Annotated in this window: 44 protein-coding genes, 2 tRNA genes and 1 pseudogene (2 of these 47 running past the window's edge); 22 read left to right on the plus strand and 25 right to left on the minus strand. The window is 63.6% G+C overall.

Annotation, left to right across the window (positions count from 1 at the left end; genetic code table 11):
- The 4 genes from ACK4FZ_RS12180 to ACK4FZ_RS12195 all read right to left on the minus strand — a co-directional run.
- Positions 1–1,151, minus strand: partial view of an HD-GYP domain-containing protein gene (locus ACK4FZ_RS12180; protein WP_409821276.1) — the 5' portion only. 16 nt of this gene lie to the left of the window's left edge; 1,151 of the gene's 1,167 nt are visible here — the first part of the coding sequence; it begins with the start codon at positions 1,149–1,151; the stop codon falls past the left edge of the window.
- A 54-nt stretch (positions 1,152–1,205) separates the two neighbouring features.
- On the minus strand, positions 1,206–2,360 hold the full coding sequence (locus tag ACK4FZ_RS12185; RefSeq protein ID WP_409821278.1) for an HD-GYP domain-containing protein: 1,155 nt from the start codon (positions 2,358–2,360) through the stop codon (positions 1,206–1,208).
- Between the two features lie 146 nt (positions 2,361–2,506).
- On the minus strand, positions 2,507–6,457 hold the full coding sequence (gene hrpA, locus ACK4FZ_RS12190; RefSeq protein ID WP_409821280.1) for an ATP-dependent RNA helicase HrpA: 3,951 nt from the start codon (positions 6,455–6,457) through the stop codon (positions 2,507–2,509).
- 114 nt (positions 6,458–6,571) lie between these two features.
- Entirely contained in the window at positions 6,572–7,228 is a 657-nt protein-coding gene (locus tag ACK4FZ_RS12195; RefSeq protein ID WP_409821282.1) for a hypothetical protein, read from the minus strand.
- A 304-nt stretch (positions 7,229–7,532) separates the two neighbouring features.
- Between ACK4FZ_RS12195 and ACK4FZ_RS12200 the strand changes: the two genes are divergently transcribed.
- Positions 7,533–10,043 (plus strand): EAL domain-containing protein, encoded by a 2,511-nt coding sequence (locus ACK4FZ_RS12200; RefSeq protein WP_409821284.1) that lies wholly within the window; start codon positions 7,533–7,535, stop codon positions 10,041–10,043.
- Positions 10,044–10,138: 95 nt separating this feature from the next.
- Here ACK4FZ_RS12200 and serS read toward each other — a convergent pair whose 3' ends face one another.
- From serS to ACK4FZ_RS12220, 4 genes are all read right to left on the minus strand, one after another.
- Positions 10,139–11,425 (minus strand): serine--tRNA ligase, encoded by a 1,287-nt coding sequence (serS, locus tag ACK4FZ_RS12205; RefSeq protein WP_409821286.1) that lies wholly within the window; start codon positions 11,423–11,425, stop codon positions 10,139–10,141.
- A gap of 3 nt (positions 11,426–11,428) precedes the next feature.
- Entirely contained in the window at positions 11,429–12,745 is a 1,317-nt protein-coding gene (locus ACK4FZ_RS12210; RefSeq protein ID WP_409821289.1) for a replication-associated recombination protein A, read from the minus strand.
- Between the two features lie 3 nt (positions 12,746–12,748).
- Positions 12,749–13,354, minus strand: a complete 606-nt coding sequence (gene lolA / locus ACK4FZ_RS12215; RefSeq protein ID WP_409821291.1) for an outer membrane lipoprotein chaperone LolA — start codon at positions 13,352–13,354, stop codon at positions 12,749–12,751.
- 190 nt (positions 13,355–13,544) lie between these two features.
- On the minus strand, positions 13,545–15,137 hold the full coding sequence (locus ACK4FZ_RS12220) for an NAD+ synthase (RefSeq protein ID WP_409821292.1): 1,593 nt from the start codon (positions 15,135–15,137) through the stop codon (positions 13,545–13,547).
- 255 nt (positions 15,138–15,392) lie between these two features.
- Here ACK4FZ_RS12220 and ACK4FZ_RS12225 point away from each other — a divergent pair.
- From ACK4FZ_RS12225 to ACK4FZ_RS12235, 3 genes are all read left to right on the plus strand, one after another.
- A tRNA-Ser gene (locus tag ACK4FZ_RS12225) sits at positions 15,393–15,483 on the plus strand.
- 60 nt (positions 15,484–15,543) lie between these two features.
- Positions 15,544–15,634: transfer RNA gene (locus ACK4FZ_RS12230), tRNA-Ser, on the plus strand.
- A 207-nt stretch (positions 15,635–15,841) separates the two neighbouring features.
- On the plus strand, positions 15,842–16,876 hold the full coding sequence (locus ACK4FZ_RS12235) for an adenosine deaminase (RefSeq protein ID WP_409821295.1): 1,035 nt from the start codon (positions 15,842–15,844) through the stop codon (positions 16,874–16,876).
- 291 nt (positions 16,877–17,167) lie between these two features.
- Here the strand turns inward: ACK4FZ_RS12235 and ACK4FZ_RS12240 are convergent, their stop codons facing one another.
- Both ACK4FZ_RS12240 and ACK4FZ_RS12245 read right to left on the minus strand, forming a co-directional pair.
- The gene (locus ACK4FZ_RS12240; protein WP_409821297.1) at positions 17,168–17,566 is read right to left on the minus strand and encodes a hypothetical protein; all 399 of its coding nucleotides are present in this window, start codon (positions 17,564–17,566) and stop codon (positions 17,168–17,170) included.
- Positions 17,563–18,126 carry a thymidine kinase gene (locus ACK4FZ_RS12245; RefSeq protein WP_409821299.1) on the minus strand — a complete coding sequence of 188 codons (564 nt, stop codon included), beginning with the start codon at positions 18,124–18,126 and terminating at the stop codon, positions 17,563–17,565. Before ACK4FZ_RS12245 ends, ACK4FZ_RS12240 begins: the two co-directional genes overlap by 4 nt.
- A 137-nt stretch (positions 18,127–18,263) precedes the next feature.
- Between ACK4FZ_RS12245 and ACK4FZ_RS12250 the strand changes: the two genes are divergently transcribed.
- Positions 18,264–18,689, plus strand: a complete 426-nt coding sequence (locus tag ACK4FZ_RS12250) for an acyl-CoA thioesterase (protein ID WP_409821302.1) — start codon at positions 18,264–18,266, stop codon at positions 18,687–18,689.
- A 78-nt stretch (positions 18,690–18,767) separates the two neighbouring features.
- Here the strand turns inward: ACK4FZ_RS12250 and mnmC are convergent, their stop codons facing one another.
- Positions 18,768–20,759 (minus strand): bifunctional tRNA (5-methylaminomethyl-2-thiouridine)(34)-methyltransferase MnmD/FAD-dependent 5-carboxymethylaminomethyl-2-thiouridine(34) oxidoreductase MnmC, encoded by a 1,992-nt coding sequence (gene mnmC / locus ACK4FZ_RS12255; protein WP_409821304.1) that lies wholly within the window; start codon positions 20,757–20,759, stop codon positions 18,768–18,770.
- 112 nt (positions 20,760–20,871) lie between these two features.
- Positions 20,872–21,348 (minus strand): hypothetical protein, encoded by a 477-nt coding sequence (locus tag ACK4FZ_RS12260; RefSeq protein WP_409821307.1) that lies wholly within the window; start codon positions 21,346–21,348, stop codon positions 20,872–20,874.
- A gap of 145 nt (positions 21,349–21,493) precedes the next feature.
- On the opposite strand from ACK4FZ_RS12260, the gene clpB reads away from it, so the two are divergent.
- Both clpB and ACK4FZ_RS12270 read left to right on the plus strand, forming a co-directional pair.
- Complete coding sequence (gene clpB / locus ACK4FZ_RS12265; RefSeq protein ID WP_409821309.1) at positions 21,494–24,070, plus strand: ATP-dependent chaperone ClpB; 2,577 nt, start codon at positions 21,494–21,496, stop codon at positions 24,068–24,070.
- A gap of 243 nt (positions 24,071–24,313) precedes the next feature.
- Positions 24,314–26,311, plus strand: a complete 1,998-nt coding sequence (locus tag ACK4FZ_RS12270; protein ID WP_409821312.1) for a site-specific recombinase — start codon at positions 24,314–24,316, stop codon at positions 26,309–26,311.
- Between the two features lie 435 nt (positions 26,312–26,746).
- Here ACK4FZ_RS12270 and ACK4FZ_RS12275 read toward each other — a convergent pair whose 3' ends face one another.
- The gene (locus ACK4FZ_RS12275) at positions 26,747–27,319 is read right to left on the minus strand and encodes a hypothetical protein (RefSeq protein WP_409821313.1); all 573 of its coding nucleotides are present in this window, start codon (positions 27,317–27,319) and stop codon (positions 26,747–26,749) included.
- Between the two features lie 141 nt (positions 27,320–27,460).
- Positions 27,461–28,075: a hypothetical protein gene (locus tag ACK4FZ_RS12280; RefSeq protein WP_409821315.1), complete on the minus strand. Its 615-nt coding sequence runs from the start codon at positions 28,073–28,075 to the stop codon at positions 27,461–27,463.
- Positions 28,076–28,252: 177 nt separating this feature from the next.
- Here ACK4FZ_RS12280 and ahpC point away from each other — a divergent pair, with 177 nt between their 5' ends.
- From ahpC to udp, 3 genes are all read left to right on the plus strand, one after another.
- Positions 28,253–28,816: an alkyl hydroperoxide reductase subunit C gene (ahpC, locus tag ACK4FZ_RS12285; RefSeq protein WP_409821317.1), complete on the plus strand. Its 564-nt coding sequence runs from the start codon at positions 28,253–28,255 to the stop codon at positions 28,814–28,816.
- 183 nt (positions 28,817–28,999) lie between these two features.
- A complete protein-coding gene (gene ahpF, locus ACK4FZ_RS12290) occupies positions 29,000–30,574 on the plus strand; it encodes an alkyl hydroperoxide reductase subunit F (RefSeq protein WP_409821320.1) in 1,575 nt (524 codons plus the stop codon).
- A 272-nt stretch (positions 30,575–30,846) separates the two neighbouring features.
- Positions 30,847–31,620: a uridine phosphorylase gene (gene udp / locus ACK4FZ_RS12295; RefSeq protein ID WP_017509372.1), complete on the plus strand. Its 774-nt coding sequence runs from the start codon at positions 30,847–30,849 to the stop codon at positions 31,618–31,620.
- Positions 31,621–31,707: 87 nt separating this feature from the next.
- Here udp and ACK4FZ_RS12300 read toward each other — a convergent pair whose 3' ends face one another.
- Positions 31,708–32,805: a PQQ-dependent sugar dehydrogenase gene (locus ACK4FZ_RS12300; protein ID WP_409821323.1), complete on the minus strand. Its 1,098-nt coding sequence runs from the start codon at positions 32,803–32,805 to the stop codon at positions 31,708–31,710.
- A gap of 282 nt (positions 32,806–33,087) precedes the next feature.
- Here ACK4FZ_RS12300 and ACK4FZ_RS12305 point away from each other — a divergent pair, with 282 nt between their 5' ends.
- Entirely contained in the window at positions 33,088–34,068 is a 981-nt protein-coding gene (locus ACK4FZ_RS12305; RefSeq protein ID WP_409821325.1) for a TerC/Alx family metal homeostasis membrane protein, read from the plus strand.
- Between the two features lie 76 nt (positions 34,069–34,144).
- Here the strand turns inward: ACK4FZ_RS12305 and ACK4FZ_RS12310 are convergent, their stop codons facing one another.
- Positions 34,145–34,516 (minus strand): 5-carboxymethyl-2-hydroxymuconate Delta-isomerase, encoded by a 372-nt coding sequence (locus ACK4FZ_RS12310; RefSeq protein WP_409821328.1) that lies wholly within the window; start codon positions 34,514–34,516, stop codon positions 34,145–34,147.
- A 141-nt stretch (positions 34,517–34,657) separates the two neighbouring features.
- On the opposite strand from ACK4FZ_RS12310, the gene ACK4FZ_RS12315 reads away from it, so the two are divergent.
- A complete protein-coding gene (locus tag ACK4FZ_RS12315; RefSeq protein ID WP_409821331.1) occupies positions 34,658–36,577 on the plus strand; it encodes a B12-binding domain-containing radical SAM protein in 1,920 nt (639 codons plus the stop codon).
- Between the two features lie 192 nt (positions 36,578–36,769).
- Positions 36,770–37,450: a DUF1045 domain-containing protein gene (locus ACK4FZ_RS12320; RefSeq protein ID WP_409821333.1), complete on the plus strand. Its 681-nt coding sequence runs from the start codon at positions 36,770–36,772 to the stop codon at positions 37,448–37,450.
- A 75-nt stretch (positions 37,451–37,525) separates the two neighbouring features.
- On the opposite strand, the gene ACK4FZ_RS12325 is transcribed toward ACK4FZ_RS12320, so the two are convergent.
- Positions 37,526–37,873 (minus strand): DUF1289 domain-containing protein, encoded by a 348-nt coding sequence (locus ACK4FZ_RS12325; RefSeq protein ID WP_409821336.1) that lies wholly within the window; start codon positions 37,871–37,873, stop codon positions 37,526–37,528.
- The gene (locus ACK4FZ_RS12330; protein ID WP_409821339.1) at positions 37,866–38,444 is read right to left on the minus strand and encodes a HutD family protein; all 579 of its coding nucleotides are present in this window, start codon (positions 38,442–38,444) and stop codon (positions 37,866–37,868) included. Before ACK4FZ_RS12330 ends, ACK4FZ_RS12325 begins: the two co-directional genes overlap by 8 nt.
- A 69-nt stretch (positions 38,445–38,513) precedes the next feature.
- On the opposite strand from ACK4FZ_RS12330, the gene ACK4FZ_RS12335 reads away from it, so the two are divergent.
- A complete protein-coding gene (locus ACK4FZ_RS12335) occupies positions 38,514–39,062 on the plus strand; it encodes an N-acetyltransferase family protein (protein ID WP_409821340.1) in 549 nt (182 codons plus the stop codon).
- 135 nt (positions 39,063–39,197) lie between these two features.
- A complete protein-coding gene (locus ACK4FZ_RS12340; RefSeq protein ID WP_144373556.1) occupies positions 39,198–40,406 on the plus strand; it encodes an amino acid aminotransferase in 1,209 nt (402 codons plus the stop codon).
- 214 nt (positions 40,407–40,620) lie between these two features.
- Here the strand turns inward: ACK4FZ_RS12340 and ACK4FZ_RS12345 are convergent, their stop codons facing one another.
- Entirely contained in the window at positions 40,621–40,971 is a 351-nt protein-coding gene (locus ACK4FZ_RS12345) for a hypothetical protein (protein ID WP_409821342.1), read from the minus strand.
- 166 nt (positions 40,972–41,137) lie between these two features.
- Between ACK4FZ_RS12345 and ACK4FZ_RS12350 the strand changes: the two genes are divergently transcribed.
- Positions 41,138–41,464, plus strand: a complete 327-nt coding sequence (locus ACK4FZ_RS12350) for a YkgJ family cysteine cluster protein (protein WP_409821344.1) — start codon at positions 41,138–41,140, stop codon at positions 41,462–41,464.
- Between the two features lie 58 nt (positions 41,465–41,522).
- Here the strand turns inward: ACK4FZ_RS12350 and ACK4FZ_RS12355 are convergent, their stop codons facing one another.
- Positions 41,523–41,912 (minus strand): CZB domain-containing protein, encoded by a 390-nt coding sequence (locus tag ACK4FZ_RS12355; protein WP_409821391.1) that lies wholly within the window; start codon positions 41,910–41,912, stop codon positions 41,523–41,525.
- Positions 41,913–41,957: 45 nt separating this feature from the next.
- Positions 41,958–42,215, minus strand: a pseudogene (locus ACK4FZ_RS12360) (methyl-accepting chemotaxis protein); the annotation flags it as partial.
- 874 nt (positions 42,216–43,089) lie between these two features.
- Here ACK4FZ_RS12360 and ACK4FZ_RS12365 point away from each other — a divergent pair.
- The 3 genes from ACK4FZ_RS12365 to ACK4FZ_RS12375 all read left to right on the plus strand — a co-directional run bounded on the left by ACK4FZ_RS12365 (position 43,090) and on the right by ACK4FZ_RS12375 (position 49,168).
- Positions 43,090–44,991, plus strand: coding sequence for an ATP-binding protein (locus ACK4FZ_RS12365; protein ID WP_409821347.1), 1,902 nt, complete (start codon positions 43,090–43,092; stop codon positions 44,989–44,991).
- Complete coding sequence (locus tag ACK4FZ_RS12370) at positions 44,984–46,312, plus strand: sigma-54-dependent transcriptional regulator (RefSeq protein WP_409821349.1); 1,329 nt, start codon at positions 44,984–44,986, stop codon at positions 46,310–46,312. The genes ACK4FZ_RS12365 and ACK4FZ_RS12370 overlap by 8 nt, the downstream gene beginning before the upstream one ends.
- A 216-nt stretch (positions 46,313–46,528) precedes the next feature.
- A complete protein-coding gene (locus ACK4FZ_RS12375; protein WP_409821352.1) occupies positions 46,529–49,168 on the plus strand; it encodes an EAL domain-containing protein in 2,640 nt (879 codons plus the stop codon).
- On the opposite strand, the gene ACK4FZ_RS12380 is transcribed toward ACK4FZ_RS12375, so the two are convergent.
- A complete protein-coding gene (locus tag ACK4FZ_RS12380; protein ID WP_409821355.1) occupies positions 49,165–49,683 on the minus strand; it encodes a hypothetical protein in 519 nt (172 codons plus the stop codon). The two genes, ACK4FZ_RS12375 and ACK4FZ_RS12380, sit on opposite strands and share 4 nt — an antisense overlap.
- A 677-nt stretch (positions 49,684–50,360) precedes the next feature.
- On the opposite strand from ACK4FZ_RS12380, the gene ACK4FZ_RS12385 reads away from it, so the two are divergent.
- The 3 genes from ACK4FZ_RS12385 to ACK4FZ_RS12395 are packed head-to-tail and all read left to right on the plus strand — an operon-like array spanning position 50,361 to position 52,862.
- A complete protein-coding gene (locus ACK4FZ_RS12385) occupies positions 50,361–50,777 on the plus strand; it encodes a hypothetical protein (protein ID WP_409821357.1) in 417 nt (138 codons plus the stop codon).
- Between the two features lie 41 nt (positions 50,778–50,818).
- Positions 50,819–51,088, plus strand: coding sequence for a hypothetical protein (locus ACK4FZ_RS12390; protein ID WP_409821360.1), 270 nt, complete (start codon positions 50,819–50,821; stop codon positions 51,086–51,088).
- Positions 51,089–51,092: 4 nt separating this feature from the next.
- Positions 51,093–52,862, plus strand: a complete 1,770-nt coding sequence (locus ACK4FZ_RS12395) for a monovalent cation:proton antiporter-2 (CPA2) family protein (RefSeq protein ID WP_409821362.1) — start codon at positions 51,093–51,095, stop codon at positions 52,860–52,862.
- A 155-nt stretch (positions 52,863–53,017) separates the two neighbouring features.
- On the opposite strand, the gene ACK4FZ_RS12400 is transcribed toward ACK4FZ_RS12395, so the two are convergent.
- The 3 genes from ACK4FZ_RS12400 to ptsP form a co-directional block, all read right to left on the minus strand.
- Complete coding sequence (locus ACK4FZ_RS12400) at positions 53,018–54,739, minus strand: fructose-specific PTS transporter subunit EIIC (protein ID WP_409821365.1); 1,722 nt, start codon at positions 54,737–54,739, stop codon at positions 53,018–53,020.
- 94 nt (positions 54,740–54,833) lie between these two features.
- Complete coding sequence (gene pfkB / locus ACK4FZ_RS12405) at positions 54,834–55,805, minus strand: 1-phosphofructokinase (RefSeq protein ID WP_409821367.1); 972 nt, start codon at positions 55,803–55,805, stop codon at positions 54,834–54,836.
- On the minus strand, positions 55,802–57,406 hold the 3' portion of the coding sequence (ptsP, locus tag ACK4FZ_RS12410; RefSeq protein WP_409821370.1) for a phosphoenolpyruvate--protein phosphotransferase. 897 nt of this gene lie beyond the right edge of the window; 1,605 of the gene's 2,502 nt are visible here — the last part of the coding sequence; its start codon lies off the right edge, out of view; it ends in the stop codon at positions 55,802–55,804. Before ptsP ends, pfkB begins: the two co-directional genes overlap by 4 nt.

Below are 57,406 nucleotides of genomic sequence, written 5' to 3' on the forward strand. Positions count from 1 at the left end.
TTGATCAGGAATGCCGGCCTTACCCCGGCTTCTTTCAGCGAGATCGGTTCGGCAATGGCGTGTTCGGCGGTGCGGGTATTGCGTGGTAACGGCTCGCCGTACATTTCACCATTAGCCGAGCGCAAGGCGGCCACGCGCGGGTGTTTTGTGTTGGCGTCACCAGGGCGATGGGTCACTACCGCGATTTCGCGGTTGGCCAAGCGCACAAAACTGCCGGGCGGATAAATGCCCAGCTCCTTGATCAGCAGGGCAATGAAGCGCGGGTCGAATTCGCTGAACTCGCCCTTGAACATGCGTCCCAGCGCAATGGAGGGCAAGCGGCCAGCGCGGTGCGCCTGGGTAACCAGCAGCGAGGTCAGCACATCGGTCAGCCGGATCAGGTGGGCGCCGGGGTCGATTTCTTCTTTCTTCAAACCGTACGGGTAGCCGGAGCCGTTCCACTCCTCGTGGTGCTGTTGTACCAGCAAGTGCCAGCGGTCGTCGTCCACGCCCAGGTCGCGCAGAATGGCGGACGATAGCAGGGGGTGCGCGTACATGTCGGCTTTTTGGCTGGCGTCCAGCGGCGAGTCTTGTTTGGTGAGATCGGTGTGCAGCTTGGTGGCGGCGATGTTCATGGTCAGGGCAGCTGACAGCAGTACCTGCATTTCTTTTTGTGGCAGGTTGAGGCGGCGACCCAGAATGGCCAGCATGGCTGCAGTGTGCAGGCTGTGCATGCTGCCGTAATCCGTAAACGGTACCAGCAGACAGGCAGCAATCAGGCCATCCGGCTGTTTGTCGGCCAGCAGCAGCAGCTTGTTGACGACCAGATGTACGTCGTGACTGAAGTGGGGTGCCTGGAAGTAGCGGTTGAGCAGGCTGCCCACCTTGTGTGCCAGCTGATCCAGCTCGATCAGCGGATTGATGATCTGGTTTTCAGCTTGGCGCCGCTCTTGTTCCTGGCGCTCGCGGCGCTCGCGCAGTTCTTTTTCTACCAGTGCGGCTTTGGCGCTGTTTTCCAGTTGCCCGTGCTCTAGCAGTTTCTGTTTCTGTTCCGGGGTGAGCACGTAGTGACCTTGTTTTACCAGCAGCATGCCGCTGCGATGGTATACATCCACCGGCAGCTGTTTGCCCACCATGATCATGTCGGCTGAAAGTTTGGCTTTGTCACTCATGGCGTTACGATGTTACGGGCGGATATTCCATCATAGTATATTCCGCTTAACGGGTTATCGATAGGTAGTGCTTCCAGAACGATGCCGAGCCCACAAGCCCGCCAGGTACTGCGGCCGAATGCCGATCTGTTTCTGATCAATGGCTTGTGTGATGCGATATTCGCTAAGGCTGGCCTCACGCAGCTGCGGTTTGTTGTACGGTGCACCATCGTTGCGTCGTAACACTGCCACACAAGGCTCATCGGCGCGTTCGCGCCGGCTCAGTACCACACCCATCTCCTGATTGGCCAGTTGCACAAAGCTACCCGGTGGGTAGATGCCCAGTTCTTTTACCAGTAGCGAGGTAAAGCGGAAATCGAACAGCGCATTGGCTTCCATGAAGATCTGTGCCAGTGCCTGATTGGGTTTCATGGCAGAACGGTAGGTGCGCGGCACCAGTTTGGCGGCAGTGACATCGGCCAGGTGCAACAGGTGCGATAGCGACTCGATGTTTTCCTTGTCCAGACGGTAAGGATACCCCTTGCCATCCCATTTTTCGTGATGAGTTTGTACCAGCAAATGCCACAATTCATCTTCAATGCCGAGCTCGCGCAGCATGGCGGATGACAGTAGCGGATGGCCTTCAATCAAGCTGCGCTGCTCGTTGCTCAGCGGGCTGCTCTGGTGATGCAGCTCGTCCATCAGCGCCGCAATCGACAGGTTCATGGTCAGCGCGGCGGCAATCAGGCTGTTACGTGCTGGCGCTTCCAGTTCCAGCCGGCGCGTGAGCACTGCCAGGATGATGCCAACGTGGATGCTGTGTGCCGACGAGTATTTGGCCAGCGGCACCAGCAACAGCGACGCCAGCATGCCGTCGGGGGCTTTTTCGGTAAATGCAATCAGGCGGTTGGCCAGCGCGCGTACTCGCTGCTCGAAGCCTTTGGCCGATAAACCGGCGCCCAGCAGGTAATCAAGGTGGCGCGCAGCGTACTGGATTTCTTCAAACGGGCTGAACTCGCCTATACGGGTGAGGTCGCTTTCTACCGGTGGCAGTGCATTGGCCGGGTGGGTCATGCCTAGCGCCACCAGGCGTTCACGCTGTTTTTCGTTCAGTACATAGTGGCCCTTGCGTAACAGCAGCAGGCCATTGGCCGCGTACACATCGGCGGGCAAAGCTTCGCCTACCTTCACGACCTGGTTTAGTTGCTGCGGCTTTTCCTGCTTGTCCATATGCTTGGGTTCGAGGGCGTTGATCGGCGAGTCTGATTATCGATGCAAATGGCGGGCCAGTCACCTTGCGTGACGCCGGGGCAGCGGTTGCTGCTGCAAAAGTCACGCCACGCAACAGCCTGCCATCATCATCTTGTTTGGCGGTATCAGCCGCGTGGCAGCTCGTCCCATAATTTCTGTAGCCGTTTTACCGATACCGGGTACGGTGTTTTCAGTTCTTGCGCAAACAGGCTGACGCGTAGTTCTTCGATGTGCCAGCGGAAGGCCTGCAGCTGCGGCGAAGGTTGGCCGCGTTCTGCTTCTTCGGCCATGCGCGCTTCCCAGCGCGCCCACAGCTCGCGGATTTCGGCGCCGCGCTGGCCGTCACGCTGCGCGTTGGTTGGTTGTTTGTCCATGCGCAGACTCATCGCTTTCATGTAGCGCGGCAGGTGCGGCAACTGGCTCCACGGTGTGGCTTGCAGGAAGCCCTTGTGTACCAGGCGCTCCAGCTGCTGCTTCAGTTCGTAGCCCAGCTTGTGCTTTTGCAGCTTGGTACTCAGTGGGCCGTACTCGCCTGCCACCTGGTTCAGGTAGCCGGTCACCGCCTGGGTCACCGCCGGCAGGCGGGTACGGGCGCGGGCTTTCTGGTCGTTGAACGCTTTCTCGGTACGCGGCAGCTCGTCCTCGCCGATGAAGGCGCGGTCGCAGATAGCCGCGATGGCGTCTTGCAGCAGCTCGTCCACATTACACACATTGCGCAGTTGCAGACCCAGCTGTGTCATGCCCGGCAGGCCCTTGTTCAGCTGCTTCATGTGCTCTTTCAGCTGGTACTGCAGCAGGCGGATCACCCCCTGGCGGTGGGCATGGTTGGCCACAACCTCGGTATCGAACAGGCGGATGGCCACGTGTTCGCCCTTGGCGTCGGTTTCGATGGTCAGCGCCGGAAAGCCGGTGAGCTGCTGGCGGCCGCGGGCAAACTGGATCGCCTGCGGCAGCTCGCCAAAGTCCCACGCCTCGACGTGGTCACGCTCGAACTCGGCGCTGGTGTCGCGGAAGGTCAGCTGTGCGGCCTGGCCAAACTGCTTTTGCAGCGCCAAGAGGTCGCGGCCCATGCCGATTTCCTGTTTGCCGTCGTCCACAATGCGGAAGTTGAACAGCAGGTGCGGCGGCAGCGCCATGGTGTCGAATTCCAGCGGGTCCACCTTTACGCCGCCGGTGTGGCGCAGGATGTAGTGCGCCAGCTGCGGCGCAATCGGCTTGCTGGTGTCCGGCTCGGTCAGCAGGAACTTGGTCACAAAATCGGGCACCGGCACGCAGCTGCGGCGGATCTGCTTGGGCAGGCCCTTGATCATGGCCTGCAGCTTGTCGCGGATCATACCCGGTACCAGCCATTCGAACTCGGCCGGTTGCAGCGTGTTCAGTACCGCCAGCGGCAGGTCGATGGTGACGCCGTCCAGCGGGTGGTTGGGTTCAAAGCGGTAGCGCAGGCGGCAGCGGCTTTCTGCCAGTTCGCGCCATTCCGGAAACTGGTTTTCCGACACGTGCTCGGCGGCGTGGCGCATCAGCTCGTCGCGGGTGAGGAACAGCACCTTGGGGTTGGCCTGCTCGGCGGTTTTGCGCCATACCTCGAAGCTGGCGGCGTCCACTACCTCGCTGCCGATGCGTTCGGCGTAGAACGCAAACAAGGCTTCCTCGTCTACTAGCACGTCCTGGCGGCGCGCCTTGTGTTCCAGCTGCTCCACCTCGCGGATCAGCTGCTGGTTGCGCTGGAAGAACGGGGCGTTGCTGACGTATTCCATCGCCACCAGCGCGCCACGGATGAACAGCTCGCGGGCTTCTTCCGGTGCGATGCGGCCGTAGCTGACCGGCCGGCGCGCAATCAGCGTCAGACCGAACAGGGTGACCCGCTCGCTGGCCACCACCTCGCCGCGCGCTTTTTCCCAGTGTGGCTCGTAGTGATGCAGCTTCACCAGGTGCGGCGCCACGGCCTCCACCCATTCCGGCTCGATCTTGGCCACGCAGCGGCCGTACAGCTTGCTGGTTTCTACCAGCTCGGCCACCACAATCCATTTGGGGCGCGACTTTTTCAGGCCGGTGCCGGGGAACGCCAGGAAATTGCTGCCACGGGCGCCGGTGTAGTCGTCGCTCTCCTGCGACTTCATGCCCACGTTGCCGATCAGGCCGGTCAGCAGCGCCTTGTGCAGGTTTTCGTACGCCACGGCTTCGGCCTGGCTGCGTTTCTTGGCGCTGGTCTCCGGGTTGCTCGGCGTCGCCGGCGGCGCGTAGGCTTTGTCTTTGTCGATCAGGCCCAGGTCGGCGGCGATGTCTACCAGCTGCGCGTGCAGCTCGCGCCACTCGCGCAGGCGCAGGTGCGACAGGAAGTGCTGGTGGCAGGTATTCACCAGCTGGCGGTTGCTTTGTTTGTCTGCCAGCGCGGCGCTGAAGAAGTCCCACAGGTGCAGGTAGGCCAGGAAGTCCGATTTTTCATCGTTGAAGCGGGCGTGAGCGCGGTCGGCGGCTTCGCGTGCTTCAAATGGCCGCTCGCGCGGGTCCTGGATCGACAGGCCGGCGGCGATGATCAGCACCTCGCGCACGCAGGCAAAGTCGCGGCCGGCCAGCAGCATGCGGCCAACCTTGGGGTCGACCGGAATGCGCGCCAGCTCCTTGCCGACGGCGGTCAGCTGTTTCTGTTCGTTGACCGCGCCCAGCTCCTGCAGTACCTGGTAGCCGTCGGCGATCAGGCGTGAGGATGGCGGTTCGATGAACGGGAACTGGTCAACGTCGCCCAGCTGCAACGCTGCCATGCGCAGGATGACGGCGGCCAGGCTGCTGCGCACGATTTCGGGGTCGGTAAACGGGCTGCGGGCGTTGAAATCGGCCTCGTCGTACAGGCGGACGCACACGCCGGCCTCCACCCGGCCACAACGGCCGGCCCGCTGGCGTGCCGCCGCCTGCGAAATTTTCTCTACCAGCAGCTGTTCCACCTTGGCGCGCGGGCTGTAGCGCTTGATGCGCGCCAGGCCGGTGTCGATCACGTACTTGATGCCGGGCACGGTCAACGAGGTTTCCGCCACGTTGGTGGCCAGCACGATGCGGCGGCCGCCGGACGGCTTGAAGATTTTCTGCTGGTCTTCGTTGGACAGGCGGGCAAACAGCGGCAGGATCTCGTAATGGCGGATGCCGCTGCGGCGCAGCTTGTCGGCCGTGTCGCGGATTTCGCGTTCGCCGGGCAGGAACACCAGGATGTCGCCGGCGCCGTGGCGCGAGATTTCGTCCACCGCCTCGACGATGGCGTCTTCCATCTCCATCTCGCGCTCGTCTTCGTCGCGCTGCTTCAGCGGGCGGTAACGCACTTCCACCGGGTAGGTACGGCCCGATACCTCGATCACCGGCGCGTTGCCGAAGTGGCGGGCAAAGCGGTCGGCGTCGATGGTGGCCGAGGTGATGATCACTTTCAGGTCGGGGCGGCGCGGCAGCAGCTGCTTCAGGTAGCCCAGCAGGAAGTCGATGTTGAGGCTGCGCTCGTGCGCCTCGTCGATGATGATGGTGTCGTAGGCGGTAAGAAAGCGGTCGGTCTGGGTTTCTGCCAGCAGGATGCCGTCTGTCATCAGCTTGATGACGTTGCGTTCCGACTGCTTGTCGTTGAAGCGCACCTTGAAACCGACGTGGGTGCCCAGCTCGCTGCCCAGCTCCTGCGCGATGCGGGTGGCCACCGAACGTGCGGCCAACCTGCGCGGCTGGGTGTGGCCGATCAGGCCGTACACGCCGCGGCCCAGCTCCAGGCAGATTTTGGGCAGCTGCGTGGTTTTGCCGGAGCCGGTTTCGCCGCAGATGATCACCACCTGGTTGGCCGCAATGGCGGCCTTGATGTCGTCCAGCTTCTGGTTGACCGGCAGTGCCTCGTCAAACGTTGGCCGCGGCAGGTGTTCGGCACGCACGGCGGCGCGGCTGGCAGAGCGCGCAATCTGCGCGGCGATGTCGGCCAGCAGCTTGTCGGCCGGTTGCTGCTTGCGCAGGCGTTGCTCGGCATCTTGCAGCTTGCGTTTGAGGGCGTGGCGGTCGCGCAGCAGGCAGGTGGCCAGCGCGGCTTTCAGGTCGGACAGGGCGGGGGTGGTCATGCGCGGTAAAGAGCAGAAATTCGACAAGGCGGCAGTATAACAGAGCGCAGGCAAGGCAAAGCCCGCCACAAGGGCGGGCTGGGCGGGTGACGGCAGCCGGACGGGCTGGGTGCGTCAGGCGCTGGTATTGACGCCGGTTGGCGTTTTGGCCGGGCTGTCCGCTTTTTTCAGGCTGACGCTGTCGCCGCTGGGGATGCCTTCTTTTTCCCAGCGGTCGAACTCGCCCATGATTACCTTGCGGGTGTCCTCGCTGATCTGCGGCAGTTTGCCGCCCAGTATCTTGGCGGCGTCGTCAAACCCTTTCTCGACCGCCTTGCGGAAGGTGGCGATTTTTTCCGGGTCGTCACCGATGCCCATCTTGGCAAAGGTCAGGATGCGCTCGGCGGTCTTGCGCACGCCGAATTCGCCGTCTTCGGACACGGCTTCCTTGGCTTTGGCGATGGTTTCGGCGTCGGCGGTCAGCTTTTGTTCGCCACTGACCAGCTTGCTCCACTCCAGCCCCTGCTTTTCCACCATGCCGCCCAGCAACTGCATGAACTCATCCACCTTGCGGTTGGATTCGTCCAGCATGGTCTGCAGGTCGGGTTTGTCCTTGGCGGCGGCTTTGCGCGGGTCGGGGTAGGTGAGGGCCTCGTCGACCGGGGTCTGGCCCAGGGCGACGGTTTCCTGCGGGGTAGCGGTAGCGGTGCTTGAGCTGGCCTGCGTCTGCTGGTTGCCGGCCGATACGCCCACGGGCAGGGGCGGGCGGCTGCTGATGCTGCTGATGTCCATTTGATTGGCTCCAGTCTGTATGTACGGATAGGCATCTGTGTTATCGGCACAAAGCAGCCGTGACATGAGCACAATCTTGTTGATGAATATTGAACGAGAACCAAGTGTTTTCTATTGCATCAAACGTATATGTGAATAAGATGTTGTAATATCTGACCTGGCGCAAACGCGAGTCCATTGCGCTGGCGGGTGCAGCAACTTGCTGCATAATCGGACGCTGAGTGGCGTGTATTTAATTATTGTTTGTATTAAATCAGCTGTTAAAATGTAACACTTCTTTATTTGTCAGTCTTCGGAGCCCGGCGTGTCTTCATCGCATACCGTAGAAAGCATCGTGTCACGCAATGTATTGTGCTGTCCGCCTACCATGACGGTGGCGGCAGCGGCGCAAGCCATGTGTGAAGCGCTGTGCGGCTCTATTGTGGTTGTAAGTGACACTGGCGAGCCGATCGGTATCTGGACTGAAACCGACGCCATCAAGCTTGACTTGCGCCAGCCTGGCAGTGCCACGCTGGTAATGGGTGAGGTGATGAGCGCGCCGGTGCTGGCGGTCGCCCTGGACTGCAGCCTGCCCGACGCCACCCGCATGCTGATGGAACACAATGTGCGCCACCTTATCGTGCGCAATGGCGACGGCCAGATGGTGGGCGTGGTATCGGCTACCGACATCCTGCTGAACCAGGACGCCGAGCTGTTTTTGCGCATGAAGCGGCTGGACACGTTGGCACGACAATCGCTGGTGGTGATCTACGCCGAAGCCCCGGCTGCCGAAGTGATGCAGTGCATGCGCGACTTCTCGGTAGAGGCGCTGGCAGTACGCTACGCCGACGCCAGCTGGGGCATCATCACCCGCCGTGATATGGTGCGCTACCTGGCGCAGCCGGAGCAGGCACGCTGTGCGGCCGACCTGGCCAGCTACCCGCTGCGTTCGGTGCCGGCCACCATGACGCTGCTGGCCGCGCGCAAAGTGTTCATGGAATACCAGATCCGCCACCTGGGCGTGGTGGCCGACGACGGCAAGCTGTTGGCCATCATCAGCATGGCCGACATCCTGGCCTCGATCGAACAGGAATACCTGTCCGAGCTGCGCGCCGTGCTGCGCGAGCGCGACGAGGCCTTGCTGCGCTCGCGTGAAAGCCTGCAACTGGCGGACAAGGTATTCGAGTCCACCATGGAAGGCATCCTGATTACCGACCCCAATGGCGTCATCCAGTCGGTGAACCCCGCATTCAGCCGCATTACCGGTTACAGCCGTGACGAAGCGGTAGGCCAGACGCCGGCCTTGCTGAAATCCGGCCGTCAGGACGACGACTTTTACCGCCGCATGTGGGGCCAGCTCAAAGCACAGGGCATGTGGCAGGGCGAGGTGGTCAACCGGCGCAAGAGCGGCCTGCTGTATACCGAGCACCTCACCATTACCGCTATCCCGGATGGCCATGGCGGTGCCCGTCACTATGTGGCGGTATTTACCGATATCACCCAGCGCAAGCAGGCGGAAGAGCGTCTGCACTTTCTGGCTAACCACGATGCGCTGACCGGCTTGCCCAATCGCACGCTGTTTGGCGAAAAACTGCAATTGGCAGTGGAGCGTGCACAAGAGCTGGAGCAGCCGCTGGCGCTGATCTTTATTGATCTGGACCGCTTCAAGCTGATCAACGACACCCTGGGTCATCAGGCGGGTGACGAGCTGCTGATCAAGATAGCCAACCGCATTCAGAGCCAGCTGCCACCGGGGGCCGTGGCAGCCCGGCTGGCGGGCGACGAGTTTACCGTGTTGCTGTCCGGCCAGTGCCAGCCCAATGCGGTGGCCGCGCTGGCGCAAGCCATGCTGGCCGGTATTACCGGTGAAGTGGCGCTAGGTGCCGGCAATAAGGTGTTTGTGTCTGCCAGCATGGGCATAGCCATGTTTCCGGACGACGGCAATACCGCCGACAGCCTGCTGGTAAATGCCGACGCGGCCATGTATCGCGCCAAAAATCGTGGCAAGAATACTTTTCAGTTTTACACCGCCGATATGAACGCCAGTGCGATGGCGCGTTTGCGGCTGGAATACAGCCTGCATCGTGGCCTGATGAAGCAGGAGTTCCAGGTGTGGTACCAACCCAAGGTGGAAGTGACCAGTGGCAAGCTGGTGGGCATGGAGGCGCTGATCCGCTGGCAGAATCCGGAACTGGGCATGGTGTCGCCGGCCGAGTTCATTCCGGTGGCCGAAGAGTGCGCGCTGATCGTGCCGCTGGGTAGCTGGGTGCTGCAGGAGGCCTGTCGTTTTACCAAGTCGCTGCTGGATGAGGGCGTGTTCGTTGGCCGCGTGGCGGTCAATCTGTCCGGCCGCCAGCTCAAGTTCGGCCATATTGTCGATACCGTGCGCGACGTGTTGGCCGACACCGGCCTGCCGGCAGCCTGCCTCGAGCTGGAAATGACCGAAAGCACGGCGATGGATACCGACGTGGAAGTGATGAAGGCGCTGGAAGGCCTGCGCGCGATGGGGGTGACGCTGGCAATCGACGATTTCGGCACCGGTTATTCGTCGCTGGCCTACCTCAAGCGCCTGCCCGTACAAGTGCTGAAGATCGACCGTTCCTTTATCAAGGATCTGGACCACGACCGCGACGACGCCGCCATTGCCTCGGCCATCATCTCGATGGGGCGCAGCCTGGGTTTGTCCATCGTTGCGGAGGGGGTGGAGTTGCCGGCGCACCGTGATTTCCTGTTGGCGGAAGGCTGCCATATGGCGCAAGGTTATCTGTTTGGCAAGCCGGTGCCTGCGGCCGAATTTCATACGCTGCTACAGGCTGAATGGGTGAAGCCGGGCTAACCCTGCGCGATGCCATCATGAAAAAAGCCGATGCAGTTGCATCGGCTTTTTGTTAGCCAGCTTGGCCGCATGCGGCCAACCTGGTGCCATAGGGCTTAACCGCCGATCTTGTCGCGGCCACCCATGTACGGGCGCAGCACTTCGGGGATGGTGACGCTGCCGTCGGCGTTCTGGTAGTTCTCCAGTACCGCCACCAGCGTGCGGCCCACCGCCAGGCCGGAGCCGTTCAGCGTGTGCACGTAGCGGTTCTTGCCGTCGGCGTCCTTGAAGCGGGCCATCATGCGGCGCGCCTGGAAGTCGCCCATGTTCGAGCAGGAGCTGATTTCACGGTAGGTGTTCTGCGCCGGCAGCCATACTTCCAGGTCGAAGGTCTTGTGCGAGCCAAAGCCCATGTCGCCGCTGCACAGCGCCATCACGCGGTACGGCAGGCCCAGTTGCTGCAGGATCACCTCGGCGTGGCCCACCATTTCGTCCAGCGCGGCAAACGAGTGGTCCGGGTGGGCGATCTGCACCATTTCCACCTTGTCGAACTGGTGCTGGCGGATCAGGCCACGGGTGTCACGGCCGTAGGCGCCGGCTTCGGAGCGGAAGCACGGCGAGTGGGCGGTAAATTTCAGCGGCAGTTCGTCGTGCTTCAGTACCGACTCGCGCACCATATTGGTCATGGTGATTTCCGAGGTGGAGATCAGGTACTGCGCCTGGGCGGCGGCCTCGCCACCCCGCTCCACGCGGAACATGTCTTCGGCAAACTTCGGCAGCTGGCCGGTGCCGTAAAGTACGTCGCTGTTGACGATGTACGGGGTGTAGGTTTCGCTGTAGCCGTGTTGTTCGCTGTGGGTGTTCAGCATGAACTGCGCCAACGCGCGGTGCAGGCGGGCGATATCGGCGCGCAGCACGGTAAAGCGGGCGCCGGACAGCTTGGCGCCGGTTTCGAAGTCCAGGCCCAGCGGCGCGCCCACGTCAACGTGGTCCTTGATGTCGAAGTCAAAGCTGCGCGGGGTGCCCCAGCGGCGCACTTCCACGTTGCCGCTTTCGTCTTCACCGGCCGGAACCGACTCGTGCGGTACGTTGGGTATGGTCAGCAGCCAGTTGTCCAGGCGGCTTTGTACCGCGGCGAAGGCGTCTTCGGCGGCTTTCAGCTCGTCGCCCAGGGTGGCAACTTGCGCCATGATGGCGGACACGTCTTCGCCGTTTTTCTTGGCAATGCCGATTTGCTTGGAGGTGCTGTTGCGCTGGGATTGCAGGTCCTGCATGCGGGTTTGCAGGGATTTGCGTTCGGCTTCCAGGGCGTTGAAGGCGTCTACCTCCAGCGTGTAGCCACGGCTGGCCAGGCGGGCCGCCACTTCATCGATATTGCTGCGCAGCAGTTGGATATCCAGCATGTTCTAATCCTGTTTCTTTGAATGGGCTTCGTCGTCCAGCTGGCGCAGAAAGGCCAGCTTGTCGGCAATCTTGCTCTCCAGCCCGCGCGGCACCGGTTCGTACCAGCGCACGTCTTCCAGGCCTTCCGGCATATAGGTTTCGCCCGCCGCATACGCGTGCGGCTCGTCGTGGGCGTAGCGGTATTCGTGGCCGTAACCCAGCTCTTTCATCAGCCGGGTAGGCGCATTGCGCAAGTGTACCGGCACCGGGCGCGAGCTGTCGCCTGCCACGAAGGCGCGGGCAGCATTATACGCCATGTAGCCGGCATTACTCTTGGCCGCGATGGCCAGGTAGATCACCGCCTGGCCCAGCGCCAGCTCGCCTTCCGGGCTGCCCAGGCGTTCGTAGGTGGCGGCGGCGTCGTTGGCGATCTGCATGGCACGCGGGTCGGCCAGGCCGATGTCTTCCCACGCCATGCGTACGATGCGGCGCGCCAGGTAGCGCGGGTCGGCGCCGCCGTCCAGCATGCGCGTCAGCCAGTACAGCGCGGCGTCAGGGTTGGAGCCGCGTACCGATTTGTGCAGCGCCGAGATCTGGTCGTAGAAGGCGTCGCCGCCCTTGTCGAAGCGGCGGGCGTTGACGCTGAGTACCTCGGCCAGAAAGGCGCTGTCGACGCGTGCGGTCTTGCGTGCCAGCGCGGCGGTACGGGTTTGTTCCAGCAGGTTCAGGAAGCGGCGGGCGTCGCCGTCGGCGTAGCCTGCCAGCGCGTTGCGGGCGTCGGCGTCGATGTCCAGCCCGTCCAGCGCGCCGTTGGCCGCCGCCCGCTCGAACAGCGCCTGCAGCTCGTCGGCGGCCAGTGATGTCAGCACGTAGACCTGGGCGCGCGACAGCAGCGCGGCGTTGACCTCGAACGACGGGTTTTCGGTAGTGGCGCCAATGAAGGTGAGCAGGCCGGATTCCACAAACGGCAAAAAGGCGTCCTGCTGGCTCTTGTTGAAGCGGTGCACCTCGTCGACAAACAGGATGGTGCGGCGGCCGCTTTGCTGCAGCGTGGCGTGGGCGCGCTCCACCGCTTCGCGGATGTCCTTGACGCCGGACAGTACCGCCGACAGCGGGATGAACTCGGCGTCGAAGGCACGAGCCAGGATGCGCGCCAGCGTGGTTTTGCCGACGCCGGGCGGGCCCCACAGGATCATGCTGTGCGGTACTTGCGCCTCGATGGCCAGTCGCAGCGGTTTGCCGGGGCCGATCAGGTGTTGCTGGCCGATGACGTCATCCAGCGACGCCGGGCGCAGCGCCTCGGCCAGCGGTTTTTGCGGTTCGCGCGCAAACAGGTCCATCGCTTACTCGCTTACCACGTCCACGCCCTTGGGCGGCGTGAAGCTGAAGTTGGCTGCCGGCAGCGGCGGGTTTTTCCTGATGTCGCTAAAGCGGATGCGGGTGAGGTTGCCAAAGCTGTCGGTCAGCTCCATTTCCACCAGCTGGTTATTGCTGAAGCCCATCTTGATCGATTCGAAGGTGTTGTCGGCCTTCTTCGGGCTGGCGGCCAGCCATTCCACGTCGCCCTGGCGGCCCATCTCGCGCAGCAGGTAGTCGCGCTCGATGGCGTTGCTGCCGGCTAGCAGGGCGGCGGGGCTGCTGCCCAGCGCGCCGGCCTGTTTGCGCTTGGTGATCTGCGCCAGTTCTTTGTCGTAAATCCACAGCGTGCTGCCGTCGCCGACAATCAGCTGTTCGAACGGCTTGCTGTACGCCCAGCGCAGCTTGCCGGGGCGTTGCAGCTCCATCACGCCGCTGGCGGTTTCCTGTTTTCCCTTGCTGCTGACGGTCTGGCTGAAGTTGGCCGACAGCGTTTTGGTGCTGCCGACAAACTGTTTGAGCTGGGCGATGGCGGCGGCGTGGGCCGGGGCGGCGAGGGCGACGCACAACAGGGCGCTGGCAATGGTTTTCATGGTGTTCCTTGTGGGGTTGCAACGGTGGTGTGACCGCATGGGCGGCCGCAGATTCGCACCGCTTAACAACGCTTAACACAGTGGCGGCCGGTGCCTGCCGCCTGGCGTGGTGCGGCCAACCTGGGTTGCCGGGGTTGGCCGCAACCGTTTTGCTGCGGGTGGCCGGCGCCTGGCGGCAGCCGGCAGGGCCTTAGCTGAAACGGTTGGTGATGGGGTAGCGCCAGTCCTTGCCGAAGCCGCGATGGGTAATGCGCGGGCCCACCGGCGCCTGGCGGCGCTTGTATTCGTTGATCTTCAGCAGGCGCACCACCTTGTTGACGTCGGCCTCGGCAAAGCCGTCGCGGATGATCTCGGCGGCCGACATATTGTGCTCCACGTAGCGCGCCATGATGGCGTCCAGCACCTCGTACGGCGGCAGGCTGTCCTGGTCTTTCTGGTCCGGGCGCAGCTCGGCCGACGGCGGACGGGTGATGATGCGCTCGGGGATGATGTCACCGACGGTATTGCGCCAGCGGCACAGCTCGAACACCAGGGTTTTGGCTACGTCTTTCAGCACGGCAAAGCCGCCGGCCATGTCGCCGTACAGCGTGCAGTAGCCGGTGGTCATTTCCGACTTGTTGCCGGTGGTCAGCACCAGCTTGCCGGTCTTGTTGGACAGCGCCATCAGCAGGGTGCCGCGAATACGCGCCTGCAGGTTTTCTTCGGTGGTGTCCATCGCCAGGCCGTCAAACGACGGCGCCAGCGCCGCCATGAAGCTTTCGTACATCGGCCAGATTTCGATTTCGTCGTACTTCACGCCCACGCGCTGCACCATGTCGCGGCTATCGTCCACGCTGATGTCGGCGGTGTAGCGCGACGGCATCATCACCGCGTGCACGCGGTCGGCACCCAGTGCATCCACGGCAATGGCCAGGGTAAGGGCAGAATCGATGCCGCCGGACAGGCCCAGCAGCGCGCCGGGGAAGCCGCTCTTGCCGATGTAGTCACGCACGCCCACCACCAGCGCGCGGTACACGCTTTCCAGCTCGCCGGGCAGGGTGGCCTGACGGGCGGCGGTGAAGTCGTGGCCGTCGTAGTCCAGCAGCAGCAGTTCGTCGTCGTAGGCGGCGGCCTGCGCCACCAGCTCGCCCTGTTTGTTCAGCGCGAACGAGCCGCCGTCGAACACCAGTTCGTCCTGGCCGCCGGTGAGGTTGACGTAGGCGATGGGCAGGCCTGTTTCCTGCACCCGGTAGCGCAGCATCTCGTGGCGGGTTTCGATCTTGTTGCGGTGGAACGGCGACGCGTTCAGCGACACGATCACGTCGGCGCCGGCATCGGCGGCTTCGGCCGCCGGCTCGATCGACCACACGTCTTCGCAGATCAGCACGCCCACCTGCACGCCGTTCTGCTCGAATACCAGCGGCGCCGCGCCAGGGGTGAAGTAACGGCATTCGTCGAACACTTCGTTGTTGGGCAGAAGCATCTTGTGGTACTGGCCCAAGCGGTGGCCGTCGCGCAGCACGGTGGCAGCGTTGAAGCGTTCGTTGCCCAGCTTGGCCGGGTGGCCGATCACCAGCGTGATGCCGTCCAGTTGCTCCAGCTCGTCCAGGCCGGCGGCAATGGCGCGGTAGAAGTGGTCGCGCAGCAGCAGGTCTTCCGGGCTGTAGCCGGTGAGGGCCAGCTCGGGGGTGACGAGGATGTCGGCACCCTGGGCGATGGCCTGGTGTGCCAGGGCCAGGATTTTCTGGGTATTGCCGGCAATGTCGCCGACAACCGGGTTGAACTGGGCAAGAGCAATGCGCATCGTGTCTTTGGCAATAAGTTTTGCAATGCCGCAATTCTACCTGAAGGCAGCGCTGGCTGGCTGCCACCATGCGCCCGGCGCCGCTTTTGTTTGCCGGATCAGTCGCTTGTGTCGTGGTGCTGGCCGGTGGGAGCGGGCAGGGCGCGGTAATGCATGCATTTTTTTGTAAAAAAGCTTGCCAAGCGCGGGGTCGTTCACTACAATGCGCAGCCTCTGACGACGAAACGCCGCACGGCAAGTCGAAAAGAGCCATCTGGAGAGGTGGATGAGTGGTTTAAGTCGCACGCCTGGAAAGCGTGTTCAGGGTAATACCCTGACGGGGGTTCGAATCCCCCCCTCTCCGCCAGTTTTTACAATCTGCGCCCAGCCGGAGATTGCCGCAGCCAAGCTGCCAGCAACACATTCTGGAGAGGTGGATGAGTGGTTTAAGTCGCACGCCTGGAAAGCGTGTTCAGGGTAATACCCTGACGGGGGTTCGAATCCCCCCCTCTCCGCCAGAATCAAAAAGCCCCGCACTGCGGGGCTTTTTGCTTTGGTATGGCCGCCGGCGTGGGCTAAGCAGAAAGACCGGCCGGCGCCTGTGGCCAGCCACTGGCTGCTGATAAAGTATACCCAAAGGTTTTACCGGGCCCGGCCACGCCGGGCCGCGTCATCATACGTGTTTGAACAGGCCGCGTTGCGGCCAACCTAGCCGAAAGCCTGCCATGACCCATCCCGTGGATTCCCTGATCGCCGCCCTGCCCAAAACCGAGCTGCACCTGCACATTGAAGGCACGCTGGAGCCGGAGCTGATGTTTGCGCTGGCGGCCCGTAACGGCATGACGCTGCCGTACGCCGATATCGACACGCTGCGCGCGGCGTATCAGTTCGACAACCTGCAATCGTTTCTGGACCTGTACTACGCCGGCGCCGGCGTGTTGCAAACCGAGCAGGATTTCTACGACCTGACCTGGGCTTACCTGGAGCGCGCGCACGCCGACCGCATCGTGCACACCGAGATCTTCTTCGACCCGCAAACCCATACCGACCGCGGCATCGCCTTCGCCACCGTCTACCACGGCATTCGCCGTGCGCTGGACGCCGCGCAGACGCAGTGGGGCATGAGCTCGCGCCTGATCATGAGCTTTTTGCGCCACCTCAGCGAAGAAGCCGGCATGGCGGTGCTGCACCAGGCCGAGCCGTTCCTGGCCGGTATCGACGGTTTCGGGCTGGATTCCAGCGAGCTGGGCCACCCGCCGTCCAAGTTTGCCCGCCTGTTTGCCCGCTGCCATGCACTGGGCTTGCCCTGTGTGGCGCACGCTGGCGAGGAAGGCCCCGCGGCGTATGTGGTGGAGGCGCTGGACCTGCTGCAGGTATGCCGCATCGACCACGGCGTACGCAGCCTGGAAGACGAGGCGCTGGTGCAAAGGTTGGCCGCAGACCGTACGCCGCTGACCGTGTGCCCGTTATCCAACCAGCGTTTGCAGGTCACGCCGGACCTGGCGCAGCACCCGCTGCGCCGCATGCTGCAGGCTGGCCTGGCGGCGATGGTGAACTCGGACGACCCGGCTTACTTTGGTGGCTACCTGAACCAGAACTTCTACGCCTGCCGCGAGGCCTTGGGCCTGAGCGACGCCGAAGTGGTACAGCTGGTGAACAACAGCTTCGAGGCCAGCTGGCTGCCGGCAGCAGACAAGCAGCGCTGGCTGGACGAGGTGGCCCGTGTGCACGCGCAGTGGCAGGCGGCACACGCTGGCTGATCGGTAGAAACGCAGCGTTGTAAAAGCACAAGGCCATGGCATAGCCGTGGCCTTGTGCTGAGCTTGATGAAAAAGCCTGTCTGCGGAGCAGACAGGCTTTTTTTGTAAACGGAAAGGCGGCGGTTTCAAAAACTGCCGTGGCGCGGCCCGGCTTTGCCGGGTCCGGTACAAGCTTGGGCCGGATGCTGTCTGCCGCTGGAAGCACAAGGCCACGGCATAGCCGTGGCCTTGTTGCGTTGCATCCACTGACGACGACGGGTGCAAGCCAGCCGTGTGGTGGCCGCCGGCGGCTTACGCCTTGCCTTTGGTCAGCTGGTGGTGCGCCAGCAGTACCTGGTAGCTCAGGTTGGCCGCGTCGGTCAGCGCCGCTTGCTGCGGGTGGCCGGCAAAAGTCAGCTCGGCGTCCAGGCTGCGCAGGGCGCGGCGCGCGGCGGTACACACTTCTACCGCCGCGTTGAAGTCGGCCGGGCTGATCACGCGGCCGTTGCGGATCTTGCGTGCGTACACCGCCGCCATCTGCGCGTATTTCACCGCCATCTCGCAGCCTTGCCAGGCGCTGTCTTCGGCCAGTGCGGCAAAGGTATCCAGCACGGTGCGGCAGGCCGCTTCGGCCTGGGCGTGGCGTTTGTCGGCAGCCTGGCGCAGCGCGCTGTCGCTGCCGGGTTTGCTGTCCTTGCGGGGTTTGCTCATGCTTGTTCGCCTTGATAGAAACAGTCGGCACACACCGCCTGGTAACGCGTTTCGTCGCCGATATCCACCTGCGGGCCTTCCTGAATACGCTGGCCTTGCCCATCCATGCGGATGTGCATGGTGGCCTTGCGGCCGCAGTGGCAGATGGTCTTGATTTCTTCGATGTCCTCGGCCAGTGCCAGCAGCCAGGCGGCGCCGGGGAACGGCTCGCCCTTGAAGTCGCTGCGCAAGCCGAAGCAGATCACCGGCACGCCACGGGTATGCGCCAGGCGGTGCAGTTGCTGCGCCTGCTGGCTGGTGAGGAACTGGGCTTCGTCGATCAGTACGCAGGCAATGCCCTGATAGTCTTGCGCCAGAAAGTCGAAACCGTCGTCGTAGGTCAGCGCGTCGCGCTGGATGTTCAGCCGCGAGGTGATCTTGCCCACGCCATAGCGATGGTCGATGGCGGCGGTATACAGGCGCACGGCCTTGCCCATCGTTTCGTAGTTATTGGCTATCTGCAGCAGCTGCGTGCTTTTGCCGCTGTTCATGGCAGCGTAGCGATAGAAAAGTTTGGCCATGGCGTACAAAGGTTTGGCGAAGGGCTGGCATTGTAGCGCAGCCGGCAGGGGCGGGCGAACACTGCGTTCATCGCGACTGCTTACGTTAGCGTAAGCGGGCGGCTATCATATGCTGCATTGCACACAAGGGGCGAAACATGGAAAAGACACTGCCACTGCTGGACCGCCGTACCATCACCATGCGCTGGGGCGACATGGACGCGGTGGGCCACCTCAACAATACCTATTACTTCCGCTACATGGAGCAGATTCGCGTGGAGTGGCTGGACAGCATCGGCCACCCGATCGACCCGGCCGGTGTCGGCCCGGTGCTGGGCAGCACCAGTTGTACCTTCAAGCGCGAGTTTTCCTACCCGGCTACTGTGGTGGTGACCACCGAAGTGGAAAAGGTTGGCCGCAGCAGCCTGAAGCTGCGCCATCACTTCTACCTGGCCGGCGACGACAGCACCGTCTATGCAGTGGGTGAGGCCACGCTGGTGTGGGTGGACTACCAGGCCGGCAAAACGGTGTCGATTCCGGAGCCCATCCGCGCCTTGCTGCGCGCAGCAGGGGCCGAGGCCTGAGCCGAAGACATCGGGCATGCGTCACGCGACAAGGCCCTGGCGCACGCGCCAGGGCCTTGTCGCTGCGATGGCAAGTGGCTAGTCGCGCAGCTTTTGCCGCACGATGTCACGGATCAGGAAGCGGCTGGGGTGGATGGCGTCCATGATTGGTTTGGGCAGCGGCGCCGGTTCGTTTTCCAGCAGGCTGGCCAGCACCTCGCCGCACAGCGGGGCAGTGACCATGCCACGCGAACCGTGCGCCGTGCTGACAAACAGCCCGCCCACTTCCGGCGCCGGCTGGCTGATTTTCAGCGACGCGTCGCGGCCCAGCTGGCCGTAGCAATCGATAAACGCCTCGCGGTCCACCACCGCACCGCACATCGGCAGGTAGTCCGGGCTGGTGCAGCGCAAGGCGGCACGGCCGCTGCAGTCTGCGGCCGACAGTGCCTCGCCCCCCAGCGCCTCGTGCAGCGCCGGCGCCATCTGCGCCAGCATGGCGAGGTTTTCTTCGTGCTCGTCGTCGCAGGCACGGGTGTCGCTGGTGTCGAACTTGAAGGTGGCACCCATGCAGTGGCTATCGTGGCGCGCCGGCGAGATATAGCCTTCGCCGCAGATCACCGTTTTCAGCTGGCGGCTGGCGTCGGTGGCCGGCAGTACCGATACCTGGCCGCGAATGCGTTTTACCGGCAGGTAGAAGGTGGGGTCGAACTGGACGGTCTCGTTGGCGGTGGCCAGTACGGCAATGCTGCCAATGGCCAGCGGGCCGTCGCTGTCCATCGCCACCCAGCTGTTGTCGGCCGGGTTTTGTGCCAGCTCGGTAATGGCGGTGGCCAGCCGCAGCGTGATGTTGGGGTGGTCCAGCAGCCGGCGTACCAGTGCCGGCGGGTGCAGCCAGCCGCCTTGCGGAAAGAACAACCCGCCATGCTGCAATGGCAGCCCGGCCAGTGCCGACGCCTGCTCGGCGTTCACCGCGTGCAGGATGCCGTGCGGCAACCCGGCCAGCGCCAGGCCGCCCTGGCGTTTTTCTTCATCGGCATTGTGCGCCAGCTGCAGTACGCCGCACTGGCGCCAGCTGTCCTCACCCTGCGGCAGCTGCGCTTGCAGCGTACGCAGGCTGTAGCCGTAGCCGGACAGAATCAGCTGTGTCAGCGGCGTGAAGTGCGGCGACAGCTTGGTGTACAGTACGCCTTGCGGGTTGCCGGACGCTTCGCTGGCCGGCTGCGGGTGGCGGTCTACCACCGTGACCTGCCAGCCGCGCACGGCCAGGCTGTAGGCGGTGCTGGCGCCGGCAATGCCAGCCCCCACCACAATAGCGCTGCGTTCGCGGTTGGCGGCCAACTGCGGGCGGGCGTACCACGGGGCTTGCCAGCCGGCAGCCGGTGCGGTGTCGAGTTGGCCACGCGTCATCTCGCGCTTGCTGCCGAAGCCCGCTACTTTCTCTACCGCGAAGCCGGCCTCGGCCAGGCCTCGGCGCACGATGCCGGCGCTGGTAAAAGTGGCCAGCGTGGCGCCGGGCTTGCTCAGGCGGGCCAGCTGTTCAAACAGCGCCGGTTGCCACATGTCCGGGTTGCGCGACGGCGCAAAGCCGTCCAGGAACCAGGCATCGACGCGGGCGTCCAGCTCGGGCAAGGTAGCCAGCGCGTCGCCTACCAGCAGGGTAAGGCTGATGCGGCCGCCAGCCAGCAGGTAGCGGTGCCAGCCCGGTGCCATCTCCTGGTACTGGCGCAGCAGCGCGTCGGCTTCTGTGGCTAGCTCGGGCCACATGGCCAGCGCGCGTTGCAGGTCGTCCGGGGTTAGCGGGTGTTTTTCGGTGCTGACAAACGCCAGCCGGGCGCCTGCCGGTGCGTGCTGCAGAAAGCACTGCCATGCCACCAGAAAGTTCAGGCCGGTGCCGAAGCCGGTTTCGCCGATGACGAACAAGGCATCTTGTTGCAAAGCAGCAAAGCGTTGCGGCAGCTGGTTGTTGTCGATGAAAACGTGACGGGTTTCGGCCAGGCCGCTGTCGCGGGAAAAATACACGTCACCGTAGTCTGCCGACATCGGCAGGCCGGTGCTCCAGTCCAGGCGGGCGGCTTGAAGGGGAGAGGTCATGGTCAGGCAAGGTGCCGGTGGCACGGGGTCAAACGTTGATGGCGCATAGTATGCCCGCTTGCAGGGTGATCGCCTATGGTGCGATGCAAAAACCCGACGGGCATGACGGACTTTATTGCAGCTGCCAGCGCAAGCTGAAAGTGGTAGTAGCCGGCATCATGCGGTCTTTCCATTGCAGCTTGGGCGCATAGCCTATTTCCAGTTGTAGCAATTTCCCTCCTACGGTGACGAAGGGCAGCCCGGCCAGGCCGTGCACGCCGCTGCCGTTGAGGTAGCCCACCATCACGCCGGCGCCTGCCACGACTTCATCGCTGATTTCCCACTGCTTGCGGCCACCGCCGGCCACAAAGTAGGCCGTTTCGCGCAGCGAGTCGCGGTAGCCGCCACCGCGGATGAACAGAGTGTAATCGGGGCCCGGTTCTGCCAATTCCAGTCCAAGGCCGGGGTTGCTGCTGCTTAATTCGCAGTTCCAGCGCGCAGCATCGCAACTGCCGTGGTGTGAGGCGCCGAAGATCAGTACTGATGTCTCCGCGGCCAGCGTCGTTCCGGCAGCGAAACAGCAGGCAAAGGACAGTATTGTCTTTTTCATATGGCCCCTCGTTTCATAGGTTTACTTTGTAAATGTGTCAGCTGCTCTTTGATCGTAGGCAAAGTGGCGTCAATGTGAACCTTGAAAAGCAGCATACCCCTCCCAAGCTAGGGGGTATCGAAGCTTTTTTGCCACGGAGGCTGTCATGCGTTTCGACAAACTCACTACCAAATTCCAGCAGGCGCTGGCCGAGTCCCAGAGCCTGGCGCTGGCGTCCGACAATGCTTTTATCGAGCCACAACACCTGCTGCTGGCCATGCTGGACGATACCGAAAGCGGCATCGGCAGCCTGCTGGCGCGTGCCGGCACCAATGTGGGCGCGCTGAAAACCGCGCTGCGCGACAGTGTGGCGCGTTTGCCGAAAGTCAGCGGCGGCGATGGCGACATCACGGTATCGCGCGAGCTGGGCAAGCTGCTGAACCTGACCGATCAGGCCGCCACCAAGCGCGGCGACCAGTTCATCGCCAGCGAGCTGTTCCTGCTGGTGTTGGCCGCCGACAAGGGCGAGGCAGCCCGCCTGCTGAAGCAGCACGGCGGCCAACTTGCCGCCATCACCGCGGCAGTGGATGCCGTGCGCGGCGGCGAGGCGGTGGACAATGCCGACGCCGAAGAGCAGCGCGAGGCGCTGAAAAAGTACACGCTGGACCTGACCGAGCGCGCCCGCATGGGCAAGCTGGACCCGGTGATCGGCCGCGACGACGAAATCCGCCGCGCCATCCAGGTACTGCAACGCCGCACCAAGAACAACCCGGTGCTGATCGGCGAACCGGGCGTGGGCAAGACCGCCATCGTGGAAGGGCTGGCACAGCGCATCGTCAACGGCGAAGTGCCGGAAAGCCTGAAGCACAAGAAGCTGCTGGTGCTGGACATGGCCGGCCTGATTGCCGGTGCCAAGTTCCGCGGCGAGTTCGAAGAGCGGCTGAAGGCGGTGCTGAGCGACGTGGCCAAGGATGAAGGCAACATCATCCTGTTCATCGACGAAATCCACACCATGGTGGGCGCCGGCAAGGCCGATGGCGCGATGGACGCCGGCAATATGCTGAAGCCGGCGCTGGCGCGCGGCGAGCTGCACTGCCTGGGCGCCACCACGCTGGACGAATACCGCAAGTACATCGAAAAAGACGCCGCGCTGGAGCGCCGTTTCCAGAAAGTGCTGGTGGACGAGCCGTCGGTGGAAGACACCATCGCCATCCTGCGCGGCCTGCAAGAGAAGTACGAAATCCACCACGGTGTGGACATTACCGACCCGGCCATCGTGGCCGCCGCCGAGCTGAGCCAGCGCTACATCACCGACCGCTTCTTGCCGGACAAGGCCATCGACCTGATCGACGAAGCCGCGTCCAAGATCAAGATGGAGCTGGACTCCAAGCCGGAAGAAATGGACAAGCTGGACCGTCGCCTGATCCAGCTGAAAATCGAGCGCGAGGCGGTGAAGCGCGAGAGCGACGAAGCCTCCAGAAAGCGCCTGCAGCTGATCGAGGACGAAATCGACAGCCTGTCGCGCGAGTACGCCGACCTGGAAGAAATCTGGAAAGCCGAAAAAGCCAGCCAGCAGGGCAGCCAGGCGATCAAGGAAGAGATCGAGCAGGTAAAAGTGGAGATCGAGGAGCTGAAGCGCCGTGGCGACTGGCAAAAACTGGCCGAGCTGCAGTACGGCAAGCTGCCGCAGCTGGAAGGCCGCCTGAAGGAAGCCGAGGCCGCCGACAGCGGCGACGCCACGCCCAACCGCCTGCTGCGTACCCAGGTCGGTGCCGAGGAAGTCGCCGAGGTGGTATCGCGCATGACCGGCATTCCGGTGAGCAAAATGCTGACCGGCGAGCGCGACAAGCTACTGCAGATGGAAAGCGTGCTGCACCAGCGCGTGGTGGGGCAGGACGAGGCGGTAACAGTGGTGGCCGACGCCATCCGCCGCTCGCGCTCCGGCCTGGCCGACCCTAACCGCCCGTATGGTTCCTTCCTGTTCCTGGGCCCGACTGGCGTGGGCAAAACCGAGCTGTGCAAGGCGCTGGCCGGCTTCCTGTTCGACAGCGAAGAGCACCTGATCCGCATCGACATGTCGGAATACATGGAGAAGCACTCGGTTGCCCGCCTGATCGGCGCGCCGCCCGGCTACGTGGGCTACGAGGAAGGCGGCCTGCTGACCGAGCAGGTGCGTCGCAAGCCGTACAGCGTGATTCTGCTGGACGAGGTGGAAAAAGCCCACCCCGACGTGTTCAACGTGCTGCTGCAAGTGCTGGACGACGGCCGCCTCACCGACGGCCAGGGCCGTACCGTGGACTTCAAGAACACGGTAATCGTGATGACGTCCAATATGGGCAGCCAGCACATCCAGAACATGGAAGACCGCGACTACCAGGTGATCAAGCTGGCGGTGATGGCCGAGGTGAAAGCGCACTTCCGCCCCGAGTTCGTCAACCGTATCGACGAACTGGTGGTGTTCCACGCGCTGGGGCAAGACCACATCCGCTCCATCGCCCGCATCCAGCTGAAGCGGCTGGAACAGCGCCTGGCCAAGCTGGACATCAGCCTGCAGGTGGACGACAGTGCGCTGGCGCTGATTGCCGACGCCGGTTTCGATCCGGTATACGGCGCGCGGCCGCTGAAGCGTGCCATCCAGAGCGAGATCGAAAACCCGCTGGCCAAGGCCATTCTGGGCGGCAAGTACCCGCCGAAGTCCACGGTGATGGTTAGCGCCGCCGGCAGCGGCCTGAAGTTCGACTAGGGCCAGCTGCGCTGCGGCCAACCTTTGCTCCGACCCCGGCTTTGGCCGGGGTTTTTGCATTCTGTCTGGCGATGATTTTGGGCGAAAGGAACCGCCGCAGCCGGCGCGTGGTCATAAAAAGACATTGTACTGACGCATGCAACGCCGATACTTGTCATCAGGCGGCGCCGGCCTCAGTCTGGGCGTGGCCGCATTGGCGGTGATGACCCACCATCAATAACAACAACCGTATCAGGAAGGTGCATGGATCAACTCTTGCAAAACCTGGCCGCGCGCCAGAGTACCGACAGCCCGGTTCCGCCGCTGGCCGGCCTGCTGGCTGCGGCACGACCGGAAGACGCCGGCGACTTCGTGCAGGCCACCAGCAACCTTCGCGCGCTGACCTATCTGTTGAGCCGTCACGCCGACTACCGCGCCGGCCTGCGCCGCGCCATCCTCGACCTGCTGGGCAACACCCGCCAGGTACAGCTGTATACCGACACCGGCTTGCTGTCCAACGAGCCGTTTTCCACCGCCATCAAGCGCCGTATTGGCGAGCGGCTGCTGCCGCCAGCGCGTTCCGCCCACCATCTGGCCGACCAGTTCGGCCTGATCTTCAATCACCCGGAAGACTACCGCTGGGTAGGCAGCGTGGCGCAGGCAGTGTGGCTGGAACTGTGGCAGGCACTGGCGTGGGACGAGCTGCCGCCGGCGGCGGCCAACCCGGTGCGCCTGCAGTTGCTGGAGGCGGTGCAGGTGCTGACGGCGCGCATTACCGCTATCGGCCTTGAGCCGGAGCTGGTGCGCGTCTACCCCGACATCGAGCGCTTCGAGTCGCCGTTCCTGCACCTGGCGTCCGAAGCCATGCGCTACGTGGAGTCGGCGCGCCACGCGATGGTGGACCCGGCCTGCCAGCCGGAAGACGAAAAGCACATGCTGGTGCTGCTGGAGCAGTGCGAACAGCTGATTGCCCGCCTGCGCAAGGTGGCGCACGAGCGCGGCGTGTCGGTGGGGCTGACCTACCATCTGATCCGCCTCAGCCAGCACATCGGCCGGCTGCGCACCTTGCTGGCGCTGCTGGACACCGATAGCAGCCCGGCGGCCAACGGCACGCTGTTCGGCCTGCTGGCCGAGCTGGTGCGCGCCGACAACCGCCGCTTCAGCGTGCGCGATGTGTTTACCAGCAATACCGAAATGCTGGCGCGCCAGGTCACCGAGCACGCCGGCCGCCACGGTGAGCACTACATCGCCGAAGACCGCAAACAGTGGAAAGACATGGCCAGCGCCGCACTGGGCGCCGGCGTCATCGTGGGCTTCATGGCGCTGATCAAGCTGCTGCTGGCCAAGCTGCACCTGCCGCTGATCTGGGAAGCGCTGGCGTTCGGCCTCAACTACGCGCTGGGTTTCATGCTGGTGCACGTGCTGCATTTCACCATCGCCACCAAGCAGCCGGCGATGACGGCGGCGCGCATTGCGGCGGTCATCCACGAGTCGGGCGGCAAGCCCGACACCCGGCAGCTGGCTGAGCTGGTGGCCAAGGTGATCCGCACCCAGTTCATCGCCATTGTCGGCAACGTGATGGCGGCCATCCCGGTGGCGTGGCTGATTGCGGTGTGCTGGCAGAGCTTCACCGGCGCGCCGGTGGTCAACACCGAGAAAGCGGCGCATTTGCTGGCCGACCTCGACCCGCTGCACAGCCTGGCCATCTTCCACGCCGCCATTGCCGGTGTGTACCTGTTCCTGGCCGGCCTGATCGCCGGTTACTACGACAACCTGGCTATTTACCGCCAGATCCCGCAACGCTTGGCCGCATTGCCGTGGTTGAACCGGTTGCTGGGCGCGGCGCGTACCCAGCGCCTGGCGCACTATGTGGAGCACAACCTGGGCGGCCTGGCCGGTAACTTCTACTTTGGCCTGTTCCTGGGCGTCACCGGCACCATCGGCTTCTTGCTGGGGCTGCCGCTGGATATCCGCCACATCACCTTCTCGTCGGCCTATCTGTCGTATGCAGCGGTCAGCTACGACTATCTGATCCCGCTGAATGTGGTGCTGTGGTCGGTGGCCGGCGTGTTGCTGATCGGCATGACCAACCTGCTGGTGAGTTTTACGCTGGCGCTGTGGGTGGCGCTGCGCTCGCGCAAGCTGAAGGGTACCGACGCGTTGCCGCTGCTGCCGGCGCTGGCACGCCGTTTCTGGCAAAAGCCGAAAGACTTTTTCATTCCGCCAAAAGACGCGGTACAGGACCCGTCCACCACACCGTAGCCGTCTGCTACTGTCTTGTCTGCCACGCCCCCTGCCGCCTGTCGGCCGGGGGTGTTTTGCTTGCCCGGCAGCGGTAATGCCGGGTGGCCTGGGCTTTAGCCGGCGGCTAAGCCGCTTTGTAGTAGCTGGGGTATGGTGTGCTCATGTCGGTGCCGCATCTGTCCTGGTTCGTGCCGATAGCGCGGTCACTTTCATCACAGCTAGCACGGTGCAAGATGGCGCTGACGGAAGGCTGCTTGCCGGTATTTAGGCGCGCCGGCGTGGCAAGAAAAAGCCCGCCTAGCAGGCGGGCACAACTCCGGTTGAGGAGAGGAGAAAACAGACGCAGAACAAGTTATTTATAGATTGGTCTGCTTGTACCGGTGGCTTTTTTATGACGAAATACAGGAAAAGAGCGTTCTGCGAACCTGCTTGTTGCATTCTGGCTGCGTCAGCTTAGGGGCTGGTTATTAACCGTGTGCGCTGGCGGATATGCGCTGCGTACACTTCGGCATGTGAGGCCGCTACCTTGCGTGCCAGCAGCTGGTGCTCCCAGCGCAGACTCAGGCTACCGTCTGGTTGCCCCCGTAACAGCACGTGCAGACCGGCATGCTGCCATTGCCAGTTATTGCTGTTCAGCGCTGTGACAGGCAGGGTGCCGTATTGCTGTTGCAGGGCATGCAGTAGCCTTTCGCCTTGCCCGGGTGCGTATTCAAGGTCTAGCTGGTATAGCTGATCGTCAAAAAAACCCAGTCTGACCATGCGTGCGCCATCAATTGGCCACTCGCTCAGCGTGGTGCGGATGACTCGCCGGTTGGGGATGTTTTCCGGCTTGCTGCTGAGAAAACTTTCTTGGGCGTTGGCATAGTGTTCTGTCACGACTTTGGCCTGTTGCTGCTGCCATAGTTGTTGCGCTTGCTGGTAAGCGGTCTGCCCCGGCTGCAAGCTGCCGGGAGTCTGACTGGCGGCCGTAAGCGGCAAGTTGCTAGCCAGCAGGATGAGCAGGCTGTGACAAAGGCGCAGTAACATTGCAGAGGTCCCGGCATGGTGGTGATGGCATATTCTTTTGGCAAATCCCCCATTTATCAATAGTGCTTTTGAATAAAGCGCACTATTTTGACAGCGTATTTCATTGTTGCATGTTGGCGAACGGCGCGCTGTAGTTCATGCTCAGGGCATGAGTATGCTGCGTCCAGGCGGTTTGGCCACCACATAGCCGGCATACACTTCTATGTTTGATGTGCGTACCAGCCTGGCCAGCGGGCGGTGTTCTATTTGCAAGTTCAACGCCCCTTGCGTGTCCGCCAGTAGCGATACCCATACCTCGCCAGTGTCCCAGTATGCTTGCCGCCGTTCGCTGCCGGACACGCTGCTTGGCTGCCCGTAACGCTGGCTGAGCTGGCGGATGGCTTCGTCTATGCCGATATGGCGCGCATAGCGCCCGCTGATGCGGAACAACACGCCGTCAAAGAAGAAAAACCTTGCCGTTTCAAGCTGTTCCAGCCCGGCTAATTCGCTGACGATGACGCGAAGATTGCTTACTTCGCGGCCGCTGTCATTGCGAAAGCTCTCTAGCGCATTGCCATAGCGCTGGCTGAGCAGGCGGCCGGCATGGCGTTGCCACAGTTGTTCGCTTTGTCGCATGGTGCTGTGGCCTGCCTGCAGATCGAGCCAGCCTCGCTGCAATGGCGTATTGGTGCTATTGCTGGCCAGCGCGGGAGCGCTGGCCAAAGGTGGCAGGCAGAACAGACAGGGCAGGGCAATAAGGGCAATGAGTAGGCGCATGGTCGTGGTAGGCAATCTGCTTGCGAGGGTGAGTCATTGCCCGATGCTCTACAGCCACAAAATTGGCAATAAAAAAAATTAAACTATCCGAAAAAAACATTTAATTGGAAAAGGCTATCTGTGTTTGGCATGATGGCTCCTGTCGACAACGACACTTCTCAAACCAAGGAGCCGAGCATGTCCATCATCAATAGCCAGATCAAACCGTTCGCCAGCAAAGCCTTCCACAACGGCCAGTTCATCGACGTGACTGACCAGACCCTGCTGGGCAAATGGTCCGTCGTGTTCTTCTACCCGGCCGACTTCACCTTCGTGTGCCCGACCGAACTGGGCGACCTGGCTGACCTGTACCCGGAATTCCAGAAACTGGGCGTGGAAATCTACGCCGTGTCCACCGACACCCACTTCACCCACAAGGCGTGGCACGACACCTCCGACACCATCAAGAAGATCCAGTACCCGATGCTGGCTGACCCGACCCACCTGATCTCGCGCAACTTCGGCGTGCTGATCGAGGAAGCCGGCCTGGCCGACCGCGGCACCTTCGTGATCGACCCGGAAGGCAAGATCCAGATCGTTGAAATCAACGCCGGTGGCGTAGGCCGCGACGCAGCCGAACTGCTGCGCAAAGTGAAAGCCGCCCAGTACGTGGCTGCCCACCCGGGCGAAGTGTGCCCGGCCAAGTGGAAAGAAGGCGACGCCACCCTGGCCCCGTCGCTGGACCTGGTCGGCAAGATCTAAGCGCCCACCACGCTGCAGCCGCAGGCTGACAGCTCAGCAGTTTGACGAGGTTGGCCGGCCTCTCCCGGCTAGCCTCGCCCCCCACCCGACATTCATTGCCGGGTGCCCCGGAAAGCGGCCTTGCGGCCAACCTTTGCCTCGCCAAAGCCGCTTTCCCGGGTACCCGTTACCAAGGAGCACACCATGCTGGACACCAATATCAAGACCCAACTGCAAGCCTACCTCGCCAACCTGCAACACCCGATCGAGCTGGTCGCCAGCCTGGGCGATGGCGCCAAGGACGAAGAAGTGCGCGGCCTGCTGGCCGACATCGCCAGCCTGTCTGGCAAGGTAGATGTACGTTTTGACGGCAAAGACGCCCGCAAACCGTCGTTTACCGTAGCCCGAGCCGGCGACACCGCGCCGCGCGTGCAGTTTGCCGGCGTGCCGATGGGCCACGAGTTCACCTCGCTGGTACTGGCGCTGTTGCAAGTGGGTGGCCACCCGTCCAAAGCCGGCCAGGACCTGATCCAGCAAGTGCAAGACCTGCAAGGTGAATTCACTTTCGAAACCTACATCTCGCTGTCGTGCCAGAACTGCCCGGACGTGGTGCAGGCGCTGAACCTGATGGCGGTGCTGAACCCCGCCATCCGCCACACCATGATCGACGGCGCGCTGTTCCAGGCCGAGGTCAACGACCGCCAGATCATGTCGGTGCCCACCGTGTACCTGAACGGTGAGGTGTTCGGCCAGGGCCGCATGGGGCTGGAAGAAATCATCGCCAAGCTCGACACCGGCGCCGCCGCCCGCGACGCCGAGAAGCTGGCGCAGAAAGACGCCTTCGACGTGCTGGTGGTCGGCGGTGGCCCGGCCGGCGCCGCTGCCGCCATCTACGCCGCCCGCAAAGGCATCCGCACCGGCGTGGTAGCCGAACGCTTCGGCGGCCAGGTGCTGGACACCCTGGGCATTGAAAACTTCATCTCGGTCAAAGAAACCGAAGGCCCGAAACTGGCGATGGCGCTGGAGCAGCACGTCAAGGAATACGACGTGGACGTGATGAACCTGCAACGCGCCAGCAAGCTGATCGCCGCCAGCGACAGCGGCAGCGGCCTCACCGAAGTGCAGCTGCAAAACGGCGCCACGCTGAAAGCCAAGTCGGTGATCATCGCCACCGGTGCCCGCTGGCGCGAAATGAACGTGCCGGGCGAGCAGCAATACCGCAATAAGGGCGTGGCCTACTGCCCGCACTGCGACGGCCCGCTGTTCAAAGGCAAGCGCGTCGCCGTTATTGGCGGTGGCAACTCCGGCGTGGAAGCCGCCATCGACCTGGCCGGCATCGTGTCGCACGTTACCCTGCTGGAATTCGGCGACGCCATGCGCGCCGACGCCGTGCTGCAAAACAAGCTGCGCAGCCTGCCTAACGTCACCGTGATCCTGCAAGCGCAAACCACCGAAGTCACCGGTGACGGCAGCAAGGTGAACGGCCTGCGCTACACCGACCGCGTCAGCGGCGAAGCACGCCACATCGAGCTGGAAGGCATCTTCGTGCAGATCGGCCTGCTGCCCAATACCGACTGGCTGAAAGGCAGCATCGAGCTGAGCAGCCGCGGCGAGATCATTACCGGCCGCCACCAGGACACCAGTGTGGCCGGCGTATTCGCCGCCGGCGACGTCACCGACGTGCCGTACAAGCAGATCATCATCGCGATGGGCGAAGGCGCCAAAGCCGCGCTGGGCGCGTTCGACCACCTGATCCGCAGCAGCGCGCCGGCCGCCTGAGCCTTCACTGTGTAAAGCCTCCTTGGGCGCCCCGTGGTGTGACAACCCGGGGCGTTTTTTTGCTGGCGGGGCTGGCCAGTTTATCTTGCCTTATCAAGGGAATGTGGCTGAAAGGTGTCAGCCAATAAAAAGCACTTCAATTTGCGGCCAACTTCAGGTAAAAAGAGCCATCACGTCATGCCCGCCAGCCGGGTGTGACGCTTTTTGTTTCTGGCCCGCGGCTGCACGTGTGTTGCTACCGCGGGCCTCACGTTTTCACGAGAGGAGACCCCGTGTCCCACGGCGATACCCCATCCGATGTATTTCACCTGGGCCTGACCCGCGCCCAGCTCGAGGGCGCTACCCTGGCCATCATTCCGGGCGACCCGGCACGCGTTGAACGCATTGCCCGCAAGCTCGACAACCCGCGCCACCTGTCTACCCAGCGCGAATTCACCACCTGGCTGGCCGAAATCGATGGCAAGCCTATCGTGGTGTGTTCCACCGGTATCGGCGGCCCGTCCACCTCGATCGCGGTGGAAGAGTTGGCGCAGCTGGGCGTGCGTACTTTCCTGCGCGTCGGTACCACCGGCGCCATCCAGCCGCATATCAATGTCGGCGACGTGCTGGTGACCACCGGTGCCGTGCGCCTGGACGGCGCCAGCCAGCACTTTGCGCCGCTGGCCTACCCGGCGGTGGCCGACTTTGCCTGCACCACCGCGCTGGTGAACGCCGCGCGTGACGCCGGCCAGGCCGTGCACGTGGGCATTACCGCGTCGTCCGATACCTTCTACCCAGGCCAGGAACGCTACGACACCTACAGCGGCCGCGTGGTGCAGCACTTTGTCGGCAGCATGAAAGAATGGCAGGCGATGGGGGTGATGAACTACGAGATGGAATCGGCCACCTTGCTGACCATGTGCGCCACCATGGGCTTGCGCGCCGGTATGGTGGCGGGGGTGCTGGTGAACCGTACGCAGCAGGAAATCCCCGACACCACGCAGATCAAGGCGTCGGAAACCACGGCAGTGGATATCGTCATCGCTGCTGCCCGCCAGCTGGTCTAAGCCAGGCTATGCGGCCAACCCTGGTCGCTGGCGCAAAAAAGCCCTGCCTTTTCAAGACAGGGCTTTTGTCTTTTGCTGATGCCAGCCCTAGCGCGGCAGCAGGCGCAGCAGCCGGCCTTGCGGCGCATCGGTCAGCACATAGAGCAGGCCGTCCGGGCCCTGGCGCACATCGCGTACACGCTGGCCGTCACTAACAGCCAGTTTTTCTTCGGCGATCACACGTTGCCCCTGCAGCGTCAGCCGCGCCAGGTAGCCGAACTTCAGCGAGCCGGTAAACAGGCTGCCCTGCCACGCCTTGCCGTAACGGTCGCTGCTCAGCCACGCTAGGCCCGAAGGGGCGATCGACGGTGTCCAGTAGTGCAGCGGTTGCGCCATGCCCTGCTGCCGGGTAAGCCCGGCGCCGATCTGCCCGCCGCCGTATTGCTGGCCGTAAGTAATGACTGGCCAGCCCTGGTTGCTGCCGGCAGCGGGGCGGTTCAGCTCGTCGCCGCCTTGCGGGCCGTGTTCTACCAGCCACAGCTGACCGTCGGGGCCGATGCTGGCGCCTTGCGGGTTGCGGTGGCCCAGGCTCCAGATGGCAGGCTGGGCATCCTTGCGGCCAACGTAGGGGTTGTCCGGCGGGATGCTGCCGTCCGGGCGCAGCCGTACCACCTTGCCCAGCGTGTTGTCCAGCCGTTGGGCGTCCTGCATGCGGCTGAAGCGTTCGCCCAGCGTCAGGAACAGCGTGCCGTCGCTTTGCTGCGCGATGCGGCAGCCGAAGTGCAGGCGGCTGGTCACCGCCGGCTGCTGGCGGAAAATCACCGCCACGTCCTGCAGCTGCTGGCCATCGGGGCTAAGCCGGGCGCGCGCCAGTGCCGTGCGGTTGCCGCCGTCGGCGGCTTCGCTGAAGCAGAAGTACAGCTGGCGGTTGTCGGCAAAGCGACGGTCGCTCACCACGTCCAGCAGGCCGCCCTGGCCGCCGGCATCCACCGCCGGCACGCCGGCCACCCGTGCCAGGCTGCGGCCATTGGCGTCCAGCAGCCACAGTTGGCCGCGTCGCTCGCTTACCAGCATGCGGCCCTGGTCGATAAAAGCCAGCGCCCACGGGTGGTGCAGGGTGTCGTTCAGCACCTCGCTGCGGACAGGCTGGCTTTGGGCATGTGCCAACAGTGGCAAGGCAAGCAAGGGCAGGGCGAGGCGATGCATGGCGGGCTCCGGGCGCTAAAACGGCTAAGACGCAGGTATTACACAAAAGTGCCGACCAGCCATCATTTGCCGATAGCGGGCTGTGTGCAGCATGACGATGATGATTCTTGGGCTGTGCATGCTTGATTTTATGGAATTATGACCGGATTTTTAATCATATCGCGGCAGCGGAACCCGCGTGCCAAAGTCATGCTCTACATGGCCAGAGGCTTGCCTGTGTGAAAACGCAGTAGCGGGTTTCAGTGTCCGGCCTTCTGGCCATTTACAGGGAGAGTGATGCACATGAACGAAGTCGCGAGTGTCGGCACCCCGCTGTTATATGCCGGCTTTACCTTGCTGGTGGTGGTCTTGCTGGCTGCCGATTTTCTGTTGTTGCGTACCCAGGGCAACCACAAGGTGACCGTGAAAGAGGCCGCCTGGTGGTCGGTAGTATGGTTTGCTGCGGCGGCAGCGTTTGGCGCCTGGTTCTGGTGGTACCTCAATGGTCAGTTTGGCAGCGCCGTGGCCAACCAGAAAACGCTGGAATACGCTACCGGCTATCTGATCGAAAAAGGTCTGGCCATCGAAAACGTGTTCGTGTGGATTACCATCTTCACCTACTTCGCCATCCCGCCAGAGTTCCAGAAACGGGTGCTGTTGTGGGGTGTGGTGGGGGCCATTCTGATGCGGGCAGTGCTGATCTATCTGGGCGCCGTACTGATCCAGCAGTTTGACTGGATCTTCTACGTGTTCGGCCTGTTCCTGGTGGTAACCGGCATCAAGATGTTCATGTTCACCGGCAAGCAAAGCGACCTGGGCAGCAACCCGCTACTGCGTTGGCTGCGTCAGCGCGTACCGCTGACCGATACCCTGCATGGCGAGCGTTTTGTGGTGCTGGAGCGCGGGGTGAAGGTGTTTACGCCGCTGTTTGTGGTGCTGGTGCTGGTGGAGGTAAGCGACCTGATCTTTGCCATTGACAGCATTCCGGCCATTTTTGCCGTCACCAAGGACCCGTTCATCGTCTTTACCGCCAACACCTTTGCCATCCTGGGCTTGCGGGCGATGTACTTCCTGCTGGCCGACATCTCCGACCGCTTCCATCTGCTGGGCTACGGTCTGGCCGTCATCGTGACCCTGGTGGGCGTGAAGATGCTGCTGATGGATGTGTATAAGGTACCCATCCTGTGGATGTTGGGCACGGTTGCCGTCATCCTGACGGTATCCATCGTGGCTAGTCTGCTGTCGCCGCGTCCGCAAGGCGAGGCAAACAAAGGTGGCACTTAAGGCTTCACCGTACTTGCGGCGTGATCACGCCACCTGAACAAGCAACCCGGTTTGCGCTGCAAGCCGGGTTTTCTATTCAAGGTTGGCCGCAGCGGTGCTGCTTGGCGTAACTGGCGCGGGCGATCTGCTGGATTTCGCACGACACCTGCACGTCCAGCGCCGGGTCGTCGGGGCAATGCTGCAGTAGTGCGGCCAGTACCTGTTGCGCCAGCGCCTGCTGTACCGCCTCGCTGCGGCCTTCCAGGATGGCCAGCCGGGCGTGGATGAAGGCACGCTGCGGATTGCTGGCGGTGCCCACCTGATGGCAGCTCACCGCATAGGCGCGGCTCTTGATGTCGATCTCGCTGAACTGGCCGCTGGCGTCCAGCGCACGGTTGGCTTGCAGCAGCGCGGCGGCGGCGTCGAAGGTGGCGAGGTTGTCGCTGTATTCCAGGTAAAGATGGGGCATGGCGTTTCGGATGGCAGCTTGGGGTGGCCATGATAGCGCAGTTGCCGCATGCGCCCGCAAGTGGCCAAAACATGCGACAATCGCGCCAGTTTTTGCGGGCAGCCACGGCTGCCCGCCGTCGTTTGTTACCGAGAGCCTGCCATGTCCCAGAATGCCAGTGTGCGCGTGTTGTCGCTGATCCCGCCGATGACGCAGCTGAATACGCCTTACCCGTCCACCGCCTATATCACCGGCTTCTTGCGCTCGCGCGGGGTAACGGCGGCGCAGGAAGACCTGGCGCTGGCGCTGGTATTGCAGCTGTTTTCTGCCGACGGGCTGCAGGCTATCCGGCAGCGTATCGACGCCATCGCGCCGAAGAAGCGCAGCGCGCAGGTGCGTTTCTTCGTGGACAACTTCGAGCAATACCTGGCCACCATCGACCGCGTTATCGCCTTCCTGCAAGGGCGCGACAGCACGCTGGCGCACCGCATCTGCAGCCGTGGCCTGCTGCCGGAAGGCGCGCGCTTTGCCGCGCTGGACAACTACGTGGACCCGGAAGACCCGTACGGCGGCGACCCGCTGGCGTGGGCGTTCGGTGCGCTGGGCAGCTACGACCGTGCCCGTCACCTGGCCACGCTGTACCTGAACGACCTGGCCGATGTGGTACGCGACGCGGTGGATGGCCGCTTCGAGTTTGTGCGCTATGCCGAGTCGCTGGCGATGAGCCAGCCCACCTTCGACCCGCTGGCACAGGCGCTGGCGGCCCCGCCGACGCTGGTGGACGACACGCTGGCCACGCTGGCCATCGCGGCGGTGGAGCGCCACCAGCCCGACCTGGTGTTGCTGTCGGTGCCGTTTCCCGGCTCGGTGTACGCGGCGTTCCGCATTGCGCAAACCATCAAGGCACGTTGGCCGCACATCCGCAGCGCGCTGGGCGGCGGCTTCGTCAATACCGAGCTGCGCGAGCTGAAAGAGCGGCGCGTGTTCGACTACTTCGACTTCGTCACGCTGGACGACGGCGAAAAGCCATTGCTGGCGCTGATCGAGCACCTGCAGGGCCAGCGCGGCGTTAGCCGCCTGGTGCGTACCTACGTGCGCGACGGCGACGCGGTACGCTACATCAACATGATGGAGGCCGACATCCCGTTCGAGGAGGTGGGCACCCCCACCTGGGACGGGCTGCCCATCCACCGCTACCTGTCGCTGCTGGACATGCTCAACCCGATGCACCGGCTGTGGAGCGACGGCCGCTGGAACAAGCTGACGGTGGCGCACGGCTGTTACTGGAAGAAATGCAGCTTTTGCGACGTAACGCTGGATTACATCTCGCGCTACGAAACCGCGTCTGCCGAGACGCTGGTGGACCGTATCGAAGCCATCATTGCCGAAACCGGCCAGACCGGCTTCCACTTTGTGGACGAAGCGGCGCCGCCCAAGATGCTCCGCGCCTTGGCCGAGGAACTGCTGCGGCGCAAGGTGTCGATTTCGTGGTGGGGCAATATCCGCTTTGAAAAATCGTTCACCCCCGAGCTGTGCCAGCTGCTGGCCGAATCGGGCTGTATCGCCATTTCCGGCGGGCTGGAAGTGGCGTCCGACCGCCTGCTGAAGCTGATGAAAAAAGGCGTGTCGGTAGAGCAGGTGGCACGCGTGACGCAGGGCTTTACCGAAGCCGGCATTCTGGTGCACGCCTACCTGATGTACGGCTTCCCCACCCAGACAGTGCAAGACACGGTGGACGCGCTGGAGTACGTACGCCAGCTGTTCGACAACGGCTGCATCCAGAGCGGCTTTTTCCACCGCTTTGCCTGTACCGTGCACTCGCCGGTGGGTCAGCACCCCGACGAGTACGGCGTCAAGCTGATCCCGCTGCCGGAAGTGACGTTTGCCAAGAACGACGTCGGTTTCATCGACCCCACCGGTACCGACCACGACACACTGGGCCGTGGCCTGAACAAGGCGCTGTACAACTACATGCACGGCATCGGCCTGGACGCCGACGTGCGCGAGTGGTTCGACATGCGCGTGCCGCGCAGCCGTGTGCCGCGCCATTTCATCAGCAAGGCGCTGAACCCGCAGCGCTAGGCTGCCGCAGCCTGGTGTGCTGGCGTTTGACAAGCTAATAGCCGCTCGCCGCACAGGCGGCTTTTGTCATGTGTTTTGTTTTATCGATACTGCGGCCAACCCGAGGTCAGGGTTGGCCGCATTTTCTTTTGCCAGCGCGGGGCGTGCTGGAGTAGGGTAGCGACCCTTGTTTGACGTTTTTGTGAAGAGACGATGCGCTACGCCGTTTACTACGCGCCCGCACCGCGCAGCGCCCTGTGGCGCGCCGGCAGCGAATGGCTGGGCTGGGACGCCGCCCGTGGTGTCACCCTGCTGCCGCCGGCACTGCCCGGTGGCCTGCTGGCCCGCCTGGCACCGCTGACGCGCCGCGCTGCGCACTATGGCTGGCACGCCACGTTGAAGGCACCGTTCCGGCTGGCGGATGGCGTGGACGAGGCGACACTGTTGCAACAGGTGGCCGCCTTGGCCACCACCTGCACGCCCTTTTCGCTGCCCTTGCATATAGGCACGCTGCGTGACGCCACCGTGTTGCGCGTGGCGGGCGATACCGCGGCTATTGATGCGCTGGCCGAGCGCTGCGTGCGCCAGCTGTTGCCGCTGGGGGCGCCGGCGCCGGATCGCCCTGGCCTTAGCCCGCGCGAAGTCGAGCTGCACGCGGCCTGGGGCTACCCCTACGTGCTGGACCAGTTCTGCTTTCACCTGACGCTGGCGCAGCGCAGCCGCGAACCGGCGCTGCAGGCGGCCATCGAGCGTGCCGCCATCACCCATTTCGACCGCGTGCTACAGGCCGATGTGGCCGCGCTGTCAGTCTTCGTGGAAACCCGGCCCGACGAACCAATGCGGCTGCTGGCCGAGTGCGGTTTCGATGGCAGCCTGACGCGCCATCTGCGCTGACGCGGCAGAGGCGGTACCCGAAAGCGATGCGGCCAACCGGTAACAGGTTGGCCGCATCGCTTTTGTATTGGCCGTTTAGCCTGCTGGCTGTGGCGTCAGCTTTTGTTGCAGGCAGGCCGGGCACAGGCAGTCACTGCTAGTGCCGCTGGCGCTGGCCAGCGGTGGTAGGTCGGCGCACCAGCAACCGCCCTGGCTGCCGCCACTGCCGCAGGCAAACGCGCTGCCGCACTGCGTGCAGTGCAGCTGGCGCACCGCTAACGGCTGGCGCAGGCTGGCGATACGGTCCAGCGCGGCCTGCTTTTGCGCATTACTGGCGCGCGACCAGCCGCTGACTTCGTCCAGCGTGCGCAGGCAGCCGGTGCAGTAGCGGCCGCTGGCGTCCAGCTTGCATTGCTTGATGCAGGGTGAAGCGACCTCAGTCATCGCCGCCATCCGTCAGCGTAAAGCTGGCCAGCAGCAGCGTGGCGCTACCGTCGCAATGAAGCGTCAGCTCGGTGGCCGTGTCTTGCCAGCCGGCTTCCAGGGTGTGCAGTGTCTGCTCGCCGCATTGCACCTGGCCGGCCGCGACAAACAGCAGGCTGCGCGCTGGCAGCGTCACGCGGTGGCTGCCGGCGTCCAGTACCAGCTGCTGACAGCGGTGGCTGGCCTGGCCACGCCGGCTCATCACGTTGAAGTCGCGCACTTTGCCGCCCAGGCGCAGGCCGGATAGCGACAAGGCGCCGTCGAACGCCATCGGTGGCTGGCCGGCCAGCAGGGTGCCGAACAGCTGCGCGCCGTTCATCAGCGCCAGGCCGTCGCCATCCAGGATGGCCAGGCTGCGGTCGATGCCGGGGAAGTGCGAGAACGGGCCGTCGCTATCCACTTCGGCCACGCTGATACGGTAGATAAAGTTGTCCAGGCTGGCCCCGGGTGGGAAGGCCAGCAGCTGGCGGGTACTGCCGCCGCCGTTTTTCCAGGTACTGGGCGGGCAGTCCAGTAGTCGAATGATGTACATGATTATTGTTTGATGTCTCTGTGCCGAGGCGCGATGGTAGCATGGCTGTTTCAATAAGGAAGAGTCGCGATGACCGACATCACGCTGCGTATCGCGGGGGGCGACGATGCTGCCGTTCTGGCCCGCCTGCACACCGCCAGCTGGCAGCATGCCTACGCCGGCCAGCTGCCGGCGGCGTTCCTGCGCGACGAGCTGGACGATTTCATGGCCGCCAAATGGGCGGCGCGCTTGGCCGAGCCTGCCGGCAGCTACCGTATTGCCATCGCCTGCGTCGATGACGAGCCGGCCGGCTTTGTCTGTCTGTGGCCGGCTGCCGAGCCGGACAAGGGGGTTTACCTGGACAACCTGCACGTGTTGCCGGCGTTTCAGGGCTTCGGGCTGGGCCGGCGCCTGATGGCGTGGGCCGCTGCCGAAGCGCAGCAAGGTTGGCCGCAACAGCCGCTGTTTTTGTACGTGCTGGCCGCCAACGGGCAGGCGCGAGCGGTGTACCGCCGCATGGGCGGATTTGAAACGATCCATCAGGATGTGGCGATGCCGGGCAATGTCACGCTGCCGGCCATGCAGGTAGCGTGGCAGGATGTGCCCGCCTTGCGCCGATTGCTGCAACGCGACGCCTGACGCGTCAACCGGCTTGTCGCAGCGCGATGGCGGGGTGCGTGGTAGACTTGCGGCATTGCTTTTTCATCTGCGTGCCAGCCCGTGCGGCCAAGCCGTGGCGCGGGCGGCATGTTTTGCAATCTCATGGAGCCCTGCATGTCCTCTTCGATTTTTGCCGCCGTGGAAATGGCACCGCGTGACCCGATCCTGGGTCTGAACGAAGCATTCAACGCCGACACCCGACCGAACAAGGTCAACCTGGGGGTCGGCGTTTATTACGACGACAACGGCAAAATCCCGCTGCTGGCCGCTGTGAAAGCCGCCGAAAAAGCCCGTCTGGAAACCATGCCGCCGCGCGGCTACCAGCCGATCGAAGGCCCGGCTGCCTACACCCAGGCCGTACAAAACCTGCTGTTCGGTGCCGGTAGCGAGCTGGCTACCTCCGGCCAGGTAGTGACCGCCGAGGCGCTGGGTGGTACCGGCGCACTGAAGATCGGTGCCGACTTCCTGAAACGCCTGAACCCGAACGCCAAGGTGTACATCAGCGACCCGTCGTGGGAAAACCACCGTGCGCTGTTTGAATCCGCCGGTTTCGTGGTGGAAAACTACCCGTACTACGACGCAGAAACCCGTGGCGTGAACTTTGCCGCCATGAAGGCCTTCCTGCTGGGCCTGGACGCCGGCTCCATCATCGTGCTGCACGCTTGCTGCCACAACCCGACCGGCGCCGACATGAGCGACGCGCAGTGGGCGGAAGTGGTAGAAGCCTGCCGTGAAAAAGGCCTGGTGCCGTTCCTGGACATGGCTTACCAAGGCTTTGCCGACGGTATCGAAGCCGATGCGGTTGCCGTGCGCCTGTTCTCGGCTTCCGGCCTGCAGTTCTTTGTATCCAGCTCCTTCTCCAAGAGCTTCTCGCTGTACGGCGAACGCGTGGGCGCACTGTCCATCGTGACTGCCAGCAAGGAAGAAGCCGGCCGCGTACTGTCGCAGCTGAAGCGCGTCATCCGCACCAACTACTCCAACCCGCCGATCCACGGTGGCGCCGTAGTAGCCGCCGTACTGTCCAGCCCGGAACTGCGCCAGCAGTGGGAAGACGAGCTGGCCGGCATGCGCGACCGCATCCGCGCCATGCGCAGCGCGCTGGTGGAAGCCATTCAGGCCCAGGGCGTCGCCCAGGACTTCAGCTTCGTGATCAAGCAACGCGGCATGTTCAGCTACACCGGCCTGACCGCTGCCCAGGTAGAGCGCCTGAAAGAAGAGTTCGGCATCTACGCCGTGTCCACCGGCCGTATTTGCCTGGCCGCGCTGAACAGCAAGAACATCGGCTACGTGGCCGAAGCAATTGCCAAAGTGGTGAAAGCCTAAGCACGCTCACCGGCCGGCCTGCGCCGGCCGCCAAACCAACCCGCCATCCGGCGGGTTTTTTCATGGCTGCCGGGAAAGCTACGCGGCCTGCAGCAGCCCGTGGCAGCCCGGGCTAAATACCACTTTGGGAAGTAAGTGGGCAGCACTAAACGGATCAGCCCGCATGTCGCGGGCTGATGCGGGGAATGATCAAGGTTTGTTGACGGGGCCGGGCTTAGTCATCGTGCCCGCGGTAGTGGTCGGGGCCGCGATGCTTGTGGCCGTGCTTTTTGTGGCCCCAGGCTTTGCCGTGCGGTGCTTGGTATCGGGCTTTGCGGTAATCTGGGTGACCATGTTGTTGCACCACCACGGTTTGCGGTTTGTTCTTGGCGGCAATGACGGCACCGGTAGCGCCGCCGATGGCGCCACCAATGATGGCGCCGTTCTTGCCGCCGACGCTCTGGCCGATGGCGGCACCGGCTGCACCGGTAGCGGCGCCGACGATGACACTGTGCAGGTCGTCGGCGTGTGCCTGGAAGACAAGGCTGCTCAGCGTCAGGGCAGCGATAGTCAGCGTGTGGCGCATGGTGTTTTCCTTGTTACTTTATCGATACCGGCAGTGTAGGCAGCAGCCGGCAGTCAATCTGCCGTGCTTTGGTGTGGGCTGTGTGACGGTGTGTGACAGCAGGCGCTTGACGAAAACGGACAGTTTGAAAAAAATTTCCGCGTGTTCATGACTTGCTTTTGCTCGTATGTCTGCGGATTCTGCCTGCATGGAGTGTGGCGCCTGCTGCGCCAGTTTTCGTGTTTCCTTCTACTGGGCCGAAGCGGAGGACGGTGGTGGCACCGTACCGGTGGCCATGACGGAGAAGGTGGACAGTTTTCATCGTTGCATGCGCGGCACCTGGTCTGCCGCGCCGCGTTGTGCCGCGTTGCAAGGCGAGGTTGGCCGCAAGGTGGCCTGCGGCATTTATGCGCAGCGCCCCAGCCCTTGCCGCGAGGTAGCGCAGGGGTCGGTGCAGTGTCAGCGCGCGCGGGCGCGGCACGGGCTGCCGGCGCTGGTACCGGTACCGGCTTGAGGCCAGACAAGCAAACGCCCGGCATAGCCGGGCGTTGCCACTGGTGCGGCGTCTAAGGTCAGACTTTGTGCTGACAGGGCGTCAGTTCCATATTGGTCAGCAGTTCCATCACCTCTACCGACGCGCGTTCCATTTCTTTCAGTGCGCGGGTGGCGCGGTCGAAGTCGCCGCTGTAGAAGGCCTGCAGCGCTTGGCGGCCCTGCTCGTGTACGCGCTCGTGCGGGGCGTCCAGCTGGGTGTAGGCGTGGCTGCCACGGCATTCGTCGTGACCGCGGCCTTCAAAGTACCATTTGCCCAGCCGGCAGTTGCGGTGGCTGGATACCTGGTCCGGGTTTAGCGTGTGGTAGCCGATGAAGGCCTTGTAGATGTCCAGCTTGAACACGATGTGGTCCAGCTTCACCACTTCCATGAAGCTGGTGTTGGTGCCGGTGGCAATGGCGTTGGCCATCGCCTCGCTGTCGTTTACCAGTTTCTTGATAGCGGTGGCGATTTCGATACCGGTATTGCGATAACCCTCGGCCTGCTGTGCCGCTTCGCCTACTTGCTGCTTGGTATCCGAGGACGCGGTTTCCACGTCGGTTACCAGGCTGGCAATTTCATTGGTGGCCTGGCTGGTGCGTTCCGCCAGCTTGCGCACCTCATCCGCCACCACGGCAAAGCCGCGGCCTTGCTCGCCGGCGCGGGCTGCTTCGATGGCCGCGTTCAGCGCCAGCAGGTTGGTCTGGTCGGCTACATCCTTGATCAGCTGCACGAACTGGCGGATCTGGCTGGTTTTGCCGTTGAGGGTATCCATCTGGCGCGCAGTTTGTTGCTGGGCGTCGGCAATGCGGGTGAAGCTGTCGGCCAGCGTGTCTACTGCGCTGCGGGTGTGGTGCAGGCTGGACACGGCGTCGGTGGCTAGCGCGAATTTGCTTTCCATCATTTCTGCCAGCGCCGCAAACGACGCGCGAATGCTGGCGGTGCTGTCACAGAAGTCGCCAAACGGTTCGCGGTATACCGCCCGCTTGGTGTTGTTGGCTTGTTCTTCCGATTGCTGCTGCTGGCACTGCGCCAGTTGCTGGCGGTTGATTTCCAGCTCACCGGCCAGCTGGCGGTTTTGCAGTTCCAGTGCGTCGATCTTTGCCTGTAGGGCATCTAGTTTTTTGCGGTTGCCGAACATGTCTACAGCTCCATCCTGATGACAGCTTTTGCTTGGTGGGGGTATGACGTCAAGCATACCTTTACGGTCTAAGTTTGTATCGATAATTTACCGTGTCACTTGTGTTTGATCAGATTCACTTATTCGGCATGCGTACGGATTTCCGGACGTTGCCTTGCTTAATGTACGGCTAGCCGTTACCAATGCCGCACTGGTGTGAGCTAAGTCACTGATTTTAATGGTGCAGTCAGCAGGTGTCGAGCTGGCACGCATCGTGCAATACACATGCGGAGCCGACACCCGTAATCGGCCAATAAAAACACCACGGGATAGAGCAAAAACCACCATCCGGCAACGACCGGACGTCGTTGGGCCGCCCTGCAGCGGTGACAGTTGCAGGGCGGTTCACGGCCCCCGCCTTACTTCTCGATACTGCGCAATCTGGCCGCAGCTAGCCGGGTGTGATAGAACCATCGGATCTGTACACATGTTCCGGCAATTTATCGACATGATTATCTCCAGGATACGCAAGCCGCTGGTGTGGGCAAGCGTGCTGCTGCTTGTGGTGCTGCTGTTCAGCCTGATGACGTACCGGGTATCGTTCCGAGCCGGTAGCGAGCATTTGCGGGAGAGTGGCAACCGCCAGCTGGAGCTGCACGCGCGTGGCGTGGAAAGCGAAATCGAACGCTACATCTGGCTGCCGCGTTTGCTTGGGCTGCACACCCCGACGCGGCAATTGCTGCAGCAGGACAACCCTGGCATTCGTACCGAGACCGACCGTTTCTCTGGCTTGCGCCGTGAAGTCAACGAGTATCTTGACGGCATGAGTACGCGCAGCGGCACGCTGGCGCTGTTCGTGCTGGATAATAGCGGCCGTGTGCTGGCCGCCAGTAACTGGCGCCGTAGCAACAGCTCGGTGGGCGAGGACATGTCGCAACGCCCCTATTTCATCGAGGCCATGAATGGCGGCCAAGGCCAGTTTTATGGCCTGGACAGCCTGTCTGGCGAGCCGGGCTACTACCTTTCCAGCCCCTTGCGTATTGGCGATCGCATTATCGGTGTCGGGGTTGCCAAGGTGCGCCTCAGTCAGCTGGAACAGGGCTGGCGCAAGGCCAATTCCAACGCGCTGGTGACCGACGAAAACGGCGTGGTGATCCTGTCTACCGACCCCGACTGGTATCTGCGCGCGCTACACCCGATCAGCGCCGAGCGCCGCGAGCAGCTGGCGCGCAGCTTGCAGTACCACTGGTCGCCGCTGCCGGTGTTGAACCTGGCCGAGCGCGTTACGCTGTCGCCCGGCGTCGAGCAGTGGGGGGTGGGCGATGCGGCCAACCCGCTGCGCATCCACCGCTATCTGGTGCAATCGCGCACGCTGAACGACACCCGCTGGCAGCTGACCATGCTCAGTCCGCTCAATGATGTGCGCAGCGCGGCGCTGACCCACGCCATGCTGTCGGCCGCCGTGGTGGCGTTTTTGACCTTGCTGATCATTGCCATGAACGAGCGGCGCAAGGCGCTGGCCACCAAATTGGCCGCGCGCGAGGCGCTGGAGGCGGCCAACAGCGAACTGGAGCGTCGGATTACCGAACGCACCGCCGACCTAAAGGCCAGTAACGACCGTTTGCGCGCCGAAATCCGCGAACGCGAGCTGGCAGAAAAAAGCCTGCGCAAGACGCAGAACGAGCTGATCCAGGCTGGCAAGCTGGCGGTCATCGGCCAGATGTCCACCAGCATTGCCCATGAGCTGAACCAGCCGCTGGCGGCGCTGCGTACGCTGTCCGGCAATACGGTGAAGTTTTTGCAGCGTGGCGCCCACGACGTGGCGGCGGCCAACCTGCACACCATCGGCGAGTTGGTGGAGCGCATGGGCAAGATCACCGCCTCGCTGCGCTCTTTTGCCCGCCGTTCCGAGCACGCTGGCGGCAAGGCCAGGTTGGCTGCCGCCGTAGACGCCGCGCTGTTCCTGCTGCACCCGCGCCTTAGCCGCGAGCCGGTGCAGGTCACGCAGCAGCTGGACGACGTGGCGCTGGCCATCGATCAGACCCGGCTGGAGCAGATTCTGGTGAACCTGCTGGCCAACGCGATGGACGCGCTGCAAGGTCGATCGGAGCCGCAGATCGTGCTTAGCGGTCGGCAGGATGGCCAGCACTACGCCATTGCCGTAAGCGACAACGGCAGCGGCCTGCCGCCGCACGTGATGGAACACCTGTTCGAACCGTTTTTTACCACCAAGCCCGCTGAGCGCGGTCTGGGCCTGGGCCTGACGCTGTCGGCCAGCCTGGCCGCCGCCGCTGACGGGTCGCTGCGTGCCGGTACCTCGGCCAGCGGTGGTGCCGAATTCACCCTGACCTTGCCCCTGTACCAAGGGGAGGACGATCACCATGCATGACGATTTGACCGTATTGTTTGTCGAAGACGACCCGCACGTGCTGCTGGGCTGCCAGCAAGCTTTGCTGCTGGAAGATATTCCGGTAGTGGGCTGTGCCAGCGCCGAGCAGGCGCTGCAAAAAATCGAGGCCGGCATGATGCCGGGTATCGTCATCAGCGATATCCGGCTGCCGGGCATGGACGGCCTGACGCTGATGGATCGCCTGCTGCAGGTAGACCGCCAGCTGCCGGTGGTGCTGATTACCGGCCACGGCGACGTGGCGATGGCGGTGCAGGCGATGAAAGACGGCGCCTACGACTTTGTCGAAAAGCCGTTCTCGCCGGAAAAACTGGTCGATGTGGCGCGCCGCGCGCTGGCGCAGCGCCGCCTGACGCTGGAAGTGGCCAGCCTGCGCCGCCAGCTGGATGGCCGCCAGTCGCTGGAGCAGCGCATCATCGGCCGCTCCGACGGCATTCGCCGCCTGCGCGAGCTGCTGCTGAACGTGGCGGATACTTCGGCCAACGTGCTGATCCACGGCGAAACCGGTACCGGCAAGGAGCTGGTGGCCAGCTGCCTGCACGATTTCAGCCGCCGCAAGGACCACCAGTACGTGGCCATCAACTGTGGTGGCCTGCCGGAAAACCTGTTCGAAAGCGAGATCTTCGGCCACGAGGCCAACGCTTTTACCGGCGCCGGCAAGCGCCGCATCGGCAAGATCGAGCACGCGCACAAGGGCACGCTGTTTCTGGACGAAGTGGAGTCGATGCCGATCAACCTGCAGATCAAGCTGCTGCGCGTGCTGCAGGAACACAAGCTGGAGCGGCTGGGCAGCAACCAGGCCATTCCGGTGGACTGCCGCCTGATCGCCGCCACCAAGGACGATCTGGACGAGCTGTCGCAGCAGGGCAAGTTCCGCTCCGACTTCTACTATCGCCTTAACGTGGTCACGCTGGAGCTGCCGCCGCTGCGCGAGCGGCGCGAGGACATCCCGCTGCTGTTTGATTGCTTCCTGCAGCAGGCGGCGCTGCGTTTTGACCGCGAGCCGCTGGAAGTGGACCGCAAGACGCAAAGCCAGCTGATGGCGCACGACTGGCCCGGTAATGTGCGCGAGCTGCGCAACGTGGCCGAGCGCTACGCACTGGGGCTGCCGGTGTTCAAGGGCGGGGCTGGCGAGAGCGTCAACCACAGCTTGTCGGAAGCGGTGGAAGCCTACGAGAAGAGCCTGATCGTGGAGGCGCTGCGCCGTCACGGTGGCAATATGACGCAGGCCAGCGCTGCGCTGGGTACGCCCAAGACCACGCTGTTCGACAAGGTCAAGAAGTACGGCCTGCAACAAAGCTGACATTGCCCAGGCGTGCCGTTCGTGTGGTTGTCTGGTGCCGTGGCTGATGGCTAAGTGCTTGAAATGGCAGCTTCGCCTTCAGCCCGGCGTTGGTGTCTGTCGCTCGACCCGGTTATGCTTTGTAAATCAGCGCCACCCAATCTGGGCGGCGCTTTTGTTTTTATAAATCTGCCCTGCGTCACAATCCGCCATCGATAACCGTTTACAGGGCGGAGCATGACTGTTTCGCAGCACATTCTGCGTACCCTGCTGGCCATTTTGCTGCCGGTGGCGCTGGCATTGGCCTGGTTGCTGTATAGCGGCTGGCAAGCACAGCAGGCGGCAGTGCAAGGCCAGCTGGAAGCACTGGCCTTGCAGCAGCAAACCTTGCTCGACAAACAGCTTGCGCAAGGTCGGGCGGTGGCGCAGGCGATGGCTGCCAGTAGTTGGGCGCAAGCGCTGAACCCGGATGACTGCCCGTTGGCCGATATGCGGCAGGCGCTGCTGGGCGCCTATGGGTTCACCAATGCAGTAACGCTCAGTCAGCGTGGTGAGGTGGTGTGTTCGGTGCTGCCGGTAGATCGTGCTGCGGTACGTCGTGTTCGCCAGCTGCCACAACTGGTCAGCCTGCTGGCTCAGCAGCAAACGGCCGTCAGTGACCCGTTGCAGGCCCCCATTTCGCGCCGCCAGGTGATTGTCGTTTCCAGCCCGCTGCAGGGACGTGATGGCCGCTTGGCGGGGCAGTTGATCCTGGCCCTGGAGTTGGCCGCACTGGCCCAGGCGACGCCGCCAGCCGGCTTGCCGCCTTCGCTGGGCTGGCAGGTGCTGGCTGCGGACGGTAGCGTCATACTGGGGCAGGAGTTGCCGGTGGCGACGACGGGTGACCTGCTGCGGGTTATACGCCCGCTGCAACAGGCACCGTGGCAAGTGCAGGTCATGCTGCCTCATGACACGCTGTACCGGCTGCTTTGGCAGCAGGGCCAGCCATTGGCGCTAGCCATGCTGGGTGCGGTGCTGCTGGCGCTGCTGGCTGGCTGGCTACTGGCTCGCTACCAGTTGCGTAGTATTCGCGCGCTGACCGACTTTGTGCTGAGGGTAGGGCGCGGCGAGGCCAGCTTACGCATCCGCCCCCAGGGGCCGGCCGAGTTGCAGCTGCTGGGCAAGGAAATCAACCGCATGCTGGACGCGGCCGACTACGCCGAGTCGCGCTACCGCTTGTTGTTTGCAGCCTCTACTGACGGCGTGCTGGTGGTGAATGCGCAGATGACCATCCTGGCCGTCAACGAGCAGGGCGCCAGCATGTTTGGCTACAGCGTGGACGAGCTGACCGGCTTGAATGTGGATGTGCTGATACCGGAAGCCGCCCGTGCCGCCCATCGTCACGTGGCCACTGCCTACGTAGCGATGCCTGTTAGCCGCGCCATGGGGCACCGGCCTACCTTGCGCGGTGTTCGTCGCGACGGCAGCGAAGTGCTGGTCCAGATCACGCTCAGCCCGCTGCCGGCCGGCGGCGTGGCCGCCATCGTGCGCGACGTTAGCGAACGTCACCAGATGCAGGCGCGCATGCAGTGGCTGGCGCAGTACGATACGCTGACCAATCTGCCTAACCGCGCGCTACTGGCCGACCGGCTGGAGCAGGCCTTGCGCCGGGCGCAGTTCAACCTGGCGCCGCTGGCGCTGCTGCTGGTGGGGCTAGACCATTTCCGTTTGATTAACGACACCTGGGGCCATAGCCAGGGCGACCGCGTGCTGGCACAGTTTGGCCGCCAGCTGGCCGAGGCCTTGGGCGAGGGTTGGACGGTGGCGCGCGTCGGTGGTGACGAGTTTGCCGTAGTGGTGGAAGACGCGGCCGAGGCGCATCAGCTGCCCGGGGTGCTGGAAAAAGTGCGTCAGGTATTGCTTAGCCCATTACAGGCACAGGGCGGTAGCCGTCTGGTGGTGGGCGGCTCTATCGGTGTGGCGCTGTTTCCCGACGATGCTGCAGATGGTGGCGAGTTGCTGAAGGCAGCCGATGCAGCGCTGGAGCAAGCCAAGCTGCAGCAGCGTGGCGGCGTCCGCTTTTACAGTGAGCAACACACCCCTCGTTATCGTCAGGAGCTGGAGCTGGAAGCGGCGTTGCGTGAGGCGATCGCTGCCGATGTGTTGGTGCCGTACTTTCAGCCTATTGTGGAGGTGGCCAGTGGTAAGGTGGCTTGTGTAGAGGTGCTGGTACGTTGGCCGCAGGCGGGCAGCATGGTGGCGCCAGCGGCCTTTTTGCCGGTAGCCGAGGCTGCCGGCCTGCTACCAGGCGTGGAGCAGCAAGTGCGGCGCAAGGCCTTTGCCGCTTTGAGCGACTGGCAGCAGGCCGGGCTCTCGCTACAGCTGTCACTGAATGTGTCTGCCGCCGAGTTCGATAGCCCGCGCTTTGTCGACGAGTTGGCCGCACTGGTGATGGAGGCCGGATTGCAGCCCGCCATGCTGGTACTGGAGATCACCGAGGGGGCGGTGCTGGGCAATCACGATGCTGCACGCGCCCGCATGCAGCAGCTTCAGGCTGCCGGTTATCGCATCGCTATTGATGATTTCGGTACCGGTTACTCCAGTTTGTCCTACCTGCACGCGTATCCGTTCGATCGCCTCAAGCTGGACCGTTCCTTCGTGGCGCGGCTGTCAAGCGACGAGCGAGCACGCAAAGTCACCGCCGCCATCATCGCCATGGCGCACGAGCTGGGGCTAACGGTGATTGCCGAAGGGGTAGAAGAGGCGGCGCAGCTGGCCATGCTGCAGGATATGGGCTGCGATCAGGCGCAAGGCTTTCATTTGTACCGACCCTTGCCGGCCGGCGAGCTTGGCGTTTTGCTGCAAGCCGGTGCTGCCACCACCCTGGCTGAGGCCTAAGGGTTATCAGCGCCGGTTTTGCTGGCAGCGTGTTGCAGTGTTTGCAGTTTGGCCGCCGTGCTGTGCAACAGGCGAGCCTGCTGTAGCAATAGCTGGTGGTAGTCGGCCTGACGTTGGCTGCTGAGTAGCAGGCTGCCATTTTTCAAGCGCAATACCCAGCCGTCGGCAATCAGCTGCATGACCTTGCGTCTGACCGTTTCGCGCGGTACGCCGGTGGCTTCGGCTAATGAATGGATATTGGAGTAGGCGTAACTCGGGCCGTCTTGTCCGTGCCGGGCTTGTGCCACCGGATGTCGGCTATGGATTTCGGCCAGTAGATAGGCTTTGATCAGGTCGCCGTCAAACAGTGCCAGCTGTGCCCGGCCCTGCGTGGTCAGCAAGTGGTTGCTCAATGCCGCCACGCATAGCGGGTAGTTGCTGCCGGTGCCATGCAGGCATTGTTCCGGCAGCTGTTCCTGCTGCACGCAAGCAGGGTAGCTGCAGCTGCTGGCACCTTGCCAGGGGAGTCGGTTCATGGTGGTATCCGTTTGCTGGGTGACCATGTGCAGATCACGCTGCTGCAGTGTAAGCGTCTTGCGTGAAGGCCTTCTTAATCTGGGTCATGAATGCAGATGATGGCGCGGCTTTTTGTTGCCTGACCTGTGTTGGTGCGCGGCCGGATCTTCAGGCGGTTGGCGGCTGCTTGGCTGGCAAGGTGGCAGTTGTCTTAATGCTGGAGCGGGCGCGCTGCGGCAGGGGGCAATATGGATGGGCGCTAGCAATTGTTGCTGACCTGCACGACTGCAGGTGCTGCGATGCGGCAGATTGTGCTGCTGGGTGGTTGGGCTTTTTTGTGCAGTGGGTATGGGCTTTGCTCTTGATGTAGTAAATTCGGATAAAAAAATACCCCATTTTATATCTTGATCAGTAACTTCTATCGAAAGGTTACATCATGAAGCGCATTTTGGCCATAGCACTGCGGCGCTGGGACACAAAAACAGCAAACAATGCCCAGCAGTGGCACCTGCCCAGCACCAGCCACACGCCATGCTGGCCTGATCTGAAAAAGCATGGCGATGGTGCTGGCTTGCTGCTGACTGCAAGTGCTACGTCTTTGCCACGTCGGCGTCTGCTTGCCCTGGGCGCTGGCGCTGTTGGGCTGGCTTTGCTGCCGTCTTGTGCCCACTCGCAGCCCGCGCCGCCGGGGCCGGGCATGACAGCTTCGGTCACTTACCTGCACCTGCTGGCAAAGACGCCCATGTTCCGCGACATGAGTCGCGAGCAGTTGCAATGGGTGATCGACCACTCCCGCGAGTGGGCTGTGGCGCCTGGCGCCCTCATCGCCAGTAGCGAGCGTGGTATGGACCGCTTCTGGACGCTGCTGGACGGCGGCTGGCAGCTGGAACACGACGGGCGGGTTTATCCGTCCGGGCATGCTGACCCCGGCAAATGGTACGGCGGACGCGAGATGACAGCGCTGGCGCTGGGGCCTAACCGCCTGCTGGCTACTACGCGCAGCTATGTGATGGAGATCGAGCAGGCGGCGCTGGATGACATGCTAAGGCGCGGCATACCGCTGGGTCCGCACTTGCGGGCGGGTCTGGATTTTTATCGCAAGCTGGCGCGTTAAGCCAGCTTACTGTCGTTGTCATTCAGTCAAGGAGAAACATCATGCACATGGCGATGGTGATAGGCAGCGGTGTGCTGCTGCTGGTGGTGTTCGTGTTGTTCGGCTGGTTATGGGGTGCCAGCCACGCTGGCATGGCACTGGCCGCGAAGATGTTTATTCCCGTATGGCTGTTACTGGCCGTTACCAATATGTGGGTAGGGGTGACCCATGCCGGTTATACCGTGCGCCAAGAGTTGCCTATCTTTTTGCTGGTGTTTGCCGTACCCGCGGCCGTGGCAGCTATCGCCGCATGGCAACTGTCGAGGAGCTGAAACGATGGCTGTTGAAGGAAGTGCAGGCAATCTGCTGCAGGTGGTGAGCCTGTTGGGCGCCGCGGTCATCGCGGTGCCTCTGTTCAAGCGTCTTGGCTTTGGGGCGGTCTTGGGCTATCTGGTCGCTGGCCTGGTCATCGGGCCGTTCGGTGTCGGCCTGTTTACAGATCCGCAGGTGATCCTGCATACCGCCGAGCTGGGCGTGGTCATGTTCCTGTTCGTGATCGGTCTGGAGATGCGTCCTTCCCATTTGTGGATGCTGCGACGATCCATTTTTGGTCTTGGCAGTCTGCAAGTGGTGGTGTGCGGAGCCTTGCTGACGCTAGTAGGGCTGGCGTTCGGTTTTTCGTGGCAGGTTTCGTTGATCAGTGCCATGGGCTTTGTACTGACATCTACCGCCATCGTGATGCAGTTATTGGGTGAACGCGGCGACCTGGCAGCGCCGCGAGGCCAGAAGATCGTTGCCATCTTGCTGTTTGAAGACCTGTTGATCGTACCCTTGCTGGCATTGGTGGCGTTCATGGCACCGCAGGCCGCTGGCGAGATGGCGGTGTCTGCAACAGAGCGCTGGATCTCGGTGGGTGTGGCGTTGGCCGCCATCGGCGTGTTGGTGGCGGTTGGCCTGTGGTTGTTGAACCCGCTGTTTCGCGTGCTGGCCAATGCCAAGGCGCGCGAGGTGATGACGGCAGCTGCATTGCTGGTGGTGCTGGGTTCGGCACTGCTGATGCAGCTTGGCGGCTTGTCCATGGCGATGGGGGCCTTCCTCGCCGGGGTGTTGTTGTCGGAGTCCACCTTCCGTCATCAACTGGAGGCCGATATCGAGCCGTTTCGCGGCTTGCTGCTGGGCCTGTTCTTTCTGGGTGTGGGCATGTCGCTGGACCTGTCAGTAGTCATGCGTAACTGGCCATTGATCGTGTCTGGTGTGTTGTCACTGATGGCGGTGAAGGCGCTGTGTATCTACGGCGTGGCGCGGCTGGCGAAAAGTTCGCATGCAGATGCGCTGGACCGTGCTGTATTGATGGCGCAAGGGGGCGAGTTTGCCTTTGTACTGTTTGCCGGCGCACTGGCGGCGGGCGTGATAGACCCGATAGTCAATGCCAACATGACGGCAATTGTGGTGCTGTCCATGGCACTGACACCCTTGTTCGTGTTGTGCCACAAGCGTTTTGTGCGGCAGGCTGAAGCCTCCATGGCTGGCGTGGAAGCAGTCACAGACTGCAAAGCCAGCGTCCTGATTGTGGGTTTTGGCCGTGTCGGGCAGATTGCCAGCCAGGGGGTGTTGGCGCGTGGGGCTTCGCTGACCATCATCGATAATGATACCCAGGTGATACGTGACGCGCAGTCCTATGGCTTTAAGGTTTACTACGGCGACGGTAGCCGTGCCGACGTGCTGCATGCAGCAGGTGCCCACAGCGCCAGCGCAGTACTGGTCTGCATTAACGACCGAGCTGCCGCGACACATATTGCCGAACTTGCCAAGCTGGCCTGTCCGCAGGCACGCATTCTGGTTCGCGCATTTGATCGTGAGCATGCCCTTGAGCTGGCTGCAGCCGGCGCCGACTTCTTTGTGCGCGAGACTTTCGAGTCGGCCATGCTGCTTGGGCGTGAGGCCGTCATTGCGACGGGTGCAAGTAGCGAAGAAGCTGACGAGATCATGGTTGAGGTACGCCGGCGCGATGCCGACCGCTTTGACCTTGAGCTGGCTGGCGGGGCGTTTGCCGGGCGTGCGCTGTTATTGAGCAATGTCGTTGCCAAAGACGATGCCGGTGCATAGCCTGCTGCCACTAGGTTGTGACTGCCCGGTTTTGTCATTCAGGTGCGCGTACTGAGCCGGCTGGGCGTTTTGTACTGCAAATAAAAAAAGACCAGCCCGGTCCAGGGGCTGGTCGCAAAATCCTGGTGATGCCAGGGAGAGAAAAAGGGTAGCGCTTACTTGGCCGGTTTCTTGAAGATGCCCAGTGCCACGGCGGTCAGTGCGGTGCCGGCAGCCAGGGCCACCAGGTACATGCCCAGGTTGGTCACGGCGTTGGGGATGGGCAGCACGAACACGCCACCGTGCGGCACGCGCAGTTCGCAACCGGCGGCCATCGAGATGGCACCGGCCAGCGCGGAGCCGGCCACCAGCGCCGGAATCACGCGCAGCGGGTCTTTGGCGGCAAACGGGATGGCGCCTTCGGTAATGAAGGAGATGCCCAGTACGCCGGCAGCCTTGGCGCCTTCGCGCTCGTCGGCGCTGAAGCGGTTCTTGAACAGCAGCGCGGCCAGTGCAATGCCCAGCGGCGGCGTCATGCCGGCGGCCATCACGGCGGCCATCGGTGCGTACACCTGGCTGGCCAGCAGGCCGGTGGCGAAGGTGTAGGCGGCCTTGTTGATCGGGCCACCCATATCAAAGGCCATCATGCCGCCCAGGATCATGCCCAGTGCCAGCGCGCTGGAGCCCTGCAGGCCTTTCAGCCAGTCGGTTACCGCGCCCAGTGCGGCGGCCACTGGCTGGCCCAGCACGTAGTACATCAGCAGGCCGACGATGGTGGTACCCAGCAGCGGCAGGATCAGTACCGGCTTCAGGCCGTCAAAGTTGCGACCCAGCTGGATTTTCTCGTTCAGGTACTTCACCGCGTAACCGGCAATGAAGCCCGCCACGATGCCACCCAGAAAGCCGGAGCCGATGGAGCCGGCGATCATGCCGCCGGCCATGCCGGGGGCGATGCCGGGGCGGTCGGCGATGGAGTAGGCGATGTAGCCGGACAGGATGGGTACCATCAGCGCAAACGAGGCCTTGGCGCCGATATTGAACAGCGTCCAGCCCAGCGTGCCCTTGAAGGCGTCTTCGTAAACGTAAATGCCGCCCAGCGCAAAGCCCAGCGCAATCAGCAGGCCGCCGGTCACCACGAACGGCAGCATGAACGACACGCCGGTCATCAGGTGTTTGTAGGCCGCGCTGCGCTCGCCGCTCTTGGCGCCGCTGGCCGGGGCCGCTTCGCTTTGCTGTGCCTCCGCGCTGGCAGCCTGGTGCGGGCGGGCTTCAGCCTGCGCGCGTTTTACCAGTGCAATGCCGTCGTTGATGGCGGCCTTGGTGCCGCTGCTGTACAGGCGTTTGCCGGTAAAGCGGTCCAGGTTCACCTGGGTGTCGGCGGCGATGATCACCAGGTCGGCAGCGGCGATATCCGCTGCGGTCAGCGTGTTTTGCGAGCCGACCGAGCCCTGGGTTTCCACCTTGATCTCGTGGCCCAGCGTGGTGGCGGCCTGGCTCAGGCCTTCGGCGGCCATGAAGGTGTGGGCAATGCCGGTGGGGCAAGAGGTAATGCCGACGATGCGCAGTTTGCCAGCGGCAGCGGGCGCGGCAGCCGGGGTGGCGCCGAGGGCGGCGCTGATCACGCCGGCGGCGTTGGCCAGTACGGCGTCCAGGTTGGCCGCATGGCTGGCACGGCCGTTGAGGCGACCGGTTTCGGCGTCGCCTTCGGCAATGACGATGACGGCGTCGGCCGCTGCCAGCTGCGCCTCGTCCAGACGGCCTTGCACGCCCTGCGCGTGGCGCAGTTCGATGCTGATCTGATGCCCGGCTTGCTGGGCGGCCTTGCGTAGCGCTTCGGCTGCCAGCTGACCCTGCGCTACCCGTTGCGGGCAGGCAATGATGGCCATGATGTTCGACATGTTTACTCTCCTCAGTGTGCCGCTTTGGCGGACTGGTCTGGTCGTGCGTGCTGTTATGCCCGGCGCCCTGGCGGGGCCGGGGTGTTACCGTGAATCAATCCAGGGCGTTGACGCTGATGCGGCGCGCCAGGCGGCGCACTTCGCCGGTGTCCGGCAGGTGCGGGCCGATATGCGCCAGCTTGGCGGCGGCAAAGGCCATGCCCAGGCGTAGCACTTCCGGCCACGCCGGCGTCTGGCCGGGGGCGGTGGCGTGCAGCGCGGCCACCAGGCCGGCTACCAGCGCATCGCCGGCGCCAACGGTACTTTTCAGGTTATCCAGTTGCAGCGGCTGGGCCTGCCAGCAGCCTTGCTCGCAGCACAGCAGCGCGCCGGCGCTGCCCAGCGACACCACCACCACGGCGATGCCGCGCTGTTGCAACTGACGGGCAGCGGCCACGGTGGTGGCCACGTCCGGCAGCGGCTGCCCCAGGTACTGTTCCAGCTCGTGCTGGTTGGGCTTGATCAGCCACGGCAGCGCGTCCGGCGGCAGGGCCAGCGCCTGTTGCAGCGCCGGGCCGCTGGTGTCCAGCACCACGCGGGCGCCCAGCTGGCGCAGCTGGCGGGTGTATTGCGCCCAGCAGCCGTCGTCCACGCCGGCGGGCAGGCTGCCGGCCAGCACCACCAGGCTGCCGTCGTCCACTTGCTCGTCCAGCAGCAGCTGCAGCTTGGCCAGCGCGCCAGTAGAGGGCTGGATGCCCGGCAGGTTGATGTCAGTGGTGTCCAGCGTGGCGGCGTCCACCAGCTTGATATTGGTACGGGTGCTGCCGCCAACGCGGATGAAGGCGTCGCGGATGCCCTTGTCGGCAAACAGGTCTTCAAACGGCGTGGTGTTGTCGCGGCCCAGCAGGCCGCTGGCCACCACCGGCACGCCCCAGTCAGCCAGGCAGCTGGCCACGTTGACGCCCTTGCCGCCGGCGTTGACGTGTACCTCGCTGGCCAGGTTGACGGCGCCGGTGCGCAGCAGCGGCACGGTGACGGTCTGGTCCAGCGCCGGGTTCAGCGTCAGGGTGATGACGGGCTGGCTCATGCCTGGGCTCCCTGCAGCGCGCGCACTTCAGCGGCGCTGTCGCAACCCAGCGCGGCCTGGGCCAGCGCTTGCAGGGCGGCCAGGTCGGCGGCGCGGATGCTGGCTTTGGCAGCCGGGATGTCACGCGGGCTCATCGACAGCTCGGACACGCCCAAGCCGGTGAGGATGGCGGCGCCCAGCGGGTCGCCGGCCATGCCGCCGCACACGCCTACCCAGCGGCTGTGGGCGCGGGCGCCGGCCACGGTTTGCGCGATCAGGCGCAGCACCGCCGGGTGCAGGCTGTCGGCTTCGGCGGCCAGCTCCGGGTGCTGACGGTCGATGGCCAATACGTACTGGGTGAGGTCGTTGGTGCCGACCGAGAAGAAGTCCACGTGTTCGGCCAGGCGGTCGGCCATGGTGGCGGCGGCCGGCACTTCCACCATGATGCCCAGCGGCACCACCGGCGCGTTCAGCTCGGCGCGTACCTGCTCGCACTGGGCGCGCAGCAGTTTCACTTCGGCCAGCGTGCTCACCATCGGGAACATGATGGACAACGGACCGTGGGCGGCGGCGCGGTACAGCGCGCGCAGTTGCGGCAGCATCAAGTCCGGGCGGCGCAGCAGCAGGCGCACGCCGCGTACGCCGAGGAAGGGGTTTTCTTCGTGCGGCAGGTTCAGGTAGGGCACCTGTTTGTCGCCGCCGATATCCAGCGTGCGGATCACCAGCGGGCGGCCTTCCAGCGCGGCCAGCATGGCGCGGTAGGTCTGGTATTGCTCTTCCTCGTCCGGTGCGCTGTCGCGCTCCAGGAACAGGAACTCGGTACGCATCAGGCCCACGCCTTCGGCGCCGGCTTGCAGCGCGGCGGCTACTTGTTCCGGGCGGTTGACGTTGGCCGCCACTTCCACCTGCTGGCCGTCACGGGTGCGGGCCGGTTGCTGCGCTTCGCGGGTGGCTTGCAGCAGCTTGTCGCGCTGGGCCTGTTGCCACTGGCGGGCGCTGGCCAGGTCGTCGTCGCCGGCGTTCAGGTACACGGTGCCGCTGTCGCCGTCGACGATCAGCGTGGTGCCGTCCTGGATGTCCATCACCGCGCTGCCGGCGGCGACCACGGCCGGCAGGTCCAGCGTGCGGGCCAGGATGGCGGTGTGCGAGGTGGGGCCGCCTTGGGCGGTGACCAGCGCCAGCGTTTGTTTCGGGTTCAGCGTGGCGGTGTCGGACGGTGCCAGGTCGGTGGCGATCAGCACTTCGTTGTCGCGCTGAGCGTCTTTGCCGGCGTCCAGCGCCAGGTCCGGTGCCAGCTTGGCCAGCACGCGGCGGCCAACGTCGCGCAGGTCGGCGGCGCGGGCGGCCAGCAGCGGGTTGCCCAGCGCGGCCAGGCGGTCGGCCAGGCGCTGCACCGCTTCGTGCCAGGCCCAGGCCACGCCGTGGCCTTCTACCATCAGCTGGCAGGTGAGGGTGATGAGGTCGGTGTCGGACAGCAGCTCGGCCTGCGCCAGGAAGATGCCGCCTTCGGTCTTGCCCAGGCGGCGGGTGGTGTCGTCGGCCAGCCCCTGCAGTTCGCTGCGGGTGGCGGTGAGGGCGGTTTCCAGCAGGTCGCCGTCGTAGCCCAGCGTGGCGGGTACGTC

Source organism: Vogesella sp. (genome assembly GCF_046297735.1).
GTDB classification, from domain to species: domain Bacteria; phylum Pseudomonadota; class Gammaproteobacteria; order Burkholderiales; family Chromobacteriaceae; genus Vogesella; species Vogesella urethralis.

Coding starts and splice junctions, on each gene's coding strand:
- ACK4FZ_RS12335 (WP_409821340.1), top strand. CDS start 38,514: ATGACCGACATCACGCTGCGTATCGCGGGGGGCGACGATGCTGCCGTT.
- ahpF (WP_409821320.1), top strand. CDS start 29,000: ATGCTGGACACCAATATCAAGACCCAACTGCAAGCCTACCTCGCCAAC.
- ACK4FZ_RS12385 (WP_409821357.1), top strand. CDS start 50,361: ATGACAGCTTCGGTCACTTACCTGCACCTGCTGGCAAAGACGCCCATG.
- ACK4FZ_RS12235 (WP_409821295.1), top strand. CDS start 15,842: ATGACCCATCCCGTGGATTCCCTGATCGCCGCCCTGCCCAAAACCGAG.
- ACK4FZ_RS12260 (WP_409821307.1), bottom strand. CDS start 21,348: ATGAAAAAGACAATACTGTCCTTTGCCTGCTGTTTCGCTGCCGGAACG.
- ACK4FZ_RS12300 (WP_409821323.1), bottom strand. CDS start 32,805: ATGCATCGCCTCGCCCTGCCCTTGCTTGCCTTGCCACTGTTGGCACAT.
- ACK4FZ_RS12325 (WP_409821336.1), bottom strand. CDS start 37,873: ATGACTGAGGTCGCTTCACCCTGCATCAAGCAATGCAAGCTGGACGCC.
- ACK4FZ_RS12250 (WP_409821302.1), top strand. CDS start 18,264: ATGGAAAAGACACTGCCACTGCTGGACCGCCGTACCATCACCATGCGC.
- ACK4FZ_RS12185 (WP_409821278.1), bottom strand. CDS start 2,360: ATGGACAAGCAGGAAAAGCCGCAGCAACTAAACCAGGTCGTGAAGGTA.
- ACK4FZ_RS12320 (WP_409821333.1), top strand. CDS start 36,770: ATGCGCTACGCCGTTTACTACGCGCCCGCACCGCGCAGCGCCCTGTGG.
- ACK4FZ_RS12375 (WP_409821352.1), top strand. CDS start 46,529: ATGACTGTTTCGCAGCACATTCTGCGTACCCTGCTGGCCATTTTGCTG.
- mnmC (WP_409821304.1), bottom strand. CDS start 20,759: ATGACCTCTCCCCTTCAAGCCGCCCGCCTGGACTGGAGCACCGGCCTG.
- ACK4FZ_RS12395 (WP_409821362.1), top strand. CDS start 51,093: ATGGCTGTTGAAGGAAGTGCAGGCAATCTGCTGCAGGTGGTGAGCCTG.
- ACK4FZ_RS12315 (WP_409821331.1), top strand. CDS start 34,658: ATGTCCCAGAATGCCAGTGTGCGCGTGTTGTCGCTGATCCCGCCGATG.
- ACK4FZ_RS12210 (WP_409821289.1), bottom strand. CDS start 12,745: ATGGACCTGTTTGCGCGCGAACCGCAAAAACCGCTGGCCGAGGCGCTG.
- ACK4FZ_RS12240 (WP_409821297.1), bottom strand. CDS start 17,566: ATGAGCAAACCCCGCAAGGACAGCAAACCCGGCAGCGACAGCGCGCTG.
- ACK4FZ_RS12365 (WP_409821347.1), top strand. CDS start 43,090: ATGTTCCGGCAATTTATCGACATGATTATCTCCAGGATACGCAAGCCG.
- ACK4FZ_RS12370 (WP_409821349.1), top strand. CDS start 44,984: ATGCATGACGATTTGACCGTATTGTTTGTCGAAGACGACCCGCACGTG.
- ACK4FZ_RS12345 (WP_409821342.1), bottom strand. CDS start 40,971: ATGCGCCACACGCTGACTATCGCTGCCCTGACGCTGAGCAGCCTTGTC.
- ACK4FZ_RS12330 (WP_409821339.1), bottom strand. CDS start 38,444: ATGTACATCATTCGACTACTGGACTGCCCGCCCAGTACCTGGAAAAAC.
- ACK4FZ_RS12350 (WP_409821344.1), top strand. CDS start 41,138: ATGTCTGCGGATTCTGCCTGCATGGAGTGTGGCGCCTGCTGCGCCAGT.
- ACK4FZ_RS12305 (WP_409821325.1), top strand. CDS start 33,088: ATGAACGAAGTCGCGAGTGTCGGCACCCCGCTGTTATATGCCGGCTTT.
- serS (WP_409821286.1), bottom strand. CDS start 11,425: ATGCTGGATATCCAACTGCTGCGCAGCAATATCGATGAAGTGGCGGCC.
- ACK4FZ_RS12380 (WP_409821355.1), bottom strand. CDS start 49,683: ATGAACCGACTCCCCTGGCAAGGTGCCAGCAGCTGCAGCTACCCTGCT.
- ACK4FZ_RS12280 (WP_409821315.1), bottom strand. CDS start 28,075: ATGCGCCTACTCATTGCCCTTATTGCCCTGCCCTGTCTGTTCTGCCTG.
- ACK4FZ_RS12310 (WP_409821328.1), bottom strand. CDS start 34,516: ATGCCCCATCTTTACCTGGAATACAGCGACAACCTCGCCACCTTCGAC.
- ACK4FZ_RS12355 (WP_409821391.1), bottom strand. CDS start 41,912: ATGGCCAACGCCATTGCCACCGGCACCAACACCAGCTTCATGGAAGTG.
- ACK4FZ_RS12275 (WP_409821313.1), bottom strand. CDS start 27,319: ATGTTACTGCGCCTTTGTCACAGCCTGCTCATCCTGCTGGCTAGCAAC.
- ACK4FZ_RS12245 (WP_409821299.1), bottom strand. CDS start 18,126: ATGGCCAAACTTTTCTATCGCTACGCTGCCATGAACAGCGGCAAAAGC.
- ACK4FZ_RS12340 (WP_144373556.1), top strand. CDS start 39,198: ATGTCCTCTTCGATTTTTGCCGCCGTGGAAATGGCACCGCGTGACCCG.
- hrpA (WP_409821280.1), bottom strand. CDS start 6,457: ATGACCACCCCCGCCCTGTCCGACCTGAAAGCCGCGCTGGCCACCTGC.
- ACK4FZ_RS12400 (WP_409821365.1), bottom strand. CDS start 54,739: ATGTCGAACATCATGGCCATCATTGCCTGCCCGCAACGGGTAGCGCAG.
- ACK4FZ_RS12390 (WP_409821360.1), top strand. CDS start 50,819: ATGCACATGGCGATGGTGATAGGCAGCGGTGTGCTGCTGCTGGTGGTG.
- pfkB (WP_409821367.1), bottom strand. CDS start 55,805: ATGAGCCAGCCCGTCATCACCCTGACGCTGAACCCGGCGCTGGACCAG.
- lolA (WP_409821291.1), bottom strand. CDS start 13,354: ATGAAAACCATTGCCAGCGCCCTGTTGTGCGTCGCCCTCGCCGCCCCG.
- ACK4FZ_RS12195 (WP_409821282.1), bottom strand. CDS start 7,228: ATGGACATCAGCAGCATCAGCAGCCGCCCGCCCCTGCCCGTGGGCGTA.
- ACK4FZ_RS12220 (WP_409821292.1), bottom strand. CDS start 15,137: ATGCGCATTGCTCTTGCCCAGTTCAACCCGGTTGTCGGCGACATTGCC.
- ahpC (WP_409821317.1), top strand. CDS start 28,253: ATGTCCATCATCAATAGCCAGATCAAACCGTTCGCCAGCAAAGCCTTC.
- clpB (WP_409821309.1), top strand. CDS start 21,494: ATGCGTTTCGACAAACTCACTACCAAATTCCAGCAGGCGCTGGCCGAG.
- ACK4FZ_RS12270 (WP_409821312.1), top strand. CDS start 24,314: ATGGATCAACTCTTGCAAAACCTGGCCGCGCGCCAGAGTACCGACAGC.